This window comes from Pseudomonas sp. Irchel 3A5 (assembly GCF_900187575.1).
GTDB classification, from domain to species: Bacteria; Pseudomonadota; Gammaproteobacteria; order Pseudomonadales; family Pseudomonadaceae; genus Aquipseudomonas; species Aquipseudomonas folii.
In genome coordinates this window covers 172,699-219,123 of sequence record NZ_FYDU01000013.1, presented here as the reverse complement: position 1 = coordinate 219,123, position 46,425 = coordinate 172,699, and the positions used below count along the sequence as shown (strand labels likewise).

Below are 46,425 nucleotides of genomic sequence, written 5' to 3'. Positions count from 1 at the left end.
GAGACCTTGCTACAGAACGATCGGCTAAATCGAGGAGCGAGCGATCGTCCACGTCGACTCTCGGCACCTAATCTGACAGATTGCTAACAGATAAGGAGCTGCCGAAGGCTGCGATGCGGTGTGTCAGGCGAAGAATGGGTTGGCTGTCGGGACGTCTCGCGAACAAGTTCGCTCCTACCGGTCCGAGGCGATACCACCGTTCTCGCTCTGCTTTTGATCTGTTCTGCTTTTGATTTTGATTTTGATCTTAAGCGCCCCGTTAAACCACGCCGGCCGAAATCCGACCTTGCTGCGTGGGGCAAACCGGCAGGGATGCCGGTTTAGCCGCCTCAGGCCATGGATGGCCGGTGGCGGCGGCCCCACGCAGCAAGGTCGGATTACGGGCATGCCGAGCCTAGGCGAGGCACCAAGTGGTGGGGCATGAGCGCTTTGGTTACTTTCGCGCTTTTCGAAAGTGACCCGCCGTAAGGGCGGAACCATAAAGCCGCCGTTACCCAGTAACGGATATGTACACAAATCACTAAATGACCCCCCCCATCTCACACTTTCTTACAGACCCCGCCCGCTATTTCATCACCGATTCCACAGTTGGAAAGCTTCTTGCAATAGGTCATATCAGGTCGCCATCGGCGTCAAAGTTTTGATTTAGCGCGCAGGTAAATAATCGGTGGAACGCTCTCAGTTAATCAGTAGCGCACGCAGCAATCTGGCAGGCCTCGGCCGCGGCCAGCTGGGCGTTCCGTTGCTGCTGTTGGTCATGATGGCAATGATGATGTTGCCCATCCCGCCGTTCCTGCTGGACGTGTTCTTCACGTTCAACATCGCACTGTCCATCGTGGTTCTGCTGGTCTGCGTCTACGCACTGCGTCCACTCGACTTCTCGGTATTCCCGACCATCCTGCTGGTCGCCACCTTATTGAGGCTGGCGCTCAACGTGGCTTCGACCCGCGTGGTCATGCTTCACGGTCAGGACGGTCACGCCGCTGCCGGTAAAGTGATTCAAGCGTTTGGTGAAGTGGTCATCGGCGGTAACTACGTTGTGGGTATCGTGGTGTTCGCCATCCTGATGATCATCAACTTCGTGGTAATCACCAAAGGTGCCGGACGGATCTCCGAGGTGAGCGCGCGTTTCACCCTGGACGCCATGCCCGGTAAGCAAATGGCAATCGACGCCGACCTGAACGCCGGTCTGATCGACCAGCCTGAAGCCAAGCGTCGCCGTCTTGAAGTCGCTCAGGAAGCCGAGTTCTACGGTTCCATGGACGGTGCCAGCAAGTTCGTGCGTGGTGACGCCATTGCCGGCTTGTTGATTCTCTTCATCAACCTTATTGGTGGCATGCTCGTTGGCATGCTGCAGCACAACATGACCTTCTCCGAAGCCGGCAAGATATACACCTTGCTGACCATCGGTGACGGTTTGGTGGCGCAATTGCCATCACTGCTTTTGTCCACCGCCGCAGCGATCATGGTGACCCGTGCTTCCGGTTCGGAAGAAATGGGCAAGATGATCAACCGTCAGATGTTTACTTCCTGGAAAGCGCTGGGTGTGTCCGGCGCGATCATGATCGTGATGGGCCTCGTGCCTGGCATGCCACACTTCTCCTTCATCAGTCTGGGCCTCGTCGCTTGCGGCATCGGCTACCTGCTGTGGAAGAAAGAGAATCAGGTCAAGGTCGTCGCTTTGGAAGAGGTCAAGCGTCAGCAGGAAATGCTGCCTTCGCCGACGCGTATTCAGGATTCCAAAGAACTGGGCTGGGATGATGTGACTCCCATCGACATGATCGGCCTGGAAGTGGGCTATCGCCTCATTCCGCTGGTAGACCGTAATCAGGGTGGTCAACTGCTGGCGCGGATCAAGGGCGTGCGCAAGAAGCTCTCTCAAGAGCTGGGCTTCCTGATGCCGACCGTACACATTCGCGACAACCTGGATCTGGCGCCTAGCGCCTATCGTTTGACGCTTATGGGTGTGACGCTGGCAGAGGCGGAGATTTATCCGGACCGGGAGCTGGCAATCAACCCGGGTCAGGTGTTCGGTACGCTTAATGGTATTACCGCCAAGGACCCGGCGTTTGGTCTGGAAGCCGTCTGGATCGAAATCAGTCAGCGCAGTCAGGCTCAGTCGCTGGGTTATACCGTGGTGGACGCCAGTACGGTTGTCGCCACGCACCTTAACCAGATTCTCTACAAGCACTCCCATGAGCTGATAGGCCATGAGGAAGTGCAGCAATTGATGCAATTGCTGGCCAAAGGCTCGCCCAAGCTGGCTGAAGAGCTGGTTCCAGGCATTCTGTCGTTGTCTGCCTTGCTCAAGGTGTTGCAGGCATTGTTGTCCGAGCAGGTTCCTGTGCGGGACATCCGCACCATTGCCGAAGCCATCGCCAACAACGCTCAACGGAGTCAAGATACCGCCGCTCTGGTGGCTGCAGTCCGGGTCGGCTTGAGCCGCGCAATCGTCCAAAGCATTGTAGGCATTGAGCCGGAGCTACCAGTTATCACGCTGGAGCCAAGGTTGGAACAGATATTGCTCAATAGTCTGCAGAAGGCTGGTCAGGGTCAGGAAGAAGGCGTTCTCCTTGAACCAAGCATGGCGGAAAAACTTCAGCGTTCGCTGATCGACGCCGCCCAGCGTCAAGAGATGCAAGGCTTACCAGTGATTTTGCTGGTGGCAGGCCCGGTTCGGGCCATGCTGTCGCGGTTTGGACGGTTGGCTGTACCAAATATGCACGTGTTGGCGTATCAGGAAATTCCTGACAACAAGCAAGTAACCATCGTAGCGACTGTCGGGCCTAACGGCTGAGGTAGTGAGACATGCAAGTTAAGCGATTTTTCGCCGCCGATATGCGTCAAGCCATGAAACTGGTTCGTGATGAGCTGGGCGCTGAAGCGGCCATCATCGGTAACCGGCGCATTGCCGGTGGCGTCGAGCTGACTGCCGCTCTGGATTACAAATTGTCCGCGCTCGCTCCTCGTGTACCTAACATCGAGCTTGAGGACGAGTTGCGCAAAACCCAGTCGCGCATTGTCTCGGCCCAGGCTGAACTGAATAACCGTAGCGACAGCGATGGCGTGACCAATCGCCAGTTGTTTGCCGGTTTGCCATTGAGCGCTGCCGATACCCACATCGAGCCGACGCTGGAAGAGCCGCCGCGTCCCTCCGTACAGCCGCAGGCTGCTCCGGCTGCGCCAGCGGGTGGTCAGCGCGGTTACGACTCGATGCGTTTTGAATTGAATGGCCTGCGTGAGCTGCTGGAAGTCCAGCTCGGCTCCCTGGCGTGGAATCAGTTGCAGGGCAGTCGTCCGGCCCAGGCCAATCTTTGGCGTCGTCTGCAACGTGTCGGCTTGTCTGGCCCGTTGTCCCGCGACCTGCTGGAAATGATCCCTGATATCGACGAGCCACGTCAGGCCTGGCGCATGTTGCTGGCCCACCTGGCGCGGATGATCGAAGTGCCTGACGTCGAGCCGCTTGAAGAAGGCGGTGTGATTGCCATGGTCGGCCCGGCTGGCATGGGCAAGACCACCACGCTGGCCAAGCTGGCAGCGCGTTACGTACTCAAGTACGGCGCACAGAATATCGCCCTGGTCAGCATGGACAGTTTCCGTATCGGCGCTCAGGAGCAGCTCAAGACATTGGGCCGCATCCTCAACGTGCCGGTGACTCACGTCGATCCAGGCCAGTCACTGGCGCAAGCGCTGGACCCACTGCTGCGCAAGCGTGTTGTGCTGATTGATACCGCGGGCCTGCAAGCCAGTGATCCGGCTCTGCGTATGCAGCTGGAGAGTCTGGCGGGGCGCGGGATCAAATCACGTAATTATCTGGTACTGGCAACCACCAGCCAGAAACAAGTGCTGACGGCTGCGTATCACAGCTACAAACGCTGTGGTCTGGCCGGCTGCATCCTGACCAAGCTGGACGAAACTGCCAGCCTGGGGGAAGTGCTCAGCCTTGCCATCAGTCATGAGTTGCCTGTGGCCTATCTGACTGATGGGCCTAGAATTCCTGATGATCTCCACATTCCGCGCAGGCACCAATTGGTGACGCGCGCGGTCAATGTGCAGATGCAAGAAGAGCCAAGCGAAGAGGCCATGGCGGATATGTTCGCCGACCTTTACCACAACCCCAACAAACGGGTCGGTTAAGTGAAGCGAACTATTCAGAGTTACCTGCATCGGTGGTCTGCCTGGCATTGCTCTTCATTGAGCGTGTCGCCCGCAATCTGGCTTCGGTCTACGCAAGACAAGGTAAACAATTAACATGGGCAGCATGCATCCCGTACAGGTGATCGCGGTGACCGGCGGCAAGGGTGGCGTCGGTAAGACTAACGTGTCAGTGAACCTTTCGCTGGCCTTGGCCGAGCTCGGCCGGCGCGTCATGCTGCTGGACGCCGACCTTGGCCTGGCGAATGTCGACGTCCTTCTGGGGCTGACGCCAAAACGTACCCTCGCCGATGTGATCGAGGGTCGTTGTGAGCTTCGCGACGTGTTGTTGCAAGGCCCGGGCGGGATTCGAATCGTGCCTGCTGCCTCCGGCACCCAGAGCATGGTTCATCTGAGCCCGGCGCAGCACGCCGGTCTGATTCAGGCATTCAGCGACATTGGCGACAATCTCGACGTGCTGGTCATCGACACAGCCGCCGGTATTGGCGAGTCGGTGGTCAGCTTTGTCCGGGCCGCTCAGGAGGTCTTGCTGGTGGTGTGCGATGAGCCCACTTCCATCACGGACGCCTACGCTCTGATCAAGTTGCTCAATCGCGATTACGGCATGAACCGTTTCCGGGTCCTGGCCAATATGGCCCAGAGTCCTCAGGAAGGGCGCAACCTGTTCGCCAAGTTGACCAAGGTGACTGACCGCTTCCTGGACGTCGCTTTGCAGTATGTCGGCGCAGTGCCTTACGACGAATGTGTGCGTAAGGCCGTACAGAAACAACGTGCCGTATACGAAGCTTTCCCACGCTCTAAATGTTCGCTGGCGTTCAAGGCCATTGCGCAGAAGGTCGATACCTGGCCGCTGCCTGCCAACCCACGTGGACATCTTGAGTTCTTCGTTGAGCGACTGGTTTACCAGACAACTGCAGGGCCTGTTCAATGACCGCGAGCGGCTATCAGATGTACAGCAAAGCGTCCCGAAACTCGCAATATGATTTGATCGAGCGGTATGCTCCGCTGGTCAAGCGCATTGCCTACCATTTACTGGCGCGCTTGCCTGCCAGTGTTCAGGTCGAAGACTTGATTCAGGCGGGGATGATCGGCTTGCTGGAAGTTTCCACCAAGTACGATTGCACCAAGGGTGCCAGTTTCGAGACGTACGCCGGGATTCGTATCCGTGGTGCGATGCTCGATGAAGTGCGCAAGGGCGACTGGGCACCTCGCTCGGTTCACCGCAATACGCGCATGGTCAGTGACGCAATTCGCTCAATTGAAGCAAAAACAGGCCGTGACGCTAAAGATCACGAGGTTGCGGCCGAACTCCAATTGAGTCTCGATGATTACTACGGGATTTTGAACGATACCTTGGGCAGTCGCCTCTTCAGTTTCGACGACCTTTTGCAGGACGGCGAACATGAAGGACTGCATGAGGATGGCGCAAGCGGTTCGCTTGAGCCGTCGCGCGACCTGGAAGATGAACGCTTCCAGGCTGCGTTGGCAGATGCAATTGCCAACTTGCCGGAGCGTGAACGTCTGGTTTTGGCGCTGTACTATGACGAGGAGCTGAACCTCAAGGAAATCGGTGAGGTCCTGGGGGTCAGCGAATCTCGAGTCAGCCAGTTACACAGCCAGTGCGCAGCTCGTTTACGAGGGCGTTTGGGAGAGTGGCGAGCGCGTTGACAAGTGGTACGTAATCCTTGGTGATTACGTGTTGCGTGTGAGCAGGCTGTGCAAAGCGTTACGTGGGACAGTGGACAAGGCTGGGGCCATACAGGCATTCGTACCACGGACTGTTAAAAGCAATAGCTTTCATGCAGTCCGTGGATTTGCTGTGCGGTTTCCATAGTTGTTGATTTACCAAGCCCGTCGTTTTCGTGCAGCCGATGTGAGCTGTGCCGGTATTGATTGAACAGCGCGTTCAGGTGCTGAACGCGTCAAAGACTGCTTGGAGGTCGAATTGGACAAGAACATGAAAATCCTCATCGTTGATGACTTCTCAACGATGCGGCGGATCATTAAAAACCTGCTGCGTGATCTGGGCTTTACCAACACGTCCGAAGCCGATGACGGGCTTACCGCGTTGCCAATGCTGGAAAGCGGTTCCTTTGACTTTCTGGTAACGGACTGGAACATGCCTGGCATGACTGGTATCGACCTGCTGCGTAAAGTGCGTGCCGATGAGCGCCTCAAGCACCTCCCGGTGTTGATGGTGACCGCAGAAGCCAAGCGCGACCAAATCATTGAAGCGGCTCAGGCCGGCGTCAACGGTTATGTCGTCAAGCCATTCACGGCTCAGGCGCTGAAAGAAAAGATCGACAAGATCTTTGAGCGCGTCAATAGCTGATGTATGCCGCGAGGGCTTTATGGAGAACAACGAAACGTCAATGGGCGAGTTTGAATCGACCCTGAAAAAACACGCAACCGAGCTGGTGGCGAGCCTTGAAAAAGGCCGTTTCGGCGACGCCGTGCAACTTATCCATGAGCTTAACCAGGCTCGGGATCGTGGCCTGTATCAGGAAATCGGCAAGCTGACCCGCGAGTTGCACAGCGCGATCGTCAACTTCCAGATTGACCCGAACATGCCGCAAGCCGAAGAGGTGTCCCAGATCACGGACGCCACCGAACGCCTGTCGTATGTCGTCAGGCTCACGGAAAATGCGGCTAACCGCACCATGGACCTGGTCGAAGAAAGCACCCCGCTGATGCACAGTCTGAACGACGAGGCCAAGGCCTTGAGCGCGGACTGGGGGCGTTTCATGCGGCGTGAAGTCAGTGCTGAAGAGTTTCGTGAGCTGGCGCGACGTGTCGATGGTTTCTTGACGCGCACCGAAAAGGATACCCATGAGGTTTCCTCCCACCTCAACGACATTCTGCTGGCCCAGGACTTCCAGGACCTGACCGGTCAGGTGATCAAGCGCGTCACGCAATTGGTCACTGAAGTCGAGAGCAATCTGCTGAAATTGGTGCTCATGGCCAGTCATGTAGACCGCTTTGCGGGCATCGAACATGACGACGAATCCATCCGCGCAGAAAAAGATCCAGAAAAACATATCAAACAGGGTGAAGGTCCGCAGATTCATGCCGATAAACGGGAAGACGTTGTGTCCGGACAGGACGATGTAGACGATCTGCTATCGAGCCTGGGCTTCTAAGTCTGGTCTGTTGACGGTTAATTTTAGGGAGCACCCCAATGAGCTTCGGCGCCGATGAAGAGATCCTTCAGGATTTTCTGGTAGAGGCCGGCGAAATTCTCGAGCAGTTGTCTGAACAGTTGGTCGAGCTGGAAAGCCGACCGGATGACGCAGATCTGCTCAATGCAATTTTTCGCGGTTTTCACACTGTAAAAGGGGGCGCCGGCTTCCTCCAGCTCCATGAGCTGGTGGAGTGCTGCCACATCGCCGAGAACGTCTTCGACATCCTGCGCAAGGGTGAGCGTCGCGTAGATTCGGAACTGATGGACGTGGTCCTTGAAGCGCTGGATGCGGTCAATGCGATGTTCAGTCAAGTGCGTGAGCGCAGTGAAGTGACTCCGGCAACACCGGAATTGCTGGCTGCCCTGGCGCGCCTGGCGGAGCCGGCATCGGCTGACGAAGCGCCTGCTGCTGACGTCGTGGAGGAGGCACCTGTCGAAGCTGTCGCCGAAGCGCCTTCCGACGAGATCACCGATACCGAATTCGAAAACCTGCTTGATTCGCTCAATGCAGCCAAGGAGCAAGCACCGGTTGCTGCTGCACCGGCTGCAACGGGCGTAGCCGCAACTGACGAAATCACCGACTCGGAATTCGAATCGCTGCTCGACCAGTTGCATGGCAAAGGTCAGTTTGCTCCCGACGTGGCACCTGCTGCCGCTGCGGTAGCGCCTGCACCGGCTGGCAAGGCTGAAAGCGGTGATATCACCGACGATGAATTCGAAGCATTGCTCGATCAATTGCACGGCAAGGGTTCGTTCGATGCCACCGCGGTCGCTTCCACAGCGGCTCCTGCCGTTGCGCCAGCGCCTGCTGCTGCCGGGGCTGCATCGGCTGGCAAAGATAACGAAATCACCGATAACGAATTTGAAGCCTTGCTCGATGAGCTGCACGGCAAGGGCAAATTCGAGCCAGAAATAGCCGCAACAGCCGCCGCGGTTGCTGCGCCTGCGGCCGCCGTTGCTGCACCTGCCAAAGCAGCGGCGCCAGCAGCCAAGCCTGCTCCGGCGGCTGCAGCCAAACCGGCTGCCGCACCAGCGCCCGCCAAGGCTGCCGCGCCTGCGCCTGCCAAACCGGCTGCGCCACCTGCTGAAAAGCCGGTCGCTTCAGAAGCGGAAACCACCGTGCGGGTCGATACCGCGCGCCTGGACGAGATCATGAACATGGTCGGCGAACTGGTGCTGGTGCGTAACCGTCTGGTTCGCCTGGGTCTCAACAGCGGCGACGAAGCCATGTCCAAGGCGGTTTCCAACCTGGATGTGGTAACGGCCGACTTGCAGACCGCGGTGATGAAGACCCGGATGCAGCCGATCAAGAAAGTCTTCGGTCGTTTCCCGCGACTCGTACGTGACCTGGCTCGTCAGCTCAAGAAAGAGATCAACCTTGAACTGGTGGGCGAAGAGACCGACCTGGACAAGAACCTCGTCGAGGCGCTTGCCGATCCGCTGGTCCACTTGGTGCGTAACGCGGTTGACCACGGTGTCGAAACGCCGGAAGAGCGCGAGGCATCGGGCAAACCCCGTGGCGGTCGCGTCATTCTCTCTGCCGAGCAGGAAGGCGATCACATCCTGTTGTCGATTTCCGATGACGGCAAGGGCATGGACCCTAACGTTCTGCGCGCGATTGCGGTCAAGCGTGGCGTGATGGACAAGGATGCGGCTGATCGTCTGAGCGATACCGACTGCTACAACCTGATCTTCGCACCGGGTTTCTCGACCAAAACCGAGATCTCCGACGTATCGGGCCGTGGCGTGGGCATGGACGTGGTGAAAACCAAGATTGCCCAGCTCAACGGTACGATCAACATCTACTCGACCAAGGGCCAAGGCTCGAAGATCGTCATCAAGGTGCCGTTGACCCTGGCGATCATGCCAACCCTGATGGTCATGCTGGGCAACCAGGCCTTTGCCTTCCCGCTGGTCAACGTCAACGAGATCTTCCACCTGGACCTGTCGACGACCAATGTCGTCGATGGTCAGGAAGTCGTGATTGTGCGTGACAAGGCGCTGCCGCTGTTCTACCTCAAGCGTTGGCTGGTCAGTTCGGCCGTCCACGAAGAGCAGCACGAAGGGCATGTGGTGATTCTTTCGGTGGGCACTCAGCGGATCGGCTTCGTTGTCGATCAACTGGTGGGTCAGGAAGAAGTGGTCATCAAGCCACTGGGCAAAATGTTGCAGGGAACGCCTGGCATGTCGGGCGCCACCATCACTGGTGACGGTCGCATTGCCTTGATTCTCGATGTGCCGAGTATGCTCAAGCGGTACGCCGCACGGCGTATTTGATTCTGGTGCCGCTGGCAGGTAACTGCCTGTGGCGCCTGGTCAGGTTGTGTCGAAACGCTGCGAATGCATGCGAAGGCAATAATAACAACGTCGAGTCGCTTGCGTAGCTTGCAGTAGAGCGCATGCGTCTCGTGGCCCTTTGGGATATGTTCGGTCGATTAGCTGTCATCGTCCGGACCTCGCTTCAAAGGCATGTCGCACAGCGCAGTGGTTTCCGTGCAACCTGTAATGGAGTGTTTATGGTAGTCAAGGTATTGGTGGTAGATGACTCCGGTTTCTTCCGCCGCCGCGTCACGGAAATTCTTTCTTCAGATCCAAATATCAAGGTTGTCGGTACCGCGAGCAACGGCAAGGAAGCCATTGATCTGGTGCTGTCGCTCAAACCTGACGTGATTACCATGGACTACGAAATGCCCATGATGGATGGCATTACCGCCGTTCGCCAGATCATGCAGCGCAGTCCAACCCCGGTGCTGATGTTCTCCTCGCTGACCCACGAAGGTGCCCGCGTTACGCTGGATGCACTGGACGCCGGCGCGGTGGATTTCCTGCCCAAGAATTTCGAAGACATCTCGCGTAACCCGCAGAAGGTCAAGCAACTGCTGTGCGAAAAAGTCCACAGCATTTCGCGCAGTAATCGCCGCGGCCTGAGCGGCTCTGCTACGCCCGTATCCGCTCCGGTCTCATCCCCGACTCATGCGTCGACTCACAACCCGGTTCATGCCCCGACGGCGGCTCCGGCCACCAGCAGAACTGCCAGTCCGACGCCGGCTCCCGCGCGGCCAGTAACCCCGCGTGCGGCACCTGCGCCAGCACCAGCTCCAGCTTCGGCGGCAAGCAGCTCGCACCCGCCATTGTCAGGGACACCGAAACGCAAGAACTACAAGCTGGTCGCTATCGGCACCTCGACGGGTGGCCCGGTTGCCTTGCAGCGTGTGCTGACCCAATTGCCTGCCAGTTTTCCTGCGCCTATCGTGCTCATCCAGCACATGCCGGCGGCGTTCACCAAAGCCTTCGCAGAGCGTCTGGACAAACTGTGCAAGATCAGCGTCAAGGAAGCGGAGGATGGCGACATCCTGCGTCCAGGCCTCGCGCTATTGGCTCCAGGCGGCAAGCAAATGATGATCGATGGCCGTGGCGCGGTGAAAATCCTGCCGGGTGACGAGCGTCTGAATTACAAACCGTGCGTGGACATTACGTTCGGGTCGGCGGCCAAATCCTACGGTGACAAGGTCCTGGCGGTCGTGCTGACCGGCATGGGCGCCGACGGCCGAGAAGGTGCGCGTCTGCTCAAGCAGGGCGGTAGTCACGTCTGGGCTCAGGATGAAGCGAGCTGCGTGATCTACGGCATGCCCATGGCGATCGTCAAAGCTGATCTGGCCGACGCGATTTACAGTCTGGACGACATCGGTCGGCACCTCGTGGAGGCGTGCGTCTGATGGATGTTTTGAGTCTGATCGGTATCATCCTCGCGTTCGTTGCAATCGTCGGCGGTAACTATCTGGAAGGTGGGCATCTGTCCGCCTTGCTCAATGGTCCGGCGGCCTTGATCGTGATTGGCGGTACGCTGGCGGCGTCGATGCTGCAGGCGCCCATGAGCGCTTTCAAGCGTGCCATTCAGATTGGTGTCTGGATTCTGTTCCCGCCGCGCATCGACCTGGCCGGGGGGATTGACCGGGTTATCAACTGGAGCATGACTGCCCGCAAGGAAGGCTTGCTGGGTCTGGAATCGGTGGCCGATGCCGAACCTGACAGCTATGCCCGCAAAGGCTTGCAACTGTTGGTTGATGGCGCTGAACCACAAGCGATTCGCAGCATCCTGGAAGTGGATTTCATGACCCAGGAGCACCGCGATATTCAGGCTGCCAAAGTCTTTGAAAGCATGGGCGGCTATGCGCCCACCATCGGCATCATCGGCGCGGTGATGGGCCTGATTCACGTCATGGGCAATCTCGCTGATCCGAGTCAGTTGGGCAGCGGTATTGCCGTGGCGTTCGTGGCCACTATTTATGGTGTTGCCTCGGCCAACCTGATCCTGTTGCCGGTTGCCAACAAACTCAAGAGCATCGCCCTGCGTCAGTCGCGCTATCGCGAAATGCTTCTCGAAGGTCTGCTGTCCATTGCCGAGGGTGAAAACCCGCGCTCCATCGAACTCAAGCTGCAAGGCTTCATGGAGTAATACGCCATGGCTCGACGTCGTCGACCCGAAGAGCACGAAAATCACGAGCGCTGGCTGGTGTCCTATGCGGACTTCATCACGCTGCTGTTTGCCTTTTTCGTTGTGATGTACTCGATTTCTTCGGTCAACGAAGGCAAGTACAAAATCCTTTCCGAAGCGCTGGTGGGCGTGTTCAACGACTCCGAGCGCAGCATGAAGCCGATTCCCATCGGCGAGCAGCGCCCGTTGTCGATCAAGCCGGCCGAGCCGCTAGTCAAGGACAGCGAGCAAGTGGACGCGGGTATCGGCCAGAGCGAGACTGATCCTCTCAAAGAAATCGCCGATGACGTGCGCGCTGGTTTCGGCGACCTGATCAAATCCAATCAAATGACAGTGCGTGGCAACGAACTGTGGATCGAAATCGAGCTCAGTTCCGGCATGCTGTTTGGCAGCGGTGACGCCATTCCCAGTGACAAGGCGTTCACGATCATTGAAAAGGTCGCGAAGATCCTCAAGCCGTTCGACAACCCGATTCACGTCGAAGGCTTCACGGATGACCAGCCGATCAGCACCTCCCAGTTCCCGACCAACTGGGAGCTGTCTTCGGCGCGCTCGTCGAGCATCGTGCGCATGCTGGCCATGGAAGGGCTGAACCCCGCCCGTATGGCGTCTGTCGGGTACGGCGAGTTCCAGCCTGTGGCCACCAATGCTACAGCTGAAGGGCGTGGCCGCAATCGCCGGGTAGTGCTGGTGATCTCCCGTAATCTGGATGTGCGCCGTAGCCTGACCGCTTCCGGCTCGGCCAATGCGCAACCGGATGCTGCCTTGCGTCGTGCTGGCACACAAACTGCACCTGCGCCTGTCAACCCGGCGGTGCGCAGCAATACCGTCAATTCTTCGTCACCCGTACGATAGTCGTTTCTCGGTATGGCCACCGCCATGGCGGGAGGAAGAGCACACATGAGAGTCTGGGCAGTTGCCAATCAAAAAGGTGGTGTTGGAAAAACCACCTCTACCATCGCGTTAGCCGGGCTGTTGGCCGAGGCGGGCAAGCGCGTGGTCGTGGTCGATCTGGATCCCCATGGCTCGATGACCAGTTACTTCGGTCACGACCCGGACACCCTTGAACACAGTGTCTATGACCTGTTTTTGAACAAGGGCAGTATTCCAGACGGCCTGCCAGGTCAGTTGCTGTTACCCACCAGCGACCAGCGTATTTCGTTGCTGCCGTCGAGCACTGCGCTGGCGACGCTTGAGCGCCAGACACCCGGGCAGAATGGCCTGGGTCTGGTGATCGCCAAAAGCCTGGCGCAGCTTTGGCAGGAGTTCGACTACGCGTTGATCGACAGCCCGCCGTTGCTGGGCGTGCTGATGGTCAATGCATTGGCGGCCAGCCAGCAGTTGGTGATTCCGGTGCAGACCGAGTTTCTCGCCGTCAAAGGCCTGGAGCGCATGGTCAACACGCTGGCGATGATTAACCGTTCGCGCAAGGTCCCATTGCCGTACACCATCGTGCCGACCTTGTTCGACCGACGTACCCAGGCATCCATGGGCACCCTGAAATTCTTGCGCGACAGTTTCCCCGAGCACGTCTGGAAAGCCTATGTGCCGGTGGACACCCGTTTACGCGACGCCAGCCGCAAGGGCGTGACGCCTTCGCAATTCGATAACAAAAGTCGCGCAGTGCTGGCTTATCGCGCGCTACTCAAGCATTTGCTGTCCGAACAGCTCATGGCGCAGGTGGCCTGACATGAGCATGTTGTCTTTATTTGCAGCGGGCACACAGAACCATTCAAGTCGGGGCTTACATTGGCCGATAACTCTATCAAGCGGTAAACGCGTCAATCATTGTGTGGCACCTGTATGAACCTGAACCGGCCTGTAGAGATAGCAACACGACCGCAGTTGGCGCTGCAGTCTTATCTGGATGCGCTGCTTCAGGACGCCACTGAAGATTTGCCCGAAGTATTGCCAGCCGAACCGCAGTTCTCGGCTGAGGATGATTTCGAAGCGGCGGTGCGTGAAGAGCAGGAGCATGACAAGCGCATGCAGGCGCTGGCGACACCGATAGCGGTGGCCGTCGCGGCTCCCGCGCCTGTTGCTGTGCCGGTTGCAGTCGCTGCGCCAGTGGTGGTACCGGTTGCGGCGCCAGTGGTGGCGCGGGTTGAAGTGGTTCCGGAAATCGCAGAAGTGGTTCCGGAACCAACCGTTAATTTGATCGAGCCGGTTGCCGAAGTACATCTCGCAACCGCCCAGGGCACACCGACACCGCCGCCTGCCAGCGACGGTCGACCAGCCTGGGCAGAGGAGCCGTTCGAATGCCTGTTGTTTGATGTCGCCGGCTTGACTTTGGCGGTACCGCTGGTTTGCCTGGGGTCGATTTATCCCTTGGCCGGTCATGATTTGACGCCGCTGTTTGGTCAGCCGGAGTGGTTCCTCGGAATCCTGCCGAGCCAGGGCGGCAACCTGAAAGTCCTGGATACCGCGCGCTGGATCATGCCGGATCGCTATCGCGATGATTTTCGCCAGGGCCTGCAGTATGTAATTTCGGTTCAAGGCTATGAGTGGGGGCTGGCGGTGCATCAGGTCAGCCGTTCGCTACGCCTTGATCCAAAGGAGATCAAATGGCGTACCCAGCGAGGGCAGCGTCCCTGGTTGGCGGGCACAGTGATAGAGCACATGTGCGCCTTGCTGGATGTTTCAGAGTTGGCCGAGTTGATAGCCAGTGGCGCGGTCAAGCAGATGCACAAAACCAAATAATCAAGAGGGGGCGTACAGCACGCTTCCTGCACAGCACACACGCGAGGGGTTGGGGTTATGAAGAAGTCGTCCGCACAAGGTTCCGAAGATCCTATTCTGCAGTGGGTTACTTTCCGCCTGGATAATGAGTCTTACGGCATCAACGTGATGCAGGTTCAGGAAGTGCTGCGCTACACCGAAATCGCTCCCGTACCGGGCGCCCCAAGCTACGTGCTGGGCATCATCAACCTGCGCGGTAACGTCGTGACCGTGATCGACACCCGTCAGCGTTTTGGCCTGGCACCGGTTGAAGTCAGCGACAACACCCGTATCGTGATCATCGAAGCTGACAAGCAAGTGGTCGGTATTCTGGTCGACAGCGTTGCTGAAGTGGTTTATCTGCGCCAGTCTGAGGTGGAAACTGCACCGAACGTGGGTAACGACGAATCCGCCAAGTTCATTCAGGGCGTCTGCAACAAGAATGGCGAGCTGTTGATCCTTGTCGAACTGGACAAGATGATGTCCGAAGAAGAGTGGTCCGAGCTGGAGAACATCTGATTGATTGAGGTAGCTGTCATTTTCCTGGGGGTTCTCTGGGTAGTGACCCTGGGTTGGTTCATCACTTACACCAAGCGCCAGCGCCAGCTCGAACTGAAAAGGGAAGAGCTGGACGTTTTACGTGATCAGCGCTTTCGGGAGCTGGCCAGGCGGGTGGACCATTTCCAGAGCGGTACCGTCAAGATGGGTGAGGCCCTGCATGAGCTGCGGGCGACTGTCGGGCCTTTGCCCGACAAACTCACCGCATTGGAGCAGCGTGACCCATCAACCCTTTCTTTCGCCCAGGCCGCACGCCTGGTCGGCATGGGCGCCAGTGTCGACGAACTCACTCAGGCCTGTGGTTTGACCCAGGCAGAGGCTCAGTTGATGAGCAAGCTGCATAGTCATAATCAGGGGTGATATTGGACGCTCCTCCATCTTGTGGGGGGGCATATCCGTTTCTGCGTTGATGGCTGATATTGGTTGCGCTTTTACAGCGCGTCACTTTTGAACAGCGCAAAAGTAAGCAAAACGCTCTTGCCCCACCACTCGGTCCCTCGCCTAGGCTCGGCATACCCGCCCGCAGATCCTGAACCGTGGGCCGCCGCAATGGGCCATCCATGGCCCGGTGCGGCTAACCCGGCGTCCTGCCGGGTTGCCGACGCTTCAGAATCTGCGTTCGGCCAGCGTGGTTTAACGGGGCGCCTCAGATCAAAATCAAAAGCGCGGCGGCCTGACAGCCGACCTGTTTTTCTTGGGTTTGCCGACATTCTGTAGGAGCTGCCGAAGGCTGCGAAGCGGGGTGTCAGACGATTTATTCGTTGGCTGTGGTGGCGTCTCGCGAACAAGTTCGCTCCTACCGGGGTGTTACCGCTATATCGCTTTGCTTTTGATCTGCTTTTGATCTTAAGCGCCCCGTTAAACCACGCCGGCCGGAATTCGATATTGCTGCGTGGGGCAAACCGGCAGGGATGCCGGTTTAGCCGCCTCAGGCCATGGATGGCCGGTGGCGGCGGCCCTACGCAGCAATGTCGGATTACGGGCATGCCGAGCGACAGCGAGGCACCCAGTGGTGGGGCAAGAGCGCTTTGGTTACTTTTGTCTGGGCCGGCTTCCGGATTTTCGAAAGTGACGCGCCGTAAGGGCGCAACCAATACCAGCCTTCACCCCAACAACGGATATGTACGCAAAGTAGCTTCACCACTTCGGCGTAATATCCCGCTCCACCGGCGGCGCATCCGGATCCTGACCCACCGGAAACTTGCCCTTCAAATGCCATGCAAAAGCAATGATCTCCGCAATGGTCCGATACAGCGGCTCTGGAATGCTGTCGCCCAGCTCCATACGCGCCAGTAACTTGACCAGCTCGGCATTCTCATAAATGGGCACTTCATACTCACGAGCAATGGCCAGAATGGCTTCGGCCAACTGATCGTCACCTTTGGCGCTCAAGGTCGGAGTGTGCGTGCCGTCGTAAGTCAGCGCGATCGCCTGACGCGGGTTTTGGTCGGGTTGGCTCATCAGGCGTTCTCGTCGATCCAGCGTTGTTGAAGGGTGGTGCGAGGGCCCTGATGCGGTACGCCCTGACTGCAGGCCAGTTCGCCCACCTCAAGGCCTGAGGCAATCAACCGCTCGCGCAAATACCCGAGCTCTTTGCTGATTAATGCAGCACTGTCGGCGCGCTCGGCCCAGAGCTGGCTCGACAACTTGCCACGAAGCAGTTGTGCCTGAACCTGAAGTGCGCCGAGGGGCGTCAGGTCAAAGGCCAGGTCGATCTTCCAGAGTTTCTCCCGGGCGTCCTTCGGCTCGCTGTCGTCCTTTTCCTGACTGCTGTCTTTTTCCGGCATGTCTTCGCGCTGTATCTTGACCTGCATCGGGACGATGTCCTGACCGTTGCGCATCGGGATTTCCAGTTGCCAGGTAGTCAACTGATTACCGTCGGCATTGGTCCGCGTCTGTTCCAGGCTTGCCAACTGATGGCTTTGCACGCGCGAAACCGCAGCGGCAGCGAGCTTGAGCAGAATTTCGAGGTCATCTTCCTTTCCACCTTTCACGGCGCGCGAGGGCAGCGGGAAGTGGACTGGCAAGGGCGGCGGTGCGACCAGCCCCATGGTGCCCAATGCGCTGCGCAATACACCGGGCATGGTCCTCGCCAGCATGTTGGAGGCAGCGGCAGCGTCGTAGCTGGTGTTGGCAGGCAGGCCCGGCAGCAACTGCGCGATGAGTTGCATCAGGTTGGCCTTCATGTCTGGCATCGCCATCGGGTTCATTCCCGAGAGCAGCTTTGCTTCCATGAACAGGCCGCTGGCGTTGATCGCCTGGGCGACGACGCGGGGATTGCTCATTTGCTCCATGTCCGGCAAATCCGCCAGCAACTGCTGAATGCTCGCTTGCAACGGTGTTGAGGGTGCGGGTGTTGCAGAACCAGAAGATGCAGGCGGCGGTTGAAGGTTGCGCAGCGCGTTGATCAACACGTCCAGGGAACCTTGGCGGTTTTGCTGAGTGGTGAGTTGCTGGGTCACCGCCAATTGATCAAGGTTGCTGGGCAGCGGCACGAAATTGAGCGACTGGCTGCCCTGCACCTGAGCGCTCAGCAATGAGCCGGGTCGTAGCGGCTGAGGGCTTTCGATGCTCAGGCTGGTCCCCGCCAGGGCTGTATTGAGCAGGATCACAATGGATTTATAAAGCGCTGGCTGCGCGGCGGATGATGTGCCGGGCTGCGCCGTCCCCAGGCCGGTCAGCTGATTCACGGCATCGGCCACAACCTGCGTAGTAAGCACCCGGGCCTGCAGCAATGTGCCCTGCGGTAACTGTTCGGTGTCGATGCTGGTCTGCAGGTTGTTCAACGCAGTGTTGACCTGCTGCAAGGTCATGGTCAGTGCATTGGCAGATGCTTGCGAGATTGAAAGCGTAGTGCCGGGTGTTAGGGGCAGGGGACTGGTCACACTGACGCTGGTCTGTAGACCATTACTCAGCGCCAGCTTGATCAGTAACTGGAAATTCTGTTGCAGTTGCTTGAGGGTGATCACCTCGGCAGAGACAGTCTCGCCCGGCTTTATAAGGTTTTCCATTGGCTGGAGGAGTTGAAGCACTTGCGCCGGGGAGAGGCCTGCGCGGCCCAGAGCGGTAGCGGCGGTAGTCGGTTGAAGGCTGGTGATGTCACCTGTCATGGAATCGCGACCTGTTGAAAATGCCCTCTTGTGGCGGACATGCCATGTATAATGCGGCCCGCTGTAGCAGCCACTGATACAAATGAAGTTGCCAATGTAACGGCCGTTTCAAAGCTGACTTGAACAGCCATTTCCTCAGACCGCATTTTCCGCGCTGTGTTCTGAAGCGACTATGCGGCACCGGGACCTCTGATGACTCCTTCTGCACCCTTTCTGCAAGCCATTGACCTGGCGTGTGAGCGCGACTGGCGAATGCTTTTCGAGCACCTCGACGTGCACGTACACGCTGGCGACCTGTTGCAGATCAGCGGCCCTAACGGCAGTGGCAAGACCAGTCTCTTGCGCCTGCTTTCCGGGCTTATGCAGCCGACTGCCGGTCAGGTACTGGTCAACGGTTTGCTGTTGAGCGAGCAGCGGATCGAATTGGCCCGCAACCTGCTCTGGATCGGCCATGCTGCGGGCATCAAGGATTTGTTGAGCCCTGTGGAAAATCTTGCCTGGCTGAGTGCGCTGCATCGTCCGGTTGAATCGGCGGCCATCTGGCAGGCACTGGAGGCCGTCGGGCTTCGGGGTTTTGAAGAGGTCCCGTGCCACACGTTGTCGGCCGGGCAGCAGAGGCGGGTCGCCCTGGCGCGTTTGTATCTGGATAGCCCGCCGATCTGGATCCTCGACGAGCCTTTCACCGCGCTGGACAAGCAGGGCGTCGCGCAACTGGAAGAGCATTTGGCCGGGCATTGCGAGCGGGGCGGCATGATTGTGTTGACCACTCACCACACTTTGAGCCGCACACCGGCCGGTTATCGCGACATTGATCTGGGGCAATGGGCCGTATGAGTCATGTGTTTACCCTGCTGATCGCACGCGAGGCACGCTTGTTGTTCAGGCGTCCCGCCGAACTGGCCAATCCACTGGTGTTCTTTGCGATTGTCATTGCACTGTTCCCGTTGGCGGTCGGTCCAGAGACGCAACTGTTGCAAACCTTGTCGCCGGGATTAGTCTGGGTGGCGGCCTTGTTATCGGTGCTGCTCTCGCTGGACGGCCTGTTCCGTAGCGATTTCGAAGACGGCTCTCTGGAGCAATGGGTGCTTTCCTCGCACTCTCTGGCCATGCTGGTGCTGGCCAAAGTGCTGGCTCATTGGACCTTTTCCGGGCTGGCACTGGTATTGTTGGCGCCGCTGCTGGCACTGATGCTGGGTTTGCCCACTCAATGCCTGCCGGTGTTGTTGCTGTCATTGCTGCTGGGGACGCCGGTATTGAGCCTGCTCGGTGCGGTCGGCGCAGCATTGACGGTGGGTTTGAAGCGCGGCGGTTTGTTACTGGCCCTGTTGATTCTGCCGTTGTATATCCCGGTTCTGATTCTGGGCAGTGGCGCGCTGCAAGCGGCATTGCAAGGTATGCCCGCGACGGGTTACCTGCTCTGGCTCGCCAGCCTGACCGCGCTTGCGGTCACCCTGACACCCTTTGCAATAGCGGCTGGCCTGAAGATCAGCGTCGGCGAATAAATGAGGTTCTGCCTGAATGACTCGTTTAGTCAGCAGCAAACCCGAGCGACACCGTGAGAAGGCAGTTTGATGAAAGGCAGCGTGATGAAAGACAACGCCAAACGCGGGTTGAGCTGGGCCTGGTTCCACAAGCTCGGTTCCCCCAAGTGGTTCTACGGCATCAGCGGGCGTCTGCTGCCCTGGTTAAGTATCGCCGCGGTATTGCTGATCGGTATCGGCGTCGTCTGGGGGCTGGCCTTTGCGCCACCGGATTACCAGCAGGGCAACAGCTTTCGCATCATCTATATCCATGTTCCGGCCGCCATGCTCGCGCAGTCCTGCTATGTGATGCTGGCGGTCTGCGGCGTGGTCGGGCTGGTGTGGAAAATGAAACTTGCCGACGTCGCGCTGCAAAGTGCTGCGCCCATTGGTGCCTGGATGACGGCACTGGCGCTGATCAGCGGCGCTATCTGGGGCAAGCCCACCTGGGGCTCGTGGTGGGTCTGGGACGCGCGTCTGACCTCAATGCTGATTTTGCTGTTCCTGTATCTGGGCCTGATCGTCCTCAGCAACGCCATCAGCAACCGTGACAGCGCCGCCAAGGCCTGCGCAGTGCTGGCCATTGTCGGTGTGATCAATATTCCGATCATCAAGTACTCGGTGGAGTGGTGGAGCACCCTTCATCAAGGCGTGACGTTCAGCCTGACGGAAAAACCGGCGATGCCTGCCGAAATGTGGCTGCCATTGCTGTTTACGGTGCTGGGCTTCTATTGCTTCTTCGGCACGATCGTTTTGCTGCGCATGCGCCTTGAGGTGCTCAAGCGTGAGGCCCGTGCCAGCTGGGTCAAGGCTGAAGTGCTCAAATCCCTGGGGCATCCGCCAGTGAAGGGGGATGCACAATGAAATTTGATTCATTCGGCGAATTTCTGGCCATGGGTCATCATGGTCTGTTCGTCTGGTCGGCCTATGGCATCTGCTTCGTGGTGCTGGCGATCAACGTGGCGTTGCCGCTGCTCGCCCGTCGGCGTTACCTGCAACAAGAGGCGCGTCGCCTGCGCTGGGAGAAACAGAAGTGAATCCGCTGCGTAAAAAGCGCCTGTTGATCATCGTGGCGATCCTCGCCGGTGTCAGCATCGCCGTCACTCTGGCCTTGAGTGCCTTGAAAGAAAACATCAACCTGTTCTACACCCCGACCCAGATTGCCAATGGCGAAGCACCGCTGGACACACGTATTCGTGCGGGCGGCATGGTGGAAAAAGGCTCGTTGCAGCGCTCGCCGGACTCGCTGGACGTGAAGTTCGTCGTCACCGATTTCAACAAGGCCGTGACCATCACCTACCGCGGCATCCTGCCGGACCTGTTCCGTGAAGGGCAGGGCATTGTTGCTCTTGGCAAGCTCACCGCAGACGGCGTGGTCGTGGCCGATGAAGTGCTGGCCAAGCACGATGAAAAGTACATGCCGCCGGAAGTCACCAAGGCGCTCAAGGAAAGCGGTCAACCCGCCCCGATTTCCTCAACACCATCGAAGCAGGGCTGATCATGATTCCTGAACTCGGCCATCTGGCCATGATTCTGGCGCTTTGCTTCGCCGTCGTGCAGGCCAGCGTGCCTTTGATTGGCGCCTGGCGTGGCGACCGGATGTGGATGGGCCTCGCACAACCTGCTGCCTGGGGACAATTCAGCTTTCTGGTCTTCGCCTTCGGTTGTCTGACCTACGCGTTCACGACCGACGACTTTTCCGTGGCCTATGTCGCTGAAAACTCCAACAGCGCCTTGCCCTGGTACTACAAGTTCAGCGCGGTATGGGGCGCACACGAAGGCTCGTTGCTCCTCTGGGCGCTGATTCTCGGTGCCTGGACTTTTGCCGTTTCGGTATTTTCCCGTCAGTTGCCGCAGGTGATGCTGGCCCGTGTGCTGGCGGTCATGGGCATGATCAGCGTCGGCTTCATGCTGTTCCTGATCCTGACATCCAACCCGTTTTCCCGAATTCTGCCGCAGGTGCCCACCAACGGCCGCGACCTGAATCCGCTGCTGCAGGATATCGGCCTGATTGTCCATCCGCCGATGCTCTACATGGGTTATGTCGGTTTCTCGGTGGCGTTCGCGTTTGCCATTGCCGCGTTGCTGGGCGGACGGCTTGATGCTGCATGGGCGCGTTGGTCACGTCCATGGACTATCGTCGCCTGGGCATTCCTGGGGATCGGTATCACCCTGGGATCATGGTGGGCTTATTACGAGCTTGGCTGGGGCGGCTGGTGGTTCTGGGACCCGGTGGAAAATGCCTCGTTCATGCCATGGCTGGTCGGCACTGCGCTGATTCACTCCCTGGCAGTGACCGAAAAACGTGGCGTGTTCAAAAGCTGGACCGTACTGCTCGCCATCGCTGCGTTTTCCCTGAGCCTGCTGGGGACATTCCTGGTTCGATCCGGCGTGCTGACCTCGGTGCATGCCTTCGCATCCGACCCGGAACGCGGCGTGTTCATCCTGATTTTCCTGCTGTTCGTGGTCGGCGGTTCGTTGACTCTGTTTGCCTTCCGCGCGCCGGTGGTCAAAAGCCACGTTGGTTTCGGTCTGTGGTCCCGTGAAACCCTGCTGCTGGGCAACAACCTGGTGTTGGTGGTGGCGGCCTCGATGATTTTGCTTGGTACGCTGTATCCACTGGTTCTCGACGCCATGAGTGGGGCAAAGATGTCCGTAGGCCCACCGTACTTCAACGCGTTATTTGTGCCATTGATGGGCTTGCTCATGGCGGTCATGGCCATTGGTGTGCTGGTGCGCTGGAAAGACACCCCGGTCAAATGGCTGGCGAGCATGCTCGCGCCTGTGCTGGTCGGCAGTGCCGTACTGGCGGTGATCGCCGGTTTCGCCATGGATGATTTCCACTGGGCGGTGATGGCGACTTTCATGCTGGCTGCCTGGGTGTTGCTGGCGGGTGTCCGCGATCTGTTGGACAAGACCCGCCACAAAGGCTTGATCAAAGGCTCGCGCAGCATGACTCGCAGTTACTGGGGGATGCAGCTTGCTCATATCGGCATCGCGGTGTGCGCCCTGGGCGTGGTGTTGTCCAGCCAGAACAGCGCCGAGCGTGACCTGCGCCTGTCGCCGGGCGAGTCCATGGAACTGGGCGGTTACACGTTCGTGTTCGAAGGTGCGCGGCATTATCAGGGGCCAAATTTCACCTCGGATCGCGGCACCGTTCGCGTGCTCGAGGACGGTAAGCAAGTGACCATCATGCACCCCGAGAAACGTCTCTACACCGTGCAGCAATCGATGATGACCGAAGCCGGGATCGACGCTGGTTTCACCCGTGACCTGTATGTCGCTATGGGTGAGCCATTGGGCGACGGTGCCTGGGCGGTGCGTGTTCACGTCAAACCGTTCGTGCGCTGGATCTGGTTCGGTGGATTGATCACCGCATTGGGCGGCGTGCTGGCAGCGATGGACAAGCGTTATCGGGTGAAGGTCAAAAGCAAGGTGCGTGATGCCTTGGGTCTGGAGGCTGCGGCATGAGGCGCTGGGTTCTGGCTGTTCCGTTGTTTCTCTTCCTTGGGGTGGTGGTGTTCCTGCTTTATCCGGCGCTCTACAAAGATCCGTCCGAGCTGCCATCGGCTTTGATCGACAAGCCGTTCCCGGAGTTTTCCCTGCGTGATGTGCAAAGCGACCGGATCATCACCCGTGCTGATTTGCTGGGTAAGCCGGCACTGGTCAACATCTGGGGCACCTGGTGTGTCGCCTGCCGGGTCGAGCATCCTGTCCTGAACAAACTGGCCCAGCAGGGCGTGGTGATCTACGGCGTCAACTACAAGGACATCAATGCTGATGCCTTGAAGTGGCTGAAGGAATTCCATAACCCGTATCAGTTGAACATTCGTGACGACGAAGGCCGCCTCGGCTTGAACCTTGGCGTCTATGGCGCACCGGAGACCTTTTTGATCGACAGCAAAGGCATCATTCGTCACAAGTTTGTCGGTGTGGTGGATGAGACCGTATGGCGTGAAAAACTGGCCGCCTTGTATCAGGGCCTTGTGGATGAGGCACGGCAATGAAGCGTTTACTTGCCGCTGTCGTTTTCAGCCTTGGCATTGTCAGCGTGGCGCATGCCGCCATCGACGCTTACGAGTTTCGTGATGACGCCGAGCGGGCCCGCTATTCCGAGTTGACCAAGGAGTTGCGTTGCCCCAAATGCCAGAATCAGGACATCGCCGACTCCAACGCGCCGATCGCTGCTGATCTGCGCAAAGAGATCTTTCGCATGCTCGGCGAAGGGCAGAGCAATCAGCAGATCATCGACTTCATGGTTGATCGCTACGGTGACTTCGTGCGCTACAAGCCTGCCCTCAGTGCCAAGACCTGGCTGCTGTGGTTCGGGCCTGCCGGTTTGTTGATCGGTGGCCTGGTGGTGATTGGTGTGATTGTCGTGCGTCGTCGTGGCCAGGGTCGCGAGGAAAATGATGTGCTTTCCGACGAGGAGCGTCAGCGCCTCGCAAATCTGCTGGATAAAAACCGCGAATGATTGATTTCTGGCTAGCCGCCGGCCTGCTGTTGCTGGTGGCCATGAGTTTCCTGCTGATCCCCGTACTGCGTGGTCGTCGCGCGCAAAGTGAAGAAGATCGCACCGCGCTCAACGTTGCCCTGTATCAGGAGCGCGTCGCTGAACTGCAAGGTCAGCAAAAGGAGGGCGTGCTGACCTCGACGCAAATGGACAGCGGTCGCGCCGAAGCGGCCCGTGAGTTGCTGGCAGACACCGAGGGCGCTGAACCATTGCGTACCTCGCGTCTTGGCAAGACTTTGCCATTGCTGGCCGCGTTTCTGGTGCCTTTGATGGGCATCGCTCTCTATATGCATTTTGGCGCCAGCGACAAAGTCGAACTGACCCGCGAATTTACCCAGCCTCCAGGCTCTATTGCCGAGATGACCAATCGCCTGGAGCGTGCCGTCAAAGCCCAACCGGATTCGGCAGAGGGTGTGTACTTCCTGGCTCGTACCTACATGGCTCAGGATCGCCCGGCTGATGCCGCCGCCATGTTCGAACGAGCGGTGGCACTGGCAGGTCGTCAGCCCGAAGTGCTCGGTCAGTGGGCGCAAGCGTTGTACTTCGCCAGTGACAAGAAATTCAGCCCTCAGGTGCAAGCCTTGACCAATGAAGCGTTGCAGGGCGACCCCAAGGAAGTCACCAGTCTTGGCTTGTTAGGGATTGCTGCTTTTGAAAGCCAGCATTATCAACAGGCTGTTGATTACTGGAAGCGCCTGTTGGCTGTGCTGCCTGCGCAGGATCCATCCCGGCAAGCACTGGAAGGTGGTATTGCCCGTGCCACTGAAAAGCTCGCTGAAAGCGGTGGCAAGGTCGAACAGCCTGCCGCCGCCGTTGCTAAAGCTGCATCTATCAAAGTGCGTGTCACTCTGGCCGCTGACCTGAAAGCCAAGGTAGCGCCGGGTGACAGCGTATTCATCTTCGCCCGCGCGGTAGGCGGCCCTCCGGCGCCATTGGCGGTCAAACGGGTGACGGTGGCGGACTTGCCCATTGAAGTCGAACTGGGCGATGCCGACGCGATGATGCCGCAACTGAAACTGTCGAACTTTCCGGAAGTCCAACTCGTGGCGCGGATATCCCGTGCAGGTCAGCCGACCACCGGCGAGTGGATCGGCCGCAGCAAGCCGCTGGCAAGCAATACCAAGGCCTTGCAGGCACTGACCATCGACAGCCCTGATCAGTAGAGAGCACGCTTATGTACCGCGCAGCCGCACGTATTACGTTATTGGGTCTGGTTATGGGCTTGAGCGCCTGTGCGGTCCAGCCCACCGGACCGCGCAGTCAGGAACCGATCCCGACGCTACCTGGTAAATCCCAACCCGGCACGCCGAGCACACCAGCACCCACGCCTGCCCCGAAAGCTCCGGCAGCAGGCCCGAAGACCTCCAGCAACTTCGCCCCGCCACCGGGTGGCAACAGCCACTGGGATGCGCGCCTGGGTGTGCACGTTCTGGACGACGAGACAGACACCTTCTACCGCCAGCGCACCTACTACCGCTGGAACAACGGCTGGACCTGGTCCACTGGCCGTAACGGGCCATGGCAGGAGACGGATTCCAGCGGTGTGCCGGCGGGGTTGGGTAAGCAGTTCGGGAATTGAAGTGGATCCAGTTCCCCTCTAGGAAACTGTAACTACCTGATTGGAATTCTTTTTCACCTGTAGGAGCGCGCTTGCCCGCGATTGCGTCAGTACAGGCGGGATATTAATTCACTGACAGATTGAATCGCGGACAGACGCTTTTATCAAACAAAGCATAAATCACTCAATAGGTGCGATTTTTATGTGGAAGCGGTGCTTACCCGCGATAAAGGCACCTCGATCTAACCGAGAATTGCATTCAGCCATATCGCGGGCAAGCCTCGCTCCCACAGGACCTACGCAGTCCTGTAGGACCGGCTTTAGCCGGGAGGAAGTCGGGGGGGGGGCGCTAAATTTTCTTTGGCGACATACCGCTCTCCCGGCTAAAGCCGGTCCTACAAGATCAAGAGCACGCTTGCAGGCAAACATAGAATCTCCCATCTCGCTGTGATCGAACCGCGTACTGTAGGCAATCATCAACGACTAGCCTTTTGCCCCGCGACTGCATGTATGAAATTTCTAAAAAGCGTTTTGTAGGCTCTGGCCATATAACACGGCAGGACTTCTCTCTTTCTCTTGAGTGAAGTTTCCGAGACAATCCCGACCACTTGTGTCTCCCCGTTCAGGCCACTAAGGTTCGTCGGTCACCGAAAAGTCGGTGACCGGGTTTAGTAGCCCGCGACGTGGAAGCACAATCCTCCTGAATTCAGGCGTTTTCAGACGCTTGAGCTTTATGGCGGCTGTGCTCAGGGCACCTTCGGGTGCGCCGGTCCAACGTCCCGGTCTACTAACCTGCGCACAGCTGCCACCCTATCGTTTAGTAGCGATGTCGGCAGCTTCCCTTGACGTTGGAGTTCTCAAAAAATGCCACATCTCTTACCCATGCCTCATTCAGATCTGGAAGAGGCCCTTGGTCATGCTTCCAATTTGCTGCAATGTGCAGCCGCAACAGCGTACGAAAGCGGTGACAGACTGACTGGTTCGGACCGCCATCTTGCATTGTCGGTGGTACATCTTATCGATATGGCCAAGACGGTAATTGATCATTCGTTGATCAGGCTGGAACAATTGCCCGAGGCGAGTTAGCCGGACGAATTCATTCTCTTTAGTGGTGTGATACGCAGGCGGTATTTGTGTTGATCTGGACCCTGAGCGAACGCATGGCGTATGGATAACGCTGTCCTGCTAGCAGCAAAAACGAAACGGCGACCCGAAGGTCGCCGTTTTTCATTTCAGACCAGCCCAATCACTTGCCGGTATAAATCTGATCAAACACCCCACCATCAGCAAAGTGGGTTTTCTGCACGGTGCGCCAGTCGCCAAAGGTTTTCTCTACCGAGAGGAAATCAACTTTCGGGAAGCGGTCGGTGTATTTGGCCAGGATCGCCGGATCGCGTGGACGAAGGTAGTTGTTAGCAGCGATTTCCTGACCTTCAGGGGACCACAGGTATTTCAGGTATTCCTCGGCGGCGGCGCGACTGTTTTTCTTGTCGACGACTTTATCCACCACGCTCACTGGCGGCTCTGCTTCTGCCGATACGCTCGGGTAAACCACTTCGAACTGATCACGACCGAATTCACGGGCGATCATTTCTGCTTCGTTTTCAAAGGTGATCAGCACGTCGCCGATCTGGTTGGTCATGAACGTGGTGGTTGCGCCACGGCCGCCGGTGTCTAGCACGGGTACGTGTTTGAAGAGGTTACCGACGAACTGCTTGGCAGCGGCTTCATCACCGCCGTTTTTCAGGGTATAGCCCCAGGCCGAGAGGTAGGTGTAGCGGCCGTTACCCGAAGTTTTCGGGTTAGGCACGATGACTTCAACACCGTCCTTGATCAGGTCAGGCCAGTCTTTCAATGCTTTTGGGTTGCCCTTGCGGACGATAAAAACCGTGGCCGAAGTGAATGGCGCGCTGTTGTTTGGAAGGCGCGTCACCCAGTTATCAGGAACCAGCTTGCCGTTGTCAGCCAATGCGTTGATGTCGGTGGCCATATTCATGGTGATAACGTCAGCAGGCAGGCCGTCGATGACCGAGCGGGCCTGTTTGCTGGACCCGCCGAAAGACATCTGCACCGCGATGTTTTCTTTGTGCTCGGCTTGCCAGTGCTTCTGAAATGCGGCGTTGTAGTCCTTGTAGAAATCACGCATGACGTCATACGACACGTTGAGCAGAGTCGGGGCGGCTTGGGCCGCGCTGCCCAAAGCCAGTCCTGCGGCGAGTAACGAAGCGGCGAAAAGTTTGTTCACTGCGCAATTCCTTTTTGGATGTACAGACATTGATGGCTTGATGCGCGCGACTATAGCCGGGGCGCATTAGGCGTTTAAAGATTTAAAAGGCATTTGCTTATGCTTTATTTTCCACCCGTGGAAAAAGCGCATTGCCGCAGCGTGAGCAGAAAGCCGCACCGTGTTCATGAGTGTTCTTCGAGCACACCGGACAATCATGCTTCAGCTGTTCGCCACGCATGGCGGTGGCGAGCTCCGCGGTGAAGATTCCGGTCGGTACGGCGATAATCGAATAACCGGTAATCATCACCAGTGCCGAGAGCATTTGGCCGACTGCAGTTCTGGGCACGATATCGCCATAGCCCACGGTAGTCAGGGTGACGATCGCCCAATAGATGCCTTTCGGAATGCTGGTGAAACCATGCTCGGGACCCTCGATCACGTACATGAGTGTGCCGAACACCACCACCAGCGTAGACACAGTGAGCAGAAACACGATGATCTTCTGCTTGCTGCCGCGTAGCGCCGAAAGCAGGTAATTGGCCTGCTTCAGGTATGGACTGAGTTTGAGCACCCGGAAAATCCGCAACATGCGGATGACCCGCACAATCAGCAGGTACTGCGCATCGCTGTAATAAAGCGCAAGGATGCCGGGCACGATGGCCAGTAAGTCCACCAGCCCGTAAAAGCTGAAGGCGTATTTCAGAGGTTGCGGAGAGCAGTAGAGGCGCAGGAGGTATTCGACGATGAATATGGCGGTGAAGCCCCATTCGGCATACGCCAACCAATCCCCGTAGTTGGCGTGGACGGCAGGAATGCTGTCGAGAACCACCACAATCAGGCTGAAAAGGATAACCACGAGTAACGTTTTGTCGAAGCGTCGTCCGGCAGGCGTATCGTTCTGGAAAATGACTATGCGTAACTGTTCGCGGCGACTGATGGTGCTGTCCATGGTGGATTCCGAATTCAGGATCGCAGCAGTCTACGCAAATTTCAGGGGCTGGTTTGCACTGTTGTATTGGAAGCGCAGGAACTGTGGGATCCTTTACTTGTCCGCAAGCTGATGACGTGGGACCGGCTTTAGCCGGGAAAGCTGCTTATCAGACGACACATTTTCAGTGACGGTACTGACCTCTTCCCGGCTAAAGCCGGTCCCACGACGGCGCAGCACCCTTGCGCGCAGAAAAAGAATCTTCCACAGGTTTATAAGCCCGTTACTAAACCCTGAACTGCCTCAACAGGCCATTCAACTGGTCGCTCATTTCTCGCAAGTGCACGCTTGCTTCCGTGGACTGTTCAGCTGCGATGGCAGTGCTCTGGGACAGCTGCGCCGCCTGGGTGACGTTCTGGTTGATGTCCTCCACCACATGGGATTGCTGCAATGTTGCGCTGGCAATTGATGCGTTCAGGCTGTTGAGGTTGCGCAGTGCCTGGCTGATCGAGGTCAGGCTTTGCCCGGCCTGATTGGCCTGCTCGATGGTCAGTTGCGATGAACGACTGCTGTCGGCGATGACTTTCACCGCGGCGTCAGAGTGCTTCTGCAAGCGTTCGATCATGCTCTGAATCTCGGCCGTCGACTTCTGCGTACGCTGGGCTAGCAAGCGAACCTCATCGGCTACCACCGCAAAGCCGCGACCCTGTTCCCCGGCGCGAGCGGCTTCGATGGCTGCGTTCAGGGCCAGCAGGTTGGTCTGCTCGGCAATCGAGCTGATGACCTCAAGCACACCGCCGATTTGCGTGCTTTCCGAAGACAGCGTGCGAATCACTTCTACCGCCTGATTAATGGTGCCGGACAGGTGATCAATCTGACGCAGGCTGCTGTCGATGTTGACCTGACCCTGATGCGCCTGAGATTCGGCGTCGCGCATTTCGTTGGCGGCGTGCTCGGCGTTCTTGGCTACGTCTTGTACGCCATAGGTCACTTCGTTGACGGCAGTCGCCACCAGTTCCATTTGCTGCGACTGTTGCTGGCTGCGGGCCTGGGCCTGTTCGGCATTGGTGCCCAAATCCGAGGAGGCTTTTTCCAGACCATTCGCTGATGCCTGAAGCTGCAAGACGACACCACGCAGCTTGGCGGTAAAGGCGTTGAAATGCTTGGCCAGTTGCGTGATTTCGTCGTTGCCTTCAGTTTTCAGAGAGCGGGTCAGATCACTTTCGCCACTGGCGATGTCAGCCATGGCCTGCACGGAATCACGAAGAGGGCGGACGATGCTGCGCGCAATCAGGATAACCAGCAGCGCCATGACTGCAATGATCGCCAGGCTGAACAATGCGGCTTTGATGGTCTGTTGCTGAAATTCTGCCTTCACGTCATCAACATACACACCCGAGCCCAGAATCCAGCCCCAGGGCGTAAACAGTTTCACGTAGGAGATTTTCCGGACAGGTTCACTGGCTCCCGGCTTGGGCCAGCGGTACTGAACCATGCCTGCGCCTTTCTCTTTGGCGACGGCAACCATTTCATTGAAGACCGCGAAACCGTCCGGGTCCTTGATGGCGGACAAATCCTGACCGACCAGCTTGGCGTTCATGGGGTGCATGATCATCACTGGACGCATGTCATTGATCCAGAAGTAATCGTCCTTGTTGTAGCGCATGCCGCGAATGGCATCGAGTGCCTGTTTCTGCGCGGCGTCACGGGTCAGCGTTCCGGCAGCTTCCAGGCCTTGGTAGTACTCCAAAATGCCACTGGCGCTCTGCACCACATGCATGGTCTTTTCCGCTTTGGCGGCGTAAAGGTCCGTATGCACTTGTTTGAGCATGGCGGCTGTCAGGATAAACAGCATCAATACGGAGACGACGAGGATCAGCCAGAGTCTCCGGCTGATGGATAAGCTGCGCATTGTCATGACCGGTTGCTCCGTCTTATTTTTTATTGTGTAGAGCGCTGTGCGCCGTGGGATTCACACTGAAGCCAGTCCCGTCTCGATAATAGCCTTTTGATACCCGTCGTCTAGCCCATCGCTACTAAAGTGGATGTCGGCGCTGAAAGGATAAACCTGAGTGAGCGGTAGGAGATTTCTCAAAATATCGTGCGGTATAGCGAAAGGCTTACATGAGTAAGGGAATTTCGCTCTATGAGCTGCCGCATTTGAGCGGTAGATTGGATCCATCACCGAAGCGAAGGAAGCGCTTCGGGATCAGGGATGATCGACCATTGCCAGGACGGCTACTGACAGGATGTCGGAATGGTCATGCAAAAAACCCGCTTCGGCGGGTTTTTTGTTGTTTGCGGGAAAGTGAGCCTTTGAGGCTGTTGAATCCACAGACTCTGTGCGAATGACGTGGGACCGGCTTAGCGGGGAAGAGGGCGGGACAGACGCTGAATCTTCATCTTCAGAAATATCGCCTTCCCGGCTAAAGCCGGTCCCACGTCATTGCGCCTACCCATCATTCCAAATCCCCATTCATGCGTTCTTTGGTTCAACATCCGGGGCGCAGCCTTTCAGCACCAGCCGGATGATTGTCTGGGTTGCCGCTTCGTAATCACTGTCTTCCAGCTTCGCCTTGCCGGTGACTGTCGATATCTGCCAGTCGAAGTCGGCATAGGTCTGGGTCGCAGCCCAGATCGTGAACATCAAGTGATGCGGGTCGATGGGCGCGATGAGGCCCTTGTCGATCCAGCCCTGAATACAATCGATGTTGTGCTTGGCTTGCCCGTTGAGCTGTTCCACCTGCTCGGGTGAGAGGTGCGGCGCACCGTGCATGATTTCGCTGGCAAACACCTTCGAGGCAAACGGCAGGTCGCGGGAAATCACAATCTTCGAACGAATGTAGGCGCTGAGCACCTCGGCGGGCACGCCCTCGCGATTGAATGGCGTGGAGGCCCGCAGGATCGGCTCGATAATGCTTTCGAGCACTTCGCGGTAAAGGTTTTCCTTGGACTTGAAGTAGTAGTAGACGTTGGGCTTGGGCACGCCAGCCTTGGCAGCGATATCGCTGGTTTTGCTGGCCGCAAAGCCTTTGTCGGCGAACTCTTCACTGGCGGCACGCAGGATCAGCTCTTTGTTGCGCTCGCGAATACTGCTCATAAACCAGAGGTTTCCTTGCCCGGTCGGCGGTCGCGCATGGTAGCACCCGCCTCGAGAACGTCTCAACATCGGGCAGCGACACAGGCTGCGCTGTGCTTCAATGGCGCCCGCGTGGCATCAATTGTGCTGCGCAATCGAACTTCAATGACGTATTCAAGGATATTGATTGTGGCTGCTGGAAGCTTGCTTACCCTTTTGGATGACATCGCGATGCTGTTGGATGATGTCTCTCTGGCCGCAAAGAAAACCGCGGGCGTGCTGGGCGACGATCTGGCGCTGAATGCCCAGCAGGTTACCGGGGTGTCCGCCGACCGTGAATTGCCCGTTGTGTGGGCGGTGGCCAAGGGTTCTTTTATCAACAAGGCAATTCTGGTGCCCGCCGCCTTGCTGATCAGTGCGTTTGCACCCTGGGCGATTCTGCCTCTGTTGATGATCGGCGGTGCTTACCTGTGTTTCGAGGGCTTTGAAAAAATTGCCCACAAATGGCTGCATCCTGAAACCGAGCAACAGCGTCAGGAGCGACGAGAGGCCGCAACGGGCAAGAATGTCGATATGGTCGCGTTCGAAAAAGACCGGATCAAAGGTGCCATTCGTACAGACTTCATCCTCTCGGCAGAAATCATCGTGCTGGCGCTTGGCGTCGTGTCCACCCGGCCGTTCCTGGATCAGGTCGGTGTGTTGGTGATCGTTGCGGTGCTGATCACTGCCGGTGTTTACGGTCTGGTAGCAGGCATCGTGAAACTGGACGATCTAGGCCTCTATCTGAAGAAAAGCGCCAAATCGGCCGTTCAAGGTATAGGTTCAGGGTTGTTGTGGCTGGCACCGGTATTGATGAAAATCCTTTCCATCGTCGGTACTGCTGCGATGTTTATGGTGGGTGGCGGTATCCTCACCCACGGTGTGCCGGTCGCTCATCACTGGATAGAAGGCGTAACCGAACAAGCGGCGCAAACGGTCGGTGGTTTTTCGATGGTTGTGCCTACTCTGCTGGACGCGGTCGCCGGTATCATCGCCGGGGCATTGGTCCTGCTGCTGGTCACGGTAGCGGGGAAAGTCTGGAAACTAATCAGGGCCTGATGGCTGGTCGACTTGAATGAATAGCCCACTGTTTTCCAGTGTTGTTGCGTATGCCCAGCAATGTGAGCGGCAGTTGGTCGAGATCCTGCATTTGCGGCCTACTCTGGATCGCAAGCAGGTGTCGGCCTGGGTCGATGAACAGAGTCACGCGCAGACCGAGAGTGATCCATTGGAGTTGCTGCGTGCGATCAACTCGAAAGTGCGGGCGGGCAAGCCGTTGCCGTGGGAGTAGATACGTAAAACTCTGGGCTCACGAGCTTCCTGTGGGAGCGAGGCTTGCCCGCGATGCATGAGACGCAGCCAGAAGACATACCGCGTTATCATTTATCACGAGCAAGCTCACTCCTACAGGATCCATGTTTGCCGCACGGCGTCTGGACGACGGGGGCGCTACTACAGATTTCGTATTCGAATCAGAAGAACACTTTCACCAGCAAACTTGCGGTGTTCTGGTTGGTATCAAAGAACTTGGTGTCTTCGATGCCGTATTTGTCTGACCAGTAATCGTACTCGATACCGACATACAGCTGACGGTCCGGCAGGTTGATGGCTTTGCCCAGGTCGTATTTGATTTGCGGGTTGAAGTGCACGTTGGATTTGTATTCGCCATTGCGGTCGGACTTGTTGTCCACGACCCAGTCAATGAAGCCGTCGATCAGGATGTCGGATTTGCCCACCGGGATCGTGTAAGACCAGACCGGCGTGACCTGCCAGGCGCCGTAACCCGCACGATGACCGTCGGTGTAGCGCTTGTAGAAGTTCAGCTGGAAGTAATCGAAACCCGGGATGTTCAAGTCAAAGCCCGGACCAATCAGGTACGACTCGTTATCGCCTTCGCCAAACTCGTAAGTGGCCGCCAGCAATACATCGGAGATCGGGCCGAATTCGAATTTCTGACCAAAGATCTTGCCCATGGACAGGCGCGGGGAGATTTCACCGTAATAGGTGTTATCACCGTTGGTGGCGTCTCCTTTGCCGTTATAGAAGATCTTGTCGATGAACAGGAAGTTATCGCCGTATTTCCAGCCGTCAGCGTGTTCAAAAGTGAACGTCTGCTGGTTTGACGGATTGACTGTAAAGTCGCGACCGTTGAGGTAAGTCAGGCTGTTGCTCTGCCATTGCAGCAGGCCGTCGGCCATGCTTTGTCCGGACGCCAGAAGACTGCCGGCAACTATCGCGCTGGAAATAATACGGTTCATTCAATGCTCCCCTGATGGATCGATATGGTCTTTTTTTGGGTGCTCTTTTTAGGCACTTTTCCGCGGTTAAAACATGTCTGTTTGGTCAGCTTTGACTACATAGCAAGAGCTGAGCCAATGCTGATTGAAAAGCGCACGAAAGTGCTATCGGCTGCATCTTTAACAGTCGATCGAGGCTTTTCTTCAGAAAACGTGACAGTTGACCGGCTGGTCAGTTAGTTGTCTGTTCAGTCAGCATTGCAACACGGCGGGTTTTAACGCGGCGGCGGAGGATATTGGCTGCGGGCGTTTCGTGCAAGTGCTCTGGGACGGGGCAGCGCGAACAATTGTGGGGCGTGAATTGATGTTTCATATACCTGACTGTAGGAGCTGCCGAAGGCTGCGATGGCGGTGTATCAGAGCGAACGCCATCGCAGCCTTCGGCAGCTCCTACAGTCAGGTGTTCGGCCAGCGATCAGCGGGTCTGCGCACCTGTTGTAACCCACGCCCCAATCAACTCCCGCTCCTGCTGAGTCATCTGGGTGATGTTGCCCAGTGGCATGATCTGCGAGGTCACGGCCTGGGCCTGAATGCGCGGGGCCATTTGCTTTATCTGTTCCGCGGTGTCGAACATCACGCCGGCGGGCGCAGCGCTGAACAGCTGGCTGGTGGGCCTGGCGGAATGGCAGACGGCGCAGCGTTCATGGATCACGCTCTGCACTTTCCCGAAGTCCACACCTGGGCTGGCAGCTGCAGCCTCTGCAACAGGTTCCGGAGGCGGAGCGGGGCGTACTTCGTCATGGCGATAGCCGCCGACGGCGGTGCCCGGTAATGGCTGATATTCGATCTTCGCTGCTTGCGCCGGTTTCGGCAGTGGCGCAGGGCCGGTGACGTAAGCCAGGCAGATCATGCCCAGTGCGGCGACGGGCAGGGTCCAGGCGAACTTGTGACTGTTGTGCCGCGTATTGAAGTAGTGACGGACCAGCACCGCCAATACGCCGATCCCGGCCAGGATCAGCCAGTTATATGAGCTGCCGTAAGTGCTCGGGAAATGGTTGCTGATCATGATGAACAGCACCGGCAAGGTGAAGTAGTTGTTGTGGCGCGAACGCAGCAAGCCTTTGGCGGGCAGCGATGGATCCGGTGTGCGGTTCTCGGCGATGGCTGCTACCAACGCACGCTGGGCAGGCATGATGATGCGGAATACATTGCCGACCATGATCGTGCCGATGATGGCGCCAACATGCAGATAAGCCCCGCGGCCGCTGAACACTTTGCTGAAGCCATATGCCGCCGCGATAACCAGTACGAACAGGATCAGGCCGAGCAGGCCAGGGCGTTTGCCCAACGTCGAATCGCAGAGAAAGCTGTAAACGAACCAGCCGACAAACAGCGAGCCAAGCCCGAGTGCCACTCCTTCCGGGCCGGACAGGCTGCTGCCTGGTGCGAGCAGGTACAAGGTCGGATTGGCGTAGAACACCAAGCACAGCATGGCCACGCCTGACAGCCAGGTGAAATACGCTTCCCATTTGAACCAGTGCAGGTTCTCAGGCATGGTCGGTGGGGCGAGTTTGTATTTTTCCAGGTGGTAGATACCGCCACCGTGAATGGCCCATAAATCCCCGGACAAGCCATCGCGCGGGTTGACCCGGTTCAGGTTGTTTTCCAGCCAGACAAAGTAGAACGATGCGCCAATCCAGGCGATGCCGACAATCATGTGAATCCAGCGCACGCTGAGATTCAGCCATTCCATCAAATGTGCTTCCACGGGGGTTACCTTCTACCTGTCGTCACTTCTCGGACGTTCAAGCTTCTACGGGTGGGGGTCGAGAACCAGCTTCTGGCTCTCAGCGAAAAAATGCTCATCGCAGTTATTGCCAGCTCCACTGCGATCAACCACCAGGAAGTCATCCCGCTTTTCGATCGTCAGCACCGGGTGGTGCCAGACGCCGCGATGGTAATTAACACCCTGCCTGCCGTTGGTCACGAAGGCACGGGTCAGCTCTGAATCAGGTTCATCGCCAATGGGCGCGACCACGATCAGAAAAGGGTTGCCGAGCAGTGGCACAAACGCCTGACTGCCCCGCGGATGGCGCTCCAGCATGCTGATGATCAACGGCATCTGCAGCGCCTCGGCACGGAAGATACTGATGATCGCTTTGTCGTCCGGCGCCGTGGTTTGTACCTCGGCCAGACGATGAAAGCGCTGGGTCGAACCGTTGTTGATCATGAAGTGATCGCTGCCGTCGGTTTCGATGACATCTCCGAACGGGGCAAAAGCTTCTTTGGTCAACGGCTCGATGGTCAGTGTGCGCATGCTGGGTCTTCTGTTTTCGAATTCTTTGGACCCTTGTGGGAGCGGTGCTTGCCCGCGATAAGGCTGGACGCGGTTCAGGATAGACCGCGGTGTTCCTATCGCGGGCAAGCACCGCTCCCACAAGGGGATCACGATGCTTACCTTACAACTTTACCCAACACCCGAAGACGACTCACGCCACCATCCGGAAATACATTCAACCGGATATGGGTGATCGGGCCCAGTGCCTTGATCTGCTCGGCGAACTCGTGTTCGGCGTGCATGCTCAATTTCTGGCTTGGCAGCAGTTCGCGCCAGAACAGGCTCTGGGTTTCGATCTGGCTGTCAGTGCCGCCTTTGACGAACGCCCCCTGGATCGAGCAACTGTCCGGGTAGTTACCTTTGAAGTGCAGGGTATCGACCACGACTTTTTCCACTTCGCCTGCATGGCCCAACGCGATGATCACCCAGTCATTGCCAGGAGTGCGCCGACGTGCCGTTTCCCAGCCGTCGCCCATGTTCACGCCACGGCCCGGGTTGAGGATGTTGCTCATGCTGCCGTAATGTTCATCGGAACATGCCAGAGCGCGACCACCGTTGAGTGCCGAGGCCAGATCGATCTGTTCGGTTTCGCCCACTGCAGACCAGTCGCGGAACGGCACGCCATACACACGCAGACGGGCAACCCCGCCATCGGGATAGATATTGAAGCGCAAATGGCTGAACGCCTGATCTGCGCTGATTTCATGGTAGTGATGGCTGTCGCCGTTCAGCTCCACGGCCGACAGGATTTCCGTCCATTGGGTGTTCTCGTCCGGCTCGCCGCTGGCCAGGAAGCACGCTTCCAGCGAGGCCGATGGCGGATAGTTACCGGTGAAGTAGGACGTATCGATGTCCACGCCCTTGATCGTGCCCGCCACACCCAGGCGGATCACCGCGCTGTCGTACCCCTCGAAACGCTTGCGACGCGACTCCCAGCCGTCCATCCACTTGCCGTTGTCGTCGAACACACCTTCTTTCCACACCGCGGGAGTGGGCTGGAACAGGCGGTTGGCGTCGGCGAACCAGTCGTCAGTGACGGAAAGGATTTTGGTGCCCAGGCGCGCGTCGGCCAGGTTGACGAACTTCTCGAAGGGTGCGGCGTAAGCTTTCATTCTTTTAGGTCTGCCTTTTGATCAGTGGCCTGGGTAGGGCGGTTAGAGGGCTTGCAAACGAAACAGGGCAATCTTGTTGATCTCGGCCAGGGCGCAGGCGAATTCGGCGTCCACCGTATTATCGATGCGGGTCTCAAAGGCTGCGAGGATCTGGTGCCGGTTACTGCCTTTGACTGCCATGATGAACGGGAAGGCGAATCGGGCTTTGTAAGCGTCGTTGAGTTCGGTAAAGCGTTGAAACTCTTGAGGCGTGCACTGGTGAATACCGGCCCCGGCCTGTTCGCTGGTGCTGGCTTCGGTCAGTTGCCCTTGCACCGCCGCTTTACCGGCGAGATCCGGGTGCGCGTTGATCAGCGCGAGCTGCTGCTCATGATCGGCGCCCAGCAGGATCTTGCTCATTCGCGAATGCAGTGTCTCGATATCGTCCAGCTCGTCGATCGAGCCCTGGTCGTAAGCCGCGGCTGCGACCCATGGCGAATGTTCGTAGATATCAGCAAAGGCGGCAACGAACTCATCGCGGCTCAGCGTCGACGGCTTCAGGGACGTGAAATGACTCACAGCGCAGTCTCCGGCTGGTATGGATGTTCTGCGTGCCAGTGGCGGGCGATGTCGACCCGACGGGTGAACCAGACCTGCTCGTGGCTTTTGGCGTATTCGATAAAACGCTTGAGTGACGCCAGACGTGCCGGGCGACCGATCAGGCGGCAATGCAAACCGATGGAAAGCATTTTGGGCGCGTCTGCACCTTCGGCATACAGCACGTCGAAAGCGTCTTTGAGGTACTGGAAAAACTGATCGCCGTTGTTGAAACCCTGCACCTGAGTGAAGCGCATGTCGTTGGTGTCCAGCGTGTAGGGAATCACCAGATGAGCCTTGCCGGTCGGGTTGTTGGGCTCCCAGTAGGGCAGGTCGTCGTCATAGGTGTCGCAGTCGTAGAGAAAGCCGCCTTCCTCCATCACCAGGCGCCGGGTATTGGGCCCGGTGCGTCCGGTGTACCAGCCCAGTGGACGTTCGCCGGTGATTTCGGTGAGGATGCGGATCGCCTTGAGCATGTGCTCGCGTTCCTTGGCTTCATCCATGTACTGATAGTCGATCCAGCGATAACCGTGGCTGCAAATCTCGTGACCGTCTGCAACCATGGCGCGGATCACATCCGGATGACGCTGGGCTGCCATGGCCACGGCAAAGATCGTCAGCGGGATATCGAATTGCTTGAACAGCTTGAGGATGCGCCACACGCCAGCGCGGCTGCCGTATTCATAAAGCGACTCCATGCTCATGTTACGCTCGCCCTGCAGCGGTTGAGCAGAGACCATCTCGGACAGGAACGCTTCGGACTCCTTATCGCCGTGCAGGATATTGCGCTCGCCGCCTTCCTCGTAATTAAGCACGAAGGACAGTGCAATACGCGCATTACCCGGCCAGCGGGGATGGGGCGGGTTGCTGCCGTAACCGATCAGGTCGCGAGGGTAGTCAGCGCTCACTGCAGTCTTCCTTATGGATTGTGGGACGGTGCGATGGCTGGATTGTATACAAAGCGGCTTTCACTTTGTCACCTCGTTTTTTATCCAGACTGCTTGTAAAACATTTGCAAGAAACTTGCCTAAGTAGTCAGGTAATTGCGAAAAACTCTAATTAATTCCGCGCTTCCCGATTGATCGGGGCTTCAGCGGACGAGGGCTCAGGGTGGGGTTTGAGAAGTCTTTTTAATTGTGTACAGGTTTTCGTTAAGGTGTCTTAATTCTGCGTTCTTCAATGCTCGCCAGCACCCAAATGGTGCGGCGTGTGGCTTTCAGATTTCAGCATGGGGCAGATTCCAAATGGGTAAATTGACGACGCATGTGCTGGACGCTGCCCACGGTTGTCCCGGCAGCTCCATCAAGATCGAACTGTATCGGATCGAGGGCGCAAGCCAGGTGCTGGTCGCCTCTGCACAGACCAACCACGATGGCCGCTGCGATGCGCCCTTGCTACACGGTGAGGACTACCGCTCAGGGGTCTATCAACTGCAATTTCATGCCGGTGATTACTACCGCGCCCGCGGTGTGGCGTTACCAGAGCCTGCTTTTCTCGACGTGGTGGTGTTGCGTTTCGGAATTGATGCGGGTCAGGAGCACTATCACGTGCCGCTGCTGATCTCGCCTTACAGTTATTCAACCTATCGCGGCAGTTGATCGCTCTTCTATCTGCGGCATTCACGCTGCCAATAACTATGTAGTCACTTTTTCGGCCCGCGCTTCATCAAGCTCCATTGACTTTGATCGATGGAGCTTGATCCCGTGAATGAATCACAAACCCCTTCTACCCCCGTAGCTGATGACGCATGGATTGGCCGCACGTGTGACCTGGTGGTATTCAACAGCTTGCCACTGACTTTTCCCGACAGCCTGAATCAGAGCCGGATTGCCGAGCATCTGCAGCGGATCCTGAACCATGTCGGCGAAGCCTGCGACCAGCTCGATGCGCTGACCACTTATCAAAGCTGGCGTAGCCGACTGCATGCGGCAGCCCAGACGACCAGCGCCCTTGTTGATTTTCTTGATGATCGCGGCGAGCCTCTCGACAGCTCGGTCCTCGAGGCGCACACACTGCAATTGGTTGCGCAACGTCAGAGCGGACTGCTGGCCCTGGCGCAGTTGCAACACTGCGAAGGCTCGCTGAATTCGTCTGATTTGCAGCGGCTGCACTTTGCGCTGGGCCTGGCTGACGAGCCTGAGGATGACGTGCTGTATCTGGATGTCGGAATCGGCGATCCGGACATGCCGATGGTTTTCAATGGCGCCATGATTGTCACCACTGAACAGTCTTTGAAGACTCCGGCGCTGGACGAACCCGCCTTGCTGTATGTGCCGGGCCGCGACGCAGGCCTGCAGAAATTTGCCTCGCTAAGGGATTTGAAGCGACAGTTGGTGTTCACTCTGCAAACGGGCAGTGAAACCAGTCTTTGGTTGCACGTTAGTTCAACCGAACGCCAGTCGGCTATGACTGCGCCGATCGAGCTTGTCACTCGGGTGATCACCATTCAGCCGATCCTGCATGGCGTGCAAACCCAGCTCAAGGCCTTTGCCGCGGCGACGCTCGCCGTTCATGCGCAGGCCCGTCTGTTCGATGACGCCACAACTCAACGGGACACCCTGCTCAGGCTCCACCGCGAGCTGGCGCATAATCTCAGCGTGGCAGTGGATGAAACCCGTGAGTGTGCCATTGACCTGATTGCCGAACAGCAACGAACAGCCGAGTTAGCGATGCAACTGCCTGCCTGGTTGCTCGGCGCTTCTCTTGAAGTGCGCCGGGAATATGCGCAGAAGCTGGTGGCGTTTCATGCCGCCGCGGTCCGATTGGAAGCGCATCTTGCGGCAAAACTGCCGTCATTTGAAACCTTTACTGCGCAGTGTCTGAAGGCTCGGATCAAGCTGGATCTGGGTCTCGATATAGACCCTGATCAACTCGTGATCGACTTGCCGAAAAGCGTTCACAGAGACGTCGATATCGATCCGCAGTTCGGCAGTGCTCGCCATTACAAACCCTGGAAAGCCAGTGAGGCCAGGGTGTTGTCGAGCTTGTCAGAGCTGGCCCGGAAGAATTTCGATGCCAGCAATGGGGAGACCAGGGCGAGTATGACCCTGATGATGAGAGTCTCCTATCCACCGTCGCCACAGTTACCGGACCTGCAACGTGTAGATGGCGATTATCTGCTCCGGATGATTCCGCAACTGGATATCGCCCGGCAATACCGAACCCTTCTGCGCTCGGTGTTTCGTCTTCGATTTCCCGCGTTGGCCAGCGACGCTGAATTGATGCTCAAAGCTTATGAGCTCGAAATCATCCTCGGAGGTTTTTGCGCCCGGCAGCGCAGGCAACTGAGTGAGGCCGGCTATACCCTTCTGACGCAAGCTGCGCGCGCGCGGTCCACCGCTGAGCTTGGCCGCGCCGGCGTGCATATGAGTCGACTGATATTCAAACCCGGCCAGTCGGTGTCGGGTGAGCGCAGTAGCCGAACATTGCATGGATTGAGCGTCATCGAGCACCGGGCCAGTGGCAAGGTGCTGATATATCTGCCACAGGTGCCCGATGGCGAATGCGTGATCGAGGCCAACAGTGTGCAGGATGCCCGCGACCGTCTGATCAGCAGCTTGCGGCGTCTGCCTGCGCGGGTTGTCTGGCTGGCTTCCCGTGTTGAAAACATCGACGAGCAAGCTGCTGCGGTGAGCTACATCAATGAAGCAATGCGCCGAGGCTTTGACGGCTTTATCGGTGTTTCGCCCGCGCTTGATCTGCTGATGAGCGAACAGCAACTGCATGTACGCGAGGATGTGCTCTACGAGCAATCTCGGCAGGTAGCGCGCAGTAATCACGATCTCAAGGGGGAGGGCAACCAGCGCCGAAATGCGCTGTACCTGCTGTTCTTCCGAGGGGTGGTCTCATTCATACCGGGGCTGGGCGTGCTGTTCAGCGTGCAGGATGGCTGGAGTGACGGCCATGCGTCAGCGAAGGCGCTTCATGAAGGCCGGCTCGACGAAGGGCTCTTGCTGGCGGGAAGTACTTTGGTCTGCGTGCTGGACGTACTGCTTTCGGTGATCCCCGTGGGTGCCGCTGTCGGGGCAGTGGCGCTGGTGGCGCGCCGGGCAACCCGGCTCCGACAGGCCGCAGGGCTGACCCGACCGCTACCCTCGATGTCCCGTCGCTCCTACGTCATCAAGAACTTCGCGGGTTATGAGACCAACTTGTCACTGCTGGACGCGATACCTCAGACGGGGCGCAACTCTGGTACCTGGCTGAAAGACGGTGAACTGTTTATCTATCGTCAGGGCAAGGCTTACAGGGTCTACCGACGTCCGGGCGAGCAGACATTGCGTCTGAAGAAAAACGCTACGCATGGCTACGAAGCGCCTGTGCGACAAGTCGGGGGAGAATGGGTTTACCACAGCGATGTCGGCCTCAAGGGTGGAGGACGTTCGATGATTGCCGAGGTGCTGTTGGTTGAAGGCCATGGCAACAGCGCCTTCAAGCGCAAGCAGGCTCGCGAACTGCTTGATCAATTCGAGTTTCCCGCCGATCAACAGCAGCGCATGGAGTTACTGCTCGCCGAACATTACCGCAAGACCCGGTCGCTGCCTGACTGGGCCGAGCAATATCGCCGCCCGCCAGCGCCCCACACAGCGCCTGCGCCAATAAAACGCAAGGAGCCTGACTCGCCGCAGGTCGAGCCGGACCGTCGTCCTTCGCAACCGGTGGCAGGGCCATCCCGGCCAGCGGCCAGCGCTGATGCATGGCAGAACTGGGATAAACCATTGGCTGATCTCACCACGCTGGATCAGGTCAGTTTCAATCCGCCGATTTACAGGCTCGACTTTACCCAGAATTACGACGTGATTCGCATCGGGCAAAAGTTTTACGAAATACTGCCTCCCGGCGGGCAGCGTCGGACCAATACCGTCTTCATCCGTAACCCCGGCGACCATGCGCCATGCCGCAACTTTGCCGAACTCAGCGAAACCATTCGGCGCAATCCCTACGAACAACCGCTGATGGCCCAATACCAGCCGTCTACGGGCTTCTGGAAAGTGGAGGGCCCGCTGTTCAACCGGACAATCGAGACTTACATCGCTGAGGCGCGCGCTGGTTTCACTGGCACATCGAATGCGATCCTGGCGCAGAAGCTGTTCGAGATGGCCGACATGTCGACCTCGACCATGACTGCTACTCGCCTGATCAATATCAAAGCAACGCTCAATGCCTGGCGTGCCGGAGAGTTGGCACCTCTTGCCCGGTTGAACGATCCGTTGCTGATGCTAAACAACGCATATCCGCACAGTGAAGCGGGTGTTCGGTTGCGGTGGAATATCAGTTATGAGAGTTCGCTGCACACCTTTGAGCGCCTGGATTTTGCAACTGACAATCCAGTGACGACGCAATGGCTGATGCGGTCGGTTTCAGAATCGGGGCCCGGGGGTGGCGTCAGCGGGCTCAGGGGATTAATGGCCGATGTGCTTGAGCGCAATGGTTACGAGATCCTTCACAATTTATTGAGAAGCGGCGGGCGTGACTTCATCGCTTTCCGGCGTGTCGGTCAAGATGAAATCTATCTGCTGTATGTTCGTCGCGCCCAGGATTCAACGATCGTGACGCCCCCCACCGGAGCGTTCCAGCATCCCTCGCTTGGCGATGGTTTAGTGATTCCTCTGATAGACAGCTACGTTGGTCAGCCTATTGCCCAACTGTTGGAGCAAGCCCGGCAGCAAGGCAAAATCATCAAGTTGGTGGGCGGCACCAATATCGGCAGTCAGGCGAGCAGTGGCATGCAGGTGTTTGTGATCCGCTTGCCTGATGAGGTCTCCCTCGTTTGATCACACTTGCGCTGTGTACAATGCGCTGACTTTTATCGTCGACTGCCACGAGCGCGCATGAACGAACCGTTGCAACCCCTCAAGAAGCCGCCACGCATTGAAAAAACAGTGCGCAGTGGTACGCAGGACGATGTTGTCTATGCGCACATCTTCGAGGCTATTCTCGAACAGCGTCTTGCGCCTGGTACCAAGCTGAGTGAGGAGGCGTTGGGTGAGATTTTCGGCGTTAGCCGCACCATCATTCGTCGGGCGCTTTCGCGTCTCGGTCACGAAGGGGTCGTTTTACTGCGGCCCAATCGTGGCGCAGTGGTCGCCAGCCCGAGTATCGAAGAGGCCCGTCAGGTGTTTTTCGCACGTCGGCTGGTGGAGAAAGCCATCACTGAATTGGCGGTCGAGCACGCGACAGCCCAGCAACTGGCGGCCTTGCGGCAGATGGTCAGCGACGAGCGAGAGAGCTTTGCCAGAGGTGATCGCGGTGCAGGCATTCGCTTGTCTGGCGAGTTTCACCTGCAGTTGGCGGTGACGGCAAAGAACACCCCGCTGATCAGCTTTCAGCGCAGTCTGGTCTCGCAGACCTCGCTGATCATCGCCCAGTATGAAAGCGGCAATCGCACGCACTGTTCATGGGACGAACACAGCCAGTTGATCGACGCCATCGAAGCGCGTGATGCAAAGCGTGCGGTAGAGCTGATGATGCATCACATGGATCACATCGACAGCAAACTCAGCCTTGACCACGACAGTGCCTCGGGTGATCTGCACGCGGTGTTTTCGCATGTGATGGTGGGTAGTAAGAAAGGTTGAACAGTGCTGCGTCTGTCTGTGGGAGCTTGGCTTTGCCCAGCTCCCACAGGAGTCACTGACGTGGGACCGGCTTCAGCCGGGAAGAGGTCGGTACAGCCGCTGCATCTATGTCGTCTGGCAGATAGCTTTCCCGGCTAAAGCCGGTCCCACGTCTGCTTGTGAGTGAACATAGACCCACCCAAAAGGGTTTGCGTCAGGTCAGCCTTATCTGTTGTGCACCAAGCCCCCAGCCGAATACGTCTCCAGCACCGTTCGGTCATCCCCCAGTGTCATCAGCACAAACAACGTCTCGGCAATGTCCTTGGCTTGTTTCAGGCGGTACGACAGCAGCGGCGTGGCGTGGTAGTCCAGCACCAGAAAATCGGCTTCATTACCTACCTGCAAACTGCCAATGCGGTCATCGAGGCGCAACGCCCGAGCGCCGCCCAACGTCGCCAGGTACAGCGACTTGAAAGGGCTCAGTTTCGCACCCTGCATCTGCATGACTTTGTAGGCTTCATTAAGGGTTTGCAGGATCGAGAAGCTGGTGCCACCGCCCACGTCAGTACCGACGCCGACGTTAACCTTGTGCTTTTCAGCCATGGGCAGATTGAACAGACCGCTGCCCAGAAACAGGTTCGACGTCGGACAGAAAGCGATGGCTGAACCGGTCTCGGCAAGCCGCGCGCATTCGGTGTCGCAGAGGTGTACGCCGTGGGCAAATATCGAGCGTTCGCCCAGCAGTTTGAAGTGGTCGTACACGTCCAGATAACCGCTGCGTTCCGGGAACAGCGCCTTGACCCACTGCACCTCCTCGACGTTCTCACTGATGTGAGTCTGCATGTACACGTCGGGATATTCGGCCAGCAGTTGCCCTGCCAGTGTGAGCTGCTCCGGGGTGCTGGTCGGCGCAAAACGTGGCGTGACTGCGTAGTGGAGGCGGCCCTTGCCGTGCCAGCGTTCGATCAGCGCCTTGCTGTCGGCGTAGCCCGATTCTGCCGTATCGGTGAGATAGTCCGGTGCATTGCGATCCATCATCACCTTGCCGGCGATCATCCGCAGGTTGAGCTTTTCTGCTGCTTGAAAGAACGCCTCGACTGACTCCTTGTGTACGCTGCCGAACACCAGCGCAGTGGTGGTGCCGTTGCGCAGCAATTCCTTGAGGAAAATGTCCGCGACCTCGGCTGCATGCACCGGATCAGCAAACTGCTTTTCGCAGGGGAAAGTATAGGTGTTGAGCCAGTCCAGCAGGCGCTCTCCATACGAGCCGATCATGCCGGTTTGGGGCAAATGAATGTGGGTATCGATAAAGCCCGGCGTGATCAATGCGTCCTTGTACTCGCTCACGTCGACATCGGCGTCGAGGGTGTGCAGCAGTTCGGCTGCGTGGCCAAGGGCGACAATCTTGCCGTCTTCAACCAGCATCAGGCCGTCAGCGAAGTACTCGTATGACGCTTCGATGCCGACTTCAGCCGGGTCGCCAATGCTGTGCAGGATGGCGGCTCGGTAGGCTTTTTTACTTGGATT

43 protein-coding genes (1 of these 43 only partly in view) are annotated in these 46,425 nt (G+C 57.8%); 30 read left to right on the top strand and 13 right to left on the bottom strand.

Annotated elements, in window-relative coordinates:
* Positions 1-667: 667 nt before the first annotated feature.
* From flhA to CKW31_RS21425, 14 genes are all read left to right on the top strand, one after another.
* The gene (gene flhA / locus CKW31_RS21490; RefSeq protein WP_095099756.1) at positions 668-2,797 is read left to right on the top strand and encodes a flagellar biosynthesis protein FlhA; all 2,130 of its coding nucleotides are present in this window, start codon (positions 668-670) and stop codon (positions 2,795-2,797) included.
* An 11-nt stretch (positions 2,798-2,808) separates the two neighbouring features.
* A complete protein-coding gene (gene flhF, locus CKW31_RS21485; RefSeq protein WP_095099753.1) occupies positions 2,809-4,137 on the top strand; it encodes a flagellar biosynthesis protein FlhF in 1,329 nt (442 codons plus the stop codon).
* Positions 4,138-4,252: 115 nt separating this feature from the next.
* Positions 4,253-5,086: a flagellar synthesis regulator FleN gene (fleN, locus tag CKW31_RS21480; RefSeq protein WP_095099750.1), complete on the top strand. Its 834-nt coding sequence runs from the start codon at positions 4,253-4,255 to the stop codon at positions 5,084-5,086.
* The gene (fliA, locus tag CKW31_RS21475) at positions 5,083-5,823 is read left to right on the top strand and encodes an RNA polymerase sigma factor FliA (protein WP_095099748.1); all 741 of its coding nucleotides are present in this window, start codon (positions 5,083-5,085) and stop codon (positions 5,821-5,823) included. The genes fleN and fliA overlap by 4 nt, the downstream gene beginning before the upstream one ends.
* 289 nt (positions 5,824-6,112) lie before the next feature.
* Positions 6,113-6,487 carry a chemotaxis response regulator CheY gene (locus CKW31_RS21470; protein WP_176469940.1) on the top strand — a complete coding sequence of 125 codons (375 nt, stop codon included), beginning with the start codon at positions 6,113-6,115 and terminating at the stop codon, positions 6,485-6,487.
* A 19-nt stretch (positions 6,488-6,506) separates the two neighbouring features.
* Entirely contained in the window at positions 6,507-7,295 is a 789-nt protein-coding gene (locus CKW31_RS21465; protein WP_095099745.1) for a protein phosphatase CheZ, read from the top strand.
* A gap of 38 nt (positions 7,296-7,333) precedes the next feature.
* Positions 7,334-9,613, top strand: coding sequence for a chemotaxis protein CheA (locus CKW31_RS21460; protein ID WP_095099742.1), 2,280 nt, complete (start codon positions 7,334-7,336; stop codon positions 9,611-9,613).
* A 239-nt stretch (positions 9,614-9,852) separates the two neighbouring features.
* A complete protein-coding gene (locus tag CKW31_RS21455; protein WP_095099740.1) occupies positions 9,853-11,052 on the top strand; it encodes a chemotaxis response regulator protein-glutamate methylesterase in 1,200 nt (399 codons plus the stop codon).
* Complete coding sequence (locus CKW31_RS21450) at positions 11,052-11,792, top strand: flagellar motor protein (protein ID WP_095099737.1); 741 nt, start codon at positions 11,052-11,054, stop codon at positions 11,790-11,792. Before CKW31_RS21455 ends, CKW31_RS21450 begins: the two co-directional genes overlap by 1 nt.
* A 6-nt stretch (positions 11,793-11,798) precedes the next feature.
* Positions 11,799-12,686 carry a flagellar motor protein MotD gene (gene motD / locus CKW31_RS21445; protein ID WP_095099734.1) on the top strand — a complete coding sequence of 296 codons (888 nt, stop codon included), beginning with the start codon at positions 11,799-11,801 and terminating at the stop codon, positions 12,684-12,686.
* 45 nt (positions 12,687-12,731) lie between these two features.
* Positions 12,732-13,520, top strand: a complete 789-nt coding sequence (locus CKW31_RS21440; protein ID WP_095099731.1) for a ParA family protein — start codon at positions 12,732-12,734, stop codon at positions 13,518-13,520.
* Between the two features lie 114 nt (positions 13,521-13,634).
* Positions 13,635-14,531, top strand: a complete 897-nt coding sequence (locus CKW31_RS21435) for a CheW domain-containing protein (protein ID WP_095099729.1) — start codon at positions 13,635-13,637, stop codon at positions 14,529-14,531.
* A 57-nt stretch (positions 14,532-14,588) separates the two neighbouring features.
* A complete protein-coding gene (locus CKW31_RS21430) occupies positions 14,589-15,068 on the top strand; it encodes a chemotaxis protein CheW (protein WP_087266835.1) in 480 nt (159 codons plus the stop codon).
* Positions 15,069-15,467: a DUF2802 domain-containing protein gene (locus CKW31_RS21425; protein WP_095099726.1), complete on the top strand. Its 399-nt coding sequence runs from the start codon at positions 15,069-15,071 to the stop codon at positions 15,465-15,467.
* A gap of 777 nt (positions 15,468-16,244) precedes the next feature.
* On the opposite strand, the gene CKW31_RS21415 is transcribed toward CKW31_RS21425, so the two are convergent.
* Both CKW31_RS21415 and CKW31_RS21410 read right to left on the bottom strand, forming a co-directional pair.
* On the bottom strand, positions 16,245-16,568 hold the full coding sequence (locus tag CKW31_RS21415) for an EscU/YscU/HrcU family type III secretion system export apparatus switch protein (protein WP_095099724.1): 324 nt from the start codon (positions 16,566-16,568) through the stop codon (positions 16,245-16,247).
* Positions 16,568-18,217 carry a flagellar hook-length control protein FliK gene (locus CKW31_RS21410; protein ID WP_095099720.1) on the bottom strand — a complete coding sequence of 550 codons (1,650 nt, stop codon included), beginning with the start codon at positions 18,215-18,217 and terminating at the stop codon, positions 16,568-16,570. The genes CKW31_RS21415 and CKW31_RS21410 overlap by 1 nt, the downstream gene beginning before the upstream one ends.
* A gap of 192 nt (positions 18,218-18,409) precedes the next feature.
* On the opposite strand from CKW31_RS21410, the gene ccmA reads away from it, so the two are divergent.
* The 11 genes from ccmA to CKW31_RS21355 all read left to right on the top strand — a co-directional run bounded on the left by ccmA (position 18,410) and on the right by CKW31_RS21355 (position 26,894).
* A complete protein-coding gene (gene ccmA / locus CKW31_RS21405; protein ID WP_095099717.1) occupies positions 18,410-19,051 on the top strand; it encodes a cytochrome c biogenesis heme-transporting ATPase CcmA in 642 nt (213 codons plus the stop codon).
* A complete protein-coding gene (gene ccmB / locus CKW31_RS21400) occupies positions 19,048-19,719 on the top strand; it encodes a heme exporter protein CcmB (RefSeq protein WP_095099780.1) in 672 nt (223 codons plus the stop codon). The genes ccmA and ccmB overlap by 4 nt, the downstream gene beginning before the upstream one ends.
* Before the next feature lie 84 nt (positions 19,720-19,803).
* Entirely contained in the window at positions 19,804-20,601 is a 798-nt protein-coding gene (locus tag CKW31_RS21395) for a heme ABC transporter permease (RefSeq protein ID WP_095099777.1), read from the top strand.
* Entirely contained in the window at positions 20,598-20,774 is a 177-nt protein-coding gene (gene ccmD, locus CKW31_RS21390) for a heme exporter protein CcmD (RefSeq protein WP_027898026.1), read from the top strand. Before CKW31_RS21395 ends, ccmD begins: the two co-directional genes overlap by 4 nt.
* On the top strand, positions 20,771-21,235 hold the full coding sequence (gene ccmE / locus CKW31_RS21385; RefSeq protein WP_095099714.1) for a cytochrome c maturation protein CcmE: 465 nt from the start codon (positions 20,771-20,773) through the stop codon (positions 21,233-21,235). The genes ccmD and ccmE overlap by 4 nt, the downstream gene beginning before the upstream one ends.
* A gap of 2 nt (positions 21,236-21,237) precedes the next feature.
* Positions 21,238-23,208 (top strand): heme lyase CcmF/NrfE family subunit, encoded by a 1,971-nt coding sequence (locus tag CKW31_RS21380; protein WP_095099711.1) that lies wholly within the window; start codon positions 21,238-21,240, stop codon positions 23,206-23,208.
* Positions 23,205-23,744 (top strand): DsbE family thiol:disulfide interchange protein, encoded by a 540-nt coding sequence (locus CKW31_RS21375; RefSeq protein ID WP_095099708.1) that lies wholly within the window; start codon positions 23,205-23,207, stop codon positions 23,742-23,744. Before CKW31_RS21380 ends, CKW31_RS21375 begins: the two co-directional genes overlap by 4 nt.
* Positions 23,741-24,211, top strand: coding sequence for a cytochrome c-type biogenesis protein (locus CKW31_RS21370; RefSeq protein ID WP_095099705.1), 471 nt, complete (start codon positions 23,741-23,743; stop codon positions 24,209-24,211). The genes CKW31_RS21375 and CKW31_RS21370 overlap by 4 nt, the downstream gene beginning before the upstream one ends.
* Entirely contained in the window at positions 24,208-25,413 is a 1,206-nt protein-coding gene (gene ccmI / locus CKW31_RS21365; RefSeq protein WP_095099702.1) for a c-type cytochrome biogenesis protein CcmI, read from the top strand. The genes CKW31_RS21370 and ccmI overlap by 4 nt, the downstream gene beginning before the upstream one ends.
* A gap of 11 nt (positions 25,414-25,424) precedes the next feature.
* On the top strand, positions 25,425-25,829 hold the full coding sequence (locus CKW31_RS21360) for a hypothetical protein (protein WP_095099698.1): 405 nt from the start codon (positions 25,425-25,427) through the stop codon (positions 25,827-25,829).
* Positions 25,830-26,672: 843 nt separating this feature from the next.
* Positions 26,673-26,894: a DUF6124 family protein gene (locus CKW31_RS21355; protein WP_095099695.1), complete on the top strand. Its 222-nt coding sequence runs from the start codon at positions 26,673-26,675 to the stop codon at positions 26,892-26,894.
* A gap of 160 nt (positions 26,895-27,054) precedes the next feature.
* On the opposite strand, the gene CKW31_RS21350 is transcribed toward CKW31_RS21355, so the two are convergent.
* From CKW31_RS21350 to CKW31_RS21335, 4 genes are all read right to left on the bottom strand, one after another.
* Positions 27,055-28,053, bottom strand: coding sequence for a sulfate ABC transporter substrate-binding protein (locus CKW31_RS21350; RefSeq protein WP_176469939.1), 999 nt, complete (start codon positions 28,051-28,053; stop codon positions 27,055-27,057).
* 97 nt (positions 28,054-28,150) lie between these two features.
* Positions 28,151-28,984, bottom strand: coding sequence for an ion transporter (locus tag CKW31_RS21345; RefSeq protein ID WP_095099689.1), 834 nt, complete (start codon positions 28,982-28,984; stop codon positions 28,151-28,153).
* 265 nt (positions 28,985-29,249) lie between these two features.
* On the bottom strand, positions 29,250-30,881 hold the full coding sequence (locus CKW31_RS21340) for a methyl-accepting chemotaxis protein (RefSeq protein ID WP_095099687.1): 1,632 nt from the start codon (positions 30,879-30,881) through the stop codon (positions 29,250-29,252).
* 558 nt (positions 30,882-31,439) lie between these two features.
* Positions 31,440-32,063, bottom strand: a complete 624-nt coding sequence (locus CKW31_RS21335) for a TetR/AcrR family transcriptional regulator (RefSeq protein ID WP_095099684.1) — start codon at positions 32,061-32,063, stop codon at positions 31,440-31,442.
* Between the two features lie 168 nt (positions 32,064-32,231).
* On the opposite strand from CKW31_RS21335, the gene CKW31_RS21330 reads away from it, so the two are divergent.
* Together CKW31_RS21330 and CKW31_RS21325 are read left to right on the top strand one after the other, a co-directional pair.
* Positions 32,232-33,140, top strand: a complete 909-nt coding sequence (locus tag CKW31_RS21330) for a DUF808 domain-containing protein (RefSeq protein ID WP_095099679.1) — start codon at positions 32,232-32,234, stop codon at positions 33,138-33,140.
* Between the two features lie 16 nt (positions 33,141-33,156).
* Positions 33,157-33,372, top strand: a complete 216-nt coding sequence (locus CKW31_RS21325) for a hypothetical protein (protein WP_246475256.1) — start codon at positions 33,157-33,159, stop codon at positions 33,370-33,372.
* A 181-nt stretch (positions 33,373-33,553) separates the two neighbouring features.
* Here the strand turns inward: CKW31_RS21325 and CKW31_RS21320 are convergent, their stop codons facing one another.
* From CKW31_RS21320 to puuE, 6 genes are all read right to left on the bottom strand, one after another.
* Positions 33,554-34,339, bottom strand: coding sequence for an outer membrane protein OmpK (locus CKW31_RS21320; protein ID WP_095099676.1), 786 nt, complete (start codon positions 34,337-34,339; stop codon positions 33,554-33,556).
* A 454-nt stretch (positions 34,340-34,793) separates the two neighbouring features.
* On the bottom strand, positions 34,794-36,086 hold the full coding sequence (locus CKW31_RS21315; protein WP_095099673.1) for a urate hydroxylase PuuD: 1,293 nt from the start codon (positions 36,084-36,086) through the stop codon (positions 34,794-34,796).
* 45 nt (positions 36,087-36,131) lie between these two features.
* The gene (locus tag CKW31_RS21310; RefSeq protein ID WP_095099670.1) at positions 36,132-36,635 is read right to left on the bottom strand and encodes an ureidoglycolate lyase; all 504 of its coding nucleotides are present in this window, start codon (positions 36,633-36,635) and stop codon (positions 36,132-36,134) included.
* Positions 36,636-36,772: 137 nt separating this feature from the next.
* A complete protein-coding gene (gene alc / locus CKW31_RS21305; RefSeq protein WP_095099667.1) occupies positions 36,773-37,768 on the bottom strand; it encodes an allantoicase in 996 nt (331 codons plus the stop codon).
* A gap of 42 nt (positions 37,769-37,810) precedes the next feature.
* Entirely contained in the window at positions 37,811-38,326 is a 516-nt protein-coding gene (uraD, locus tag CKW31_RS21300) for a 2-oxo-4-hydroxy-4-carboxy-5-ureidoimidazoline decarboxylase (RefSeq protein WP_095099662.1), read from the bottom strand.
* Positions 38,323-39,252 (bottom strand): allantoinase PuuE, encoded by a 930-nt coding sequence (gene puuE, locus CKW31_RS21295; protein ID WP_095099659.1) that lies wholly within the window; start codon positions 39,250-39,252, stop codon positions 38,323-38,325. The genes uraD and puuE overlap by 4 nt, the downstream gene beginning before the upstream one ends.
* Positions 39,253-39,588: 336 nt before the next feature.
* Here puuE and uraH point away from each other — a divergent pair, with 336 nt between their 5' ends.
* From uraH to CKW31_RS21280, 3 genes are all read left to right on the top strand, one after another.
* The gene (uraH, locus tag CKW31_RS21290) at positions 39,589-39,942 is read left to right on the top strand and encodes a hydroxyisourate hydrolase (RefSeq protein ID WP_095099657.1); all 354 of its coding nucleotides are present in this window, start codon (positions 39,589-39,591) and stop codon (positions 39,940-39,942) included.
* Positions 39,943-40,047: 105 nt separating this feature from the next.
* Positions 40,048-44,115, top strand: coding sequence for a dermonecrotic toxin domain-containing protein (locus CKW31_RS21285; protein WP_141230172.1), 4,068 nt, complete (start codon positions 40,048-40,050; stop codon positions 44,113-44,115).
* A 57-nt stretch (positions 44,116-44,172) separates the two neighbouring features.
* The gene (locus CKW31_RS21280) at positions 44,173-44,919 is read left to right on the top strand and encodes a GntR family transcriptional regulator (RefSeq protein ID WP_095099652.1); all 747 of its coding nucleotides are present in this window, start codon (positions 44,173-44,175) and stop codon (positions 44,917-44,919) included.
* Between the two features lie 204 nt (positions 44,920-45,123).
* Here CKW31_RS21280 and guaD read toward each other — a convergent pair whose 3' ends face one another.
* Positions 45,124-46,425, bottom strand: partial view of a guanine deaminase gene (guaD, locus tag CKW31_RS21275; protein ID WP_095099646.1) — the 3' portion only. Its footprint extends 3 nt past the window's final position; the window shows 1,302 of its 1,305 coding nt (coding positions 4-1,305); the start codon falls outside the window, past its right edge; it ends in the stop codon at positions 45,124-45,126.

Coding starts and splice junctions, on each gene's coding strand:
- flhF (WP_095099753.1), top strand. CDS start 2,809: ATGCAAGTTAAGCGATTTTTCGCCGCCGATATGCGTCAAGCCATGAAA.
- fleN (WP_095099750.1), top strand. CDS start 4,253: ATGGGCAGCATGCATCCCGTACAGGTGATCGCGGTGACCGGCGGCAAG.
- fliA (WP_095099748.1), top strand. CDS start 5,083: ATGACCGCGAGCGGCTATCAGATGTACAGCAAAGCGTCCCGAAACTCG.
- CKW31_RS21470 (WP_176469940.1), top strand. CDS start 6,113: ATGAAAATCCTCATCGTTGATGACTTCTCAACGATGCGGCGGATCATT.
- CKW31_RS21465 (WP_095099745.1), top strand. CDS start 6,507: ATGGAGAACAACGAAACGTCAATGGGCGAGTTTGAATCGACCCTGAAA.
- CKW31_RS21460 (WP_095099742.1), top strand. CDS start 7,334: ATGAGCTTCGGCGCCGATGAAGAGATCCTTCAGGATTTTCTGGTAGAG.
- CKW31_RS21455 (WP_095099740.1), top strand. CDS start 9,853: ATGGTAGTCAAGGTATTGGTGGTAGATGACTCCGGTTTCTTCCGCCGC.
- CKW31_RS21450 (WP_095099737.1), top strand. CDS start 11,052: ATGGATGTTTTGAGTCTGATCGGTATCATCCTCGCGTTCGTTGCAATC.
- motD (WP_095099734.1), top strand. CDS start 11,799: ATGGCTCGACGTCGTCGACCCGAAGAGCACGAAAATCACGAGCGCTGG.
- CKW31_RS21440 (WP_095099731.1), top strand. CDS start 12,732: ATGAGAGTCTGGGCAGTTGCCAATCAAAAAGGTGGTGTTGGAAAAACC.
- CKW31_RS21435 (WP_095099729.1), top strand. CDS start 13,635: ATGAACCTGAACCGGCCTGTAGAGATAGCAACACGACCGCAGTTGGCG.
- CKW31_RS21430 (WP_087266835.1), top strand. CDS start 14,589: ATGAAGAAGTCGTCCGCACAAGGTTCCGAAGATCCTATTCTGCAGTGG.
- CKW31_RS21415 (WP_095099724.1), bottom strand. CDS start 16,568: ATGAGCCAACCCGACCAAAACCCGCGTCAGGCGATCGCGCTGACTTAC.
- CKW31_RS21410 (WP_095099720.1), bottom strand. CDS start 18,217: ATGACAGGTGACATCACCAGCCTTCAACCGACTACCGCCGCTACCGCT.
- ccmA (WP_095099717.1), top strand. CDS start 18,410: ATGACTCCTTCTGCACCCTTTCTGCAAGCCATTGACCTGGCGTGTGAG.
- ccmB (WP_095099780.1), top strand. CDS start 19,048: ATGAGTCATGTGTTTACCCTGCTGATCGCACGCGAGGCACGCTTGTTG.
- CKW31_RS21395 (WP_095099777.1), top strand. CDS start 19,804: ATGAAAGACAACGCCAAACGCGGGTTGAGCTGGGCCTGGTTCCACAAG.
- ccmD (WP_027898026.1), top strand. CDS start 20,598: ATGAAATTTGATTCATTCGGCGAATTTCTGGCCATGGGTCATCATGGT.
- CKW31_RS21380 (WP_095099711.1), top strand. CDS start 21,238: ATGATTCCTGAACTCGGCCATCTGGCCATGATTCTGGCGCTTTGCTTC.
- CKW31_RS21375 (WP_095099708.1), top strand. CDS start 23,205: ATGAGGCGCTGGGTTCTGGCTGTTCCGTTGTTTCTCTTCCTTGGGGTG.
- CKW31_RS21370 (WP_095099705.1), top strand. CDS start 23,741: ATGAAGCGTTTACTTGCCGCTGTCGTTTTCAGCCTTGGCATTGTCAGC.
- ccmI (WP_095099702.1), top strand. CDS start 24,208: ATGATTGATTTCTGGCTAGCCGCCGGCCTGCTGTTGCTGGTGGCCATG.
- CKW31_RS21360 (WP_095099698.1), top strand. CDS start 25,425: ATGTACCGCGCAGCCGCACGTATTACGTTATTGGGTCTGGTTATGGGC.
- CKW31_RS21355 (WP_095099695.1), top strand. CDS start 26,673: ATGCCACATCTCTTACCCATGCCTCATTCAGATCTGGAAGAGGCCCTT.
- CKW31_RS21345 (WP_095099689.1), bottom strand. CDS start 28,984: ATGGACAGCACCATCAGTCGCCGCGAACAGTTACGCATAGTCATTTTC.
- CKW31_RS21340 (WP_095099687.1), bottom strand. CDS start 30,881: ATGACAATGCGCAGCTTATCCATCAGCCGGAGACTCTGGCTGATCCTC.
- CKW31_RS21335 (WP_095099684.1), bottom strand. CDS start 32,063: ATGAGCAGTATTCGCGAGCGCAACAAAGAGCTGATCCTGCGTGCCGCC.
- CKW31_RS21325 (WP_246475256.1), top strand. CDS start 33,157: ATGAATAGCCCACTGTTTTCCAGTGTTGTTGCGTATGCCCAGCAATGT.
- CKW31_RS21320 (WP_095099676.1), bottom strand. CDS start 34,339: ATGAACCGTATTATTTCCAGCGCGATAGTTGCCGGCAGTCTTCTGGCG.
- CKW31_RS21310 (WP_095099670.1), bottom strand. CDS start 36,635: ATGCGCACACTGACCATCGAGCCGTTGACCAAAGAAGCTTTTGCCCCG.
- alc (WP_095099667.1), bottom strand. CDS start 37,768: ATGAAAGCTTACGCCGCACCCTTCGAGAAGTTCGTCAACCTGGCCGAC.
- uraH (WP_095099657.1), top strand. CDS start 39,589: ATGGGTAAATTGACGACGCATGTGCTGGACGCTGCCCACGGTTGTCCC.
- CKW31_RS21280 (WP_095099652.1), top strand. CDS start 44,173: ATGAACGAACCGTTGCAACCCCTCAAGAAGCCGCCACGCATTGAAAAA.